The organism is Caballeronia pedi, assembly GCF_001544915.2.
In the GTDB taxonomy this organism is placed as follows: Bacteria; Pseudomonadota; Gammaproteobacteria; order Burkholderiales; family Burkholderiaceae; genus Caballeronia; species Caballeronia pedi.
Map to the genome: position 1 here is coordinate 283728 of NZ_FCOE02000004.1, position 56619 is coordinate 340346.

At 60.8% G+C, this 56619-nt stretch carries 55 protein-coding genes and 1 tRNA gene (2 of these 56 running past the window's edge); 39 read left to right on the forward strand and 17 right to left on the reverse strand.

Annotated elements, in window-relative coordinates; genetic code table 11:
* From AWB80_RS08455 to AWB80_RS08475, 5 genes are all read left to right on the forward strand, one after another.
* Nucleotides 1–960, forward strand: the 3' portion of a protein-coding gene (locus AWB80_RS08455) for an HD domain-containing phosphohydrolase (protein ID WP_061174182.1). 522 nt of this gene lie to the left of the window's left edge; 960 of the gene's 1482 nt are visible here — the last part of the coding sequence; its start codon lies beyond the left edge, outside the window; its stop codon occupies nt 958–960.
* A 304-nt stretch (nt 961–1264) separates the two neighbouring features.
* Nucleotides 1265–1651, forward strand: a complete 387-nt coding sequence (locus tag AWB80_RS08460) for a hypothetical protein (protein ID WP_061174183.1) — start codon at nt 1265–1267, stop codon at nt 1649–1651.
* A 3-nt stretch (nt 1652–1654) separates the two neighbouring features.
* On the forward strand, nt 1655–1861 hold the full coding sequence (locus tag AWB80_RS08465; RefSeq protein WP_061174184.1) for a hypothetical protein: 207 nt from the start codon (nt 1655–1657) through the stop codon (nt 1859–1861).
* A 468-nt stretch (nt 1862–2329) separates the two neighbouring features.
* Nucleotides 2330–2488 (forward strand): hypothetical protein, encoded by a 159-nt coding sequence (locus AWB80_RS43890; RefSeq protein WP_160147424.1) that lies wholly within the window; start codon nt 2330–2332, stop codon nt 2486–2488.
* 348 nt (nt 2489–2836) lie between these two features.
* Nucleotides 2837–3103 carry a hypothetical protein gene (locus tag AWB80_RS08475; RefSeq protein ID WP_061174186.1) on the forward strand — a complete coding sequence of 89 codons (267 nt, stop codon included), beginning with the start codon at nt 2837–2839 and terminating at the stop codon, nt 3101–3103.
* Between the two features lie 234 nt (nt 3104–3337).
* Here the strand turns inward: AWB80_RS08475 and AWB80_RS44855 are convergent, their stop codons facing one another.
* Nucleotides 3338–3793 (reverse strand): hypothetical protein, encoded by a 456-nt coding sequence (locus AWB80_RS44855; protein WP_244206453.1) that lies wholly within the window; start codon nt 3791–3793, stop codon nt 3338–3340.
* 58 nt (nt 3794–3851) lie between these two features.
* Here AWB80_RS44855 and AWB80_RS43145 point away from each other — a divergent pair, with 58 nt between their 5' ends.
* The 11 genes from AWB80_RS43145 (at nt 3852) to AWB80_RS08530 (ending at nt 15715) form a co-directional block, all read left to right on the forward strand.
* Nucleotides 3852–4550, forward strand: coding sequence for an integrase domain-containing protein (locus tag AWB80_RS43145; protein ID WP_244206452.1), 699 nt, complete (start codon nt 3852–3854; stop codon nt 4548–4550).
* A gap of 137 nt (nt 4551–4687) precedes the next feature.
* Nucleotides 4688–4975 (forward strand): hypothetical protein, encoded by a 288-nt coding sequence (locus tag AWB80_RS08485; protein WP_061174188.1) that lies wholly within the window; start codon nt 4688–4690, stop codon nt 4973–4975.
* The gene (locus tag AWB80_RS08490) at nt 4975–5742 is read left to right on the forward strand and encodes a TIGR04255 family protein (RefSeq protein ID WP_061174189.1); all 768 of its coding nucleotides are present in this window, start codon (nt 4975–4977) and stop codon (nt 5740–5742) included. Before AWB80_RS08485 ends, AWB80_RS08490 begins: the two co-directional genes overlap by 1 nt.
* Nucleotides 5743–5830: 88 nt before the next feature.
* Nucleotides 5831–6193 carry a hypothetical protein gene (locus tag AWB80_RS08495; protein ID WP_143327995.1) on the forward strand — a complete coding sequence of 121 codons (363 nt, stop codon included), beginning with the start codon at nt 5831–5833 and terminating at the stop codon, nt 6191–6193.
* On the forward strand, nt 6141–6644 hold the full coding sequence (locus tag AWB80_RS43155) for a hypothetical protein (RefSeq protein ID WP_143327996.1): 504 nt from the start codon (nt 6141–6143) through the stop codon (nt 6642–6644). Before AWB80_RS08495 ends, AWB80_RS43155 begins: the two co-directional genes overlap by 53 nt.
* Entirely contained in the window at nt 6644–7147 is a 504-nt protein-coding gene (locus AWB80_RS08505) for a YqaJ viral recombinase family protein (protein WP_061174192.1), read from the forward strand. The genes AWB80_RS43155 and AWB80_RS08505 overlap by 1 nt, the downstream gene beginning before the upstream one ends.
* Before the next feature lie 423 nt (nt 7148–7570).
* Nucleotides 7571–9016 carry an ATP-binding protein gene (locus AWB80_RS08510; protein WP_061174193.1) on the forward strand — a complete coding sequence of 482 codons (1446 nt, stop codon included), beginning with the start codon at nt 7571–7573 and terminating at the stop codon, nt 9014–9016.
* The gene (locus AWB80_RS08515) at nt 9013–11823 is read left to right on the forward strand and encodes a Z1 domain-containing protein (protein WP_061174194.1); all 2811 of its coding nucleotides are present in this window, start codon (nt 9013–9015) and stop codon (nt 11821–11823) included. The genes AWB80_RS08510 and AWB80_RS08515 overlap by 4 nt, the downstream gene beginning before the upstream one ends.
* On the forward strand, nt 11807–12778 hold the full coding sequence (locus AWB80_RS08520) for a PD-(D/E)XK motif protein (RefSeq protein ID WP_160147425.1): 972 nt from the start codon (nt 11807–11809) through the stop codon (nt 12776–12778). The genes AWB80_RS08515 and AWB80_RS08520 overlap by 17 nt, the downstream gene beginning before the upstream one ends.
* Nucleotides 12775–14883, forward strand: coding sequence for an AIPR family protein (locus AWB80_RS08525; RefSeq protein WP_061174196.1), 2109 nt, complete (start codon nt 12775–12777; stop codon nt 14881–14883). The genes AWB80_RS08520 and AWB80_RS08525 overlap by 4 nt, the downstream gene beginning before the upstream one ends.
* A gap of 358 nt (nt 14884–15241) precedes the next feature.
* Nucleotides 15242–15715 carry a very short patch repair endonuclease gene (locus AWB80_RS08530; RefSeq protein WP_061174197.1) on the forward strand — a complete coding sequence of 158 codons (474 nt, stop codon included), beginning with the start codon at nt 15242–15244 and terminating at the stop codon, nt 15713–15715.
* Here AWB80_RS08530 and AWB80_RS08535 read toward each other — a convergent pair.
* Entirely contained in the window at nt 15706–17274 is a 1569-nt protein-coding gene (locus AWB80_RS08535; protein WP_061174198.1) for a DNA cytosine methyltransferase, read from the reverse strand. The two genes, AWB80_RS08530 and AWB80_RS08535, sit on opposite strands and share 10 nt — an antisense overlap.
* 1064 nt (nt 17275–18338) lie before the next feature.
* On the opposite strand from AWB80_RS08535, the gene AWB80_RS08540 reads away from it, so the two are divergent.
* Nucleotides 18339–18746, forward strand: coding sequence for a VOC family protein (locus tag AWB80_RS08540; RefSeq protein WP_061174199.1), 408 nt, complete (start codon nt 18339–18341; stop codon nt 18744–18746).
* 4 nt (nt 18747–18750) lie between these two features.
* On the opposite strand, the gene AWB80_RS08545 is transcribed toward AWB80_RS08540, so the two are convergent.
* Nucleotides 18751–19302: a YaeQ family protein gene (locus AWB80_RS08545; protein WP_061174200.1), complete on the reverse strand. Its 552-nt coding sequence runs from the start codon at nt 19300–19302 to the stop codon at nt 18751–18753.
* A 248-nt stretch (nt 19303–19550) separates the two neighbouring features.
* Nucleotides 19551–19895 (reverse strand): surface attachment protein Sap1, encoded by a 345-nt coding sequence (sap1, locus tag AWB80_RS08550; protein WP_061174201.1) that lies wholly within the window; start codon nt 19893–19895, stop codon nt 19551–19553.
* Nucleotides 19896–20295: 400 nt separating this feature from the next.
* Here sap1 and AWB80_RS08555 point away from each other — a divergent pair, with 400 nt between their 5' ends.
* Complete coding sequence (locus AWB80_RS08555) at nt 20296–20922, forward strand: LysE family translocator (RefSeq protein WP_061174202.1); 627 nt, start codon at nt 20296–20298, stop codon at nt 20920–20922.
* Complete coding sequence (locus AWB80_RS08560; RefSeq protein WP_061174203.1) at nt 20919–21389, forward strand: SgcJ/EcaC family oxidoreductase; 471 nt, start codon at nt 20919–20921, stop codon at nt 21387–21389. Before AWB80_RS08555 ends, AWB80_RS08560 begins: the two co-directional genes overlap by 4 nt.
* 12 nt (nt 21390–21401) lie before the next feature.
* Here AWB80_RS08560 and mnmE read toward each other — a convergent pair whose 3' ends face one another.
* On the reverse strand, nt 21402–22790 hold the full coding sequence (mnmE, locus tag AWB80_RS08565; protein WP_061174204.1) for a tRNA uridine-5-carboxymethylaminomethyl(34) synthesis GTPase MnmE: 1389 nt from the start codon (nt 22788–22790) through the stop codon (nt 21402–21404).
* Between the two features lie 310 nt (nt 22791–23100).
* Between mnmE and AWB80_RS08570 the strand changes: the two genes are divergently transcribed.
* Complete coding sequence (locus tag AWB80_RS08570; protein WP_061174205.1) at nt 23101–23517, forward strand: hypothetical protein; 417 nt, start codon at nt 23101–23103, stop codon at nt 23515–23517.
* A 181-nt stretch (nt 23518–23698) separates the two neighbouring features.
* On the forward strand, nt 23699–24112 hold the full coding sequence (locus tag AWB80_RS08575; RefSeq protein WP_061174206.1) for a hypothetical protein: 414 nt from the start codon (nt 23699–23701) through the stop codon (nt 24110–24112).
* Nucleotides 24113–24175: 63 nt separating this feature from the next.
* Here AWB80_RS08575 and yidC read toward each other — a convergent pair whose 3' ends face one another.
* From yidC to rpmH, 4 genes are all read right to left on the reverse strand, one after another.
* Nucleotides 24176–25843 carry a membrane protein insertase YidC gene (gene yidC / locus AWB80_RS08580; RefSeq protein WP_061174207.1) on the reverse strand — a complete coding sequence of 556 codons (1668 nt, stop codon included), beginning with the start codon at nt 25841–25843 and terminating at the stop codon, nt 24176–24178.
* Between the two features lie 8 nt (nt 25844–25851).
* On the reverse strand, nt 25852–26169 hold the full coding sequence (gene yidD, locus AWB80_RS08585; RefSeq protein WP_061174327.1) for a membrane protein insertion efficiency factor YidD: 318 nt from the start codon (nt 26167–26169) through the stop codon (nt 25852–25854).
* A gap of 58 nt (nt 26170–26227) precedes the next feature.
* Nucleotides 26228–26704, reverse strand: a complete 477-nt coding sequence (gene rnpA / locus AWB80_RS08590; protein WP_061174328.1) for a ribonuclease P protein component — start codon at nt 26702–26704, stop codon at nt 26228–26230.
* Nucleotides 26705–26775: 71 nt separating this feature from the next.
* Nucleotides 26776–26910, reverse strand: a complete 135-nt coding sequence (gene rpmH / locus AWB80_RS08595) for a 50S ribosomal protein L34 (RefSeq protein ID WP_004198824.1) — start codon at nt 26908–26910, stop codon at nt 26776–26778.
* A gap of 404 nt (nt 26911–27314) precedes the next feature.
* On the opposite strand from rpmH, the gene dnaA reads away from it, so the two are divergent.
* The 3 genes from dnaA (at nt 27315) to gyrB (ending at nt 32807) form a co-directional block, all read left to right on the forward strand.
* On the forward strand, nt 27315–28841 hold the full coding sequence (dnaA, locus tag AWB80_RS08600) for a chromosomal replication initiator protein DnaA (RefSeq protein WP_061174208.1): 1527 nt from the start codon (nt 27315–27317) through the stop codon (nt 28839–28841).
* 265 nt (nt 28842–29106) lie between these two features.
* Entirely contained in the window at nt 29107–30210 is a 1104-nt protein-coding gene (gene dnaN, locus AWB80_RS08605; protein WP_061174209.1) for a DNA polymerase III subunit beta, read from the forward strand.
* 113 nt (nt 30211–30323) lie between these two features.
* Nucleotides 30324–32807 carry a DNA topoisomerase (ATP-hydrolyzing) subunit B gene (gyrB, locus tag AWB80_RS08610; RefSeq protein WP_061174329.1) on the forward strand — a complete coding sequence of 828 codons (2484 nt, stop codon included), beginning with the start codon at nt 30324–30326 and terminating at the stop codon, nt 32805–32807.
* A gap of 80 nt (nt 32808–32887) precedes the next feature.
* Here the strand turns inward: gyrB and AWB80_RS08615 are convergent, their stop codons facing one another.
* Nucleotides 32888–33748 (reverse strand): AraC family transcriptional regulator, encoded by an 861-nt coding sequence (locus tag AWB80_RS08615; RefSeq protein ID WP_061174210.1) that lies wholly within the window; start codon nt 33746–33748, stop codon nt 32888–32890.
* 153 nt (nt 33749–33901) lie between these two features.
* On the opposite strand from AWB80_RS08615, the gene AWB80_RS08620 reads away from it, so the two are divergent.
* Both AWB80_RS08620 and dbpA read left to right on the forward strand, forming a co-directional pair.
* The gene (locus tag AWB80_RS08620) at nt 33902–34096 is read left to right on the forward strand and encodes a hypothetical protein (protein WP_061174211.1); all 195 of its coding nucleotides are present in this window, start codon (nt 33902–33904) and stop codon (nt 34094–34096) included.
* Between the two features lie 4 nt (nt 34097–34100).
* On the forward strand, nt 34101–35483 hold the full coding sequence (gene dbpA / locus AWB80_RS08625; RefSeq protein WP_061174212.1) for an ATP-dependent RNA helicase DbpA: 1383 nt from the start codon (nt 34101–34103) through the stop codon (nt 35481–35483).
* 3 nt (nt 35484–35486) lie between these two features.
* On the opposite strand, the gene AWB80_RS08630 is transcribed toward dbpA, so the two are convergent.
* Nucleotides 35487–36869, reverse strand: a complete 1383-nt coding sequence (locus AWB80_RS08630) for an MFS transporter (protein WP_061174330.1) — start codon at nt 36867–36869, stop codon at nt 35487–35489.
* A gap of 189 nt (nt 36870–37058) precedes the next feature.
* Between AWB80_RS08630 and AWB80_RS08635 the strand changes: the two genes are divergently transcribed.
* On the forward strand, nt 37059–37445 hold the full coding sequence (locus tag AWB80_RS08635; protein ID WP_061174331.1) for a DUF488 domain-containing protein: 387 nt from the start codon (nt 37059–37061) through the stop codon (nt 37443–37445).
* Between the two features lie 67 nt (nt 37446–37512).
* On the opposite strand, the gene AWB80_RS08640 is transcribed toward AWB80_RS08635, so the two are convergent.
* Together AWB80_RS08640 and AWB80_RS08645 are read right to left on the reverse strand one after the other, a co-directional pair.
* Nucleotides 37513–37764 carry a hypothetical protein gene (locus tag AWB80_RS08640; protein ID WP_061174213.1) on the reverse strand — a complete coding sequence of 84 codons (252 nt, stop codon included), beginning with the start codon at nt 37762–37764 and terminating at the stop codon, nt 37513–37515.
* Between the two features lie 408 nt (nt 37765–38172).
* Nucleotides 38173–38248, reverse strand: a tRNA-Lys gene (locus AWB80_RS08645).
* A 154-nt stretch (nt 38249–38402) separates the two neighbouring features.
* On the opposite strand from AWB80_RS08645, the gene AWB80_RS08650 reads away from it, so the two are divergent.
* From AWB80_RS08650 to AWB80_RS08660, 3 genes are read left to right on the forward strand one after another with little or no spacing between them, the layout of a single operon-like run.
* Nucleotides 38403–38810: a PaaI family thioesterase gene (locus AWB80_RS08650; protein WP_061174214.1), complete on the forward strand. Its 408-nt coding sequence runs from the start codon at nt 38403–38405 to the stop codon at nt 38808–38810.
* Nucleotides 38811–39680 (forward strand): patatin-like phospholipase family protein, encoded by an 870-nt coding sequence (locus AWB80_RS08655; protein ID WP_061174215.1) that lies wholly within the window; start codon nt 38811–38813, stop codon nt 39678–39680.
* 10 nt (nt 39681–39690) lie between these two features.
* Nucleotides 39691–40167, forward strand: coding sequence for an OsmC family protein (locus tag AWB80_RS08660; RefSeq protein ID WP_061174216.1), 477 nt, complete (start codon nt 39691–39693; stop codon nt 40165–40167).
* 9 nt (nt 40168–40176) lie between these two features.
* Here AWB80_RS08660 and AWB80_RS08665 read toward each other — a convergent pair whose 3' ends face one another.
* The gene (locus tag AWB80_RS08665) at nt 40177–41193 is read right to left on the reverse strand and encodes a D-2-hydroxyacid dehydrogenase family protein (protein WP_061174217.1); all 1017 of its coding nucleotides are present in this window, start codon (nt 41191–41193) and stop codon (nt 40177–40179) included.
* Nucleotides 41194–41679: 486 nt separating this feature from the next.
* Between AWB80_RS08665 and AWB80_RS08670 the strand changes: the two genes are divergently transcribed.
* Together AWB80_RS08670 and AWB80_RS08675 are read left to right on the forward strand one after the other, a co-directional pair.
* Nucleotides 41680–43551, forward strand: coding sequence for a phosphoenolpyruvate carboxykinase (GTP) (locus AWB80_RS08670; protein WP_061174332.1), 1872 nt, complete (start codon nt 41680–41682; stop codon nt 43549–43551).
* A 337-nt stretch (nt 43552–43888) separates the two neighbouring features.
* A complete protein-coding gene (locus AWB80_RS08675) occupies nt 43889–44977 on the forward strand; it encodes a LysR family transcriptional regulator (protein ID WP_061174218.1) in 1089 nt (362 codons plus the stop codon).
* 87 nt (nt 44978–45064) lie between these two features.
* On the opposite strand, the gene AWB80_RS08680 is transcribed toward AWB80_RS08675, so the two are convergent.
* The 3 genes from AWB80_RS08680 to dprA form a co-directional block, all read right to left on the reverse strand.
* Nucleotides 45065–47710: a DNA topoisomerase III gene (locus tag AWB80_RS08680; protein ID WP_061174219.1), complete on the reverse strand. Its 2646-nt coding sequence runs from the start codon at nt 47708–47710 to the stop codon at nt 45065–45067.
* A gap of 170 nt (nt 47711–47880) precedes the next feature.
* Nucleotides 47881–48258, reverse strand: coding sequence for a thioredoxin family protein (locus AWB80_RS08685; protein ID WP_061174220.1), 378 nt, complete (start codon nt 48256–48258; stop codon nt 47881–47883).
* Nucleotides 48259–48333: 75 nt separating this feature from the next.
* Complete coding sequence (gene dprA / locus AWB80_RS08690; RefSeq protein WP_061174221.1) at nt 48334–49539, reverse strand: DNA-processing protein DprA; 1206 nt, start codon at nt 49537–49539, stop codon at nt 48334–48336.
* Between the two features lie 200 nt (nt 49540–49739).
* On the opposite strand from dprA, the gene def reads away from it, so the two are divergent.
* From def to AWB80_RS08725, 7 genes are all read left to right on the forward strand, one after another.
* Nucleotides 49740–50243 carry a peptide deformylase gene (gene def, locus AWB80_RS08695; RefSeq protein ID WP_061174222.1) on the forward strand — a complete coding sequence of 168 codons (504 nt, stop codon included), beginning with the start codon at nt 49740–49742 and terminating at the stop codon, nt 50241–50243.
* Between the two features lie 3 nt (nt 50244–50246).
* Nucleotides 50247–51221 (forward strand): methionyl-tRNA formyltransferase, encoded by a 975-nt coding sequence (fmt, locus tag AWB80_RS08700; protein WP_061174223.1) that lies wholly within the window; start codon nt 50247–50249, stop codon nt 51219–51221.
* A 70-nt stretch (nt 51222–51291) separates the two neighbouring features.
* Complete coding sequence (locus AWB80_RS08705; RefSeq protein ID WP_061174224.1) at nt 51292–51939, forward strand: LysE family translocator; 648 nt, start codon at nt 51292–51294, stop codon at nt 51937–51939.
* A gap of 132 nt (nt 51940–52071) precedes the next feature.
* Complete coding sequence (htpX, locus tag AWB80_RS08710; protein WP_061174225.1) at nt 52072–52926, forward strand: zinc metalloprotease HtpX; 855 nt, start codon at nt 52072–52074, stop codon at nt 52924–52926.
* 154 nt (nt 52927–53080) lie between these two features.
* On the forward strand, nt 53081–54469 hold the full coding sequence (gene rsmB, locus AWB80_RS08715; protein WP_061174226.1) for a 16S rRNA (cytosine(967)-C(5))-methyltransferase RsmB: 1389 nt from the start codon (nt 53081–53083) through the stop codon (nt 54467–54469).
* Entirely contained in the window at nt 54466–55062 is a 597-nt protein-coding gene (locus AWB80_RS08720) for a DUF4390 domain-containing protein (RefSeq protein ID WP_061174227.1), read from the forward strand. The genes rsmB and AWB80_RS08720 overlap by 4 nt, the downstream gene beginning before the upstream one ends.
* Before the next feature lie 22 nt (nt 55063–55084).
* On the forward strand, nt 55085–56619 hold the 5' portion of the coding sequence (locus AWB80_RS08725; RefSeq protein ID WP_061174228.1) for a sensor histidine kinase. It continues 895 nt past the right edge of the window; only the first 1535 of its 2430 coding nucleotides appear in the window; it begins with the start codon at nt 55085–55087; its stop codon lies beyond the right edge, outside the window.

Below are 56619 nucleotides of genomic sequence, written 5' to 3' on the forward strand. Positions count from 1 at the left end.
GAGATCTACAGCCGCGTGTACGGCGTGGATGAAGCGCTCGCAAAGATCGCACAACGCGCGGACGCACGCTATCCCGCCACGCTCGCGGAGCACGCGAAGCGCCACGCGGTGCAATGGCTCAAGGCGCTCGATTCCGCTTCGCCTGCGGAGATTGACGCGGCGCTGCTGACCGAGCACATGCAGCAGACCACTTCGCCGGAATTGATCGCGGACGTCATTGATTTGAAACTTGCGTGGATGACCGGCTTTTCGCGAACGGTTGCATCGACGGCATCGGCGGCGTGCGCAAGACTCACGTCGCAGGTCGAAGCGCACACGCGCGTCTATCACGCGGGACTGATTCACGGTATCGGTCGCGCGTCTGTGCCTAACGCCGTGTGGAATCAGGCGGAACGCCTAAGTGCGAGCGCGTGGGAGAAGGTGCGTCTCGTGCCGTACTGGACGTCGCGCGCGGGACGGTTGGCGGGCGCCATCGGCGAAGCCGCCGAGGTCGCATCGTATGCATTTGAACGACTCGACGGCTCAGGCTATTTTCGCGGCGTGCGTGATCCGGCAATCGGTCTCGAATCACGAGTGCTGGCGGCTTCCGTTGCGTGGGTCGCGCTCCGCTCGCCGCGCCCTTGGAGAGCCGCGCTTGCGCCGGACGATGCCGCGCATCGCTTGCTCGATGAAGTCGCGAACGGCCGTCTAGATGGCGATGCGGTCGATGCGCTGCTCGCCGACGCCGATACGCCAGTACGACGCGAGGTAAATCACGCCTCCGCCCGTGTGCCTCTCTCGGTGCGAGAGATCGAAGTGTTGCGGGCGATTTCGCGCGGCGCGAGCAACAAGGAAGCTGCACGCGAGCTTACCTTGAGCCCGAGCACGGTGCGCACACACATCGAGAGTATTTTTCGTAAGCTTGAATGTTCAACGCGCGCAGCAGCGACGCTGAAGGCGTCGGCGATGGGGTGGCTCTAAACCAGCGAAATCGCATAGTTTCCACGCGACTACATCGAGGCGAAACCGTCGATGGCGGGAGGGGGGGTGTAATGTCTGGGGCGATTTGGCTTGGGACCGACCGTTCCGTCGAATTTTTGCATCCACAAAATTCTAGTTGGACCCGTTACTCGTAAATCTTTGATTAAAATAAGAAGTGTTCTTTGCTTTCGATGAATTTGCTTAAAAATTAAGCAGAAAAAATTGAAAAAACTTGCTCGCGCGAGCGGCAGGTCAATGGGTTCATACAGCGCGACATCGCTCGCATTTGGAGAGAGAGGTAGTCATGGCGCGTCCACGAACGCCAGCCAAAATCTTGGAGATGCGCGGCTCGTACAAACGGAATCCGAGCCGGCGGCGTGAAGAGCCAGACGCTTCCGGTCCGCTCGGCGATCCGCCCGCGTATTTTTCTGGCGCCGAGCTTGCCGCATGGAACGACATCGCGAGCGGCGCGCCGCGGGACGTGCTCACTGGCTCCGACCGCATTACGGTCGAGCTCGCCGCACGGCTGCTAGCCAATTCGCGTGTCAACTGGGCGGACTTCACGGCCGCTAAGCTGGCCCGCCTGGAGGCCATGCTCGGAAAGTTCGGAATGTCGCCCGCCGATCGATCGAAGGTGGTGGGTGGCGGGAAAAGGAACGGTGACAACCCGTTCGCTCAATTGCTCGAATAGACCATGGATCAAGAACAAGAGATTGCACGGCTGCGCGCACTCGTCAATTATGCAATCGTCTCGATGGAGGGCGCGAGCGTGATGCTCACGGCCGCCGAGGCCATTCGACAGGCACCTCTGCGCGAGATGTCTGATGCTGTAGTCGAGGTTTTGGAGACAAGTGGGAAAAAGCTCCATGAAGCCCTCGGCGATCCGCCAACGCTAAATTGATGCATTCAACTACCCTTTCTTAGCGCGCTGACCTCAGCTGCGTTGGCCCCTGATGGCCGCGATCAGCGGGCTGTGCCCCGGGGGGGGAATTCGGAAATCTGCGAAGATCCGAATCAGAACGGACCGTTCCGTCAAATTTTCACACCCGCGAAATCGAAAATTCAAAAGTTGAACCTCGACCCCTGTTCCGTAAGGAGACGCGGTGGCGAACTTGTCGGATTTGCTTAAAAAATAGGCGCATTGAAAAATGTTTCTTTGGAACGAACCCTCCCAGGTAACGCGTATTGCACTGGGTGATTTAAAGCCAGCTGAAGACGAGCGGATTGGCGATTGATCCGCGTGAAACGGGCCGTCCAAGTCGACCCGTCACGTTCTCATGGTTTTCACCGATTAAGCGGTTTCGACTGCATGCCGACATCGCGTCTGTCGCTGATGCCAGCGAAACGATCGCTCGATAGGGGAGACCTCATGAAGGAAGTCATCGCCGCGCTGATCTGCGCGTCGGTCATCGTTCCTGTCATCGCAGAGGCTCGCGGTGGCCACTATGCCGGCGGTCACGGCTCATCGCACAAGGGCGGCCACTACAAGAACGCGCGCACGGGCGACCACTCCGAAACGCGGCACTGAACTCGCGCCGTCGGCGGCACGCGCCGAAGCGTTTCTCTGATCGCAACTCAAAAAATCAGAGATCGGTGTTGTCGGCTAGAGAGCATGTGCCGAAGATTCGCGGGAGTGCAGTGCATCGCGCTCGCCCTCTCGAATTTTGGCCCGTCCTCGCGACGGGCTTTCTTTGGCTTGCAGCCCGGCGTCGTAACATCGAGATAAATGCGTCTGCATGATCACGCGGACCGGGTGTTTGCGATGCCCGAATAGCCTAGCGCGTCGGTTCGCAGCCACCAGACGCTTGGCAATCGGCGAAAAATTGCGGTGGTACGATGCGCGAATCCGTGAATCGCCGCTTCGGTGGAGGGACCAATGACCGATCAGGAAGTATTCGCAGCGCTTCGGGTCATGGCACGGACGCATCGGCCACCGGTGACGCTTGAGAACGCGCTCCACAAGCACGTGCAGGCGCTGGCCGCCCTGCAAGGAACGATCGACGACGATCTTTACGGAAAGCTCGTCGACGTCGGTGTCATGCTCTGTGGCGTCTACGATCGCAGTTCCACCGAACAGGCACACCCGCTCCACGCGCTGCTTCAGTCAACAGATAAACCTGCAGCGACTCCGGAAGGGCTTTGAGTTCGGACCACCTCACCAATCGGCTGATCACCTTTTGCCAAGACGACCGCGGCGGCATCGTCTCTCATCGATCGGTTAAGAGCTTCTGATATTTCTTGTGAAGCGAAGCAAACTCTCCCCAAGATAAGCCCGAGACTCCCAGCCCAATCCCGCTCTTAACAATTTTTCCCCAAAAGAAGACGATCCGCCCCTTCGAGTCGTTATTGATCCCCTTCTCTTCCTGGTCTCACGATTTCACGATTTCACCTTGATGTTGAAATCCTTGATCCCGGGATGGCAGCGCAACTCCGTCATTCGGATGTTGTCCGGCTTGGGTCCCATGTTCCCCGAGCTGACAGTCGTCCCGTAGTACAAGTGCGGCGCGTCACATTCGTCCTCCACCGTCGCGATGTCCACCAACAGATCGCTTAGCTTGCGAGCGATTTCGGACCGGGAAGCACGAGGTACTTGTACCGGTTGACGATGTCTCACAAATCGCTTGCGGCCGACCTGAGCCCCGCTGCTCGCAAAGTGGGCATCTGACGCTTCTCGCCAAGGAATCGGCCTTGGCGCGGTTCTCGCGCTTTCTTTGGCGCGCTGGGTTTCAAATTCACGCAACGGTGCAGATCCAAGAAAAGCACATTGAGGCATTGAGGCATGGGTGACGAACATGAGGGAACGCTCGCTCACGCCGAGGACGATCGCCAACAATATGGCGCATATCCGCACGGCGCTCGAGGGAATGGGTCGTCGACCGTTCGCTGATCGTATGAGCAACGCAGCCGTCGGCATCGCTGGAGCAAGTCGGAGCGGCACCAAGCGGCGGCTCTCACCTGAGGAAGCGCAGCAATATATCGCCCGCGCCGAGGCGATTGACGCAGGTGTGGCTATGGTCCTCAGGCTTCAGATGGAGTTCGGTCGTCGCGCGCAGGAAGCGGTTCGCTGTGTACCGTCGCTGCCGGATTGGAGTCGGGTGCTGACCAATGCGGCAGGCAACGGCATGGTCACCATCGTCCACGGCACGAAGGGAGGGAAGACACGACGTTCTCCGGCTCTCGATGGGAACGATGCTGTCGAATTGGTGCATTCCGCGCTGGATCTGGCGTGCCGCTCGAACGGTCGTTTGGTGCGTAAGCCGGATCTCAAAAAAAGCGATGGAGCGATACCACTATGTGGTGCGGAAGGTCGGCTTGGCCGGCGAGATTGCACCTCACAGCCTCGCTACGCATACGCCTGCGAGCACCTTCGAAGGCTCAAGGGCTCGGCATCAGTCGACGCGAAGCCGCTGCGGGCTTGTCTAAGTGGCTCTGTCACGGCGACGGGCGAGGAACATAGATCGAGACGGTGTACGGCAAGCAGGCTCTGGATGAGGGGCATCATGCATAAGCACCTAAACACGCTCCCCCTCGTTGGCCATTCGCGCTGGAGCCGGATCGCTCGGTTCGTTGGAGTGTCCCGGGAGACCTAGCGCAAGATGTGCAAGCCGGGACGCGCTCCAAAGCCAATCCGGCTGTCAACTCGGTGCACGGTGTGCCTAAACGTGGAAGTCGAGCGGTATCTGCAATCGCCGCTTGAGTATAGGGCGGCGGGTAGCTGAATCGCTTGATGGTCGTGCCCGACGCAATCTATACTCAATCTATTCAGAATCTAATCGGGTTGAGAATGGCACGCGCCAGCGCTGTCGAGACTAAAAAGCTACAGTTGACGGTTGATTTGGCGACAGATCACGTTATTGGTGAAATCGTGTCGCTTGGTCTTCACGGAACCAACAAGGCCGAGGTAGCGTGTTCGATTATCCGGATGTGGCTTTGGGACAATCAAGGGAAGCTCCGCGATAATGGCATCAATTTGCGGCGGAAAGGCTCATCCCAGATTGAGAACGGGGGCGGTTGATGGCTCGGTATCGTCAGCTAGCGAGGGCTCCAGTTCGTGAGGCGCTTATCGATTTTCGCTTTGAGCCCGCTGTTTCACTCGATGTGATTGACCGGTTTGTCGAAAAAATCCGAGACGCATACGGCGAAAAGTTGGATCTATGGGAAGCCGTGTTTGGCCTTGATAGCGATGAAGGCCGCATGTCGACGCATCAAACCGGACCGCGTGCAGTCGGACGTCGATTGACGTCAGCCGGCGAGCGGACTTTCGTCGTCCAGGCGCGAATAGCGGGCTTCACGCTCAGCCGCCTGTACCCGTATGGAAGATGGGAAGATTTGAAGGGGGAAGCGCAGAGGCTTTGGGGCTTGTTCGTTAAGGAGACGGGCGCCGTTACCGTGAGCCGCATCGCGGTCCGATACATCAATGAAATCGTGCTGCCGCTACCGTTTGACGATTTCGCGGAGTTTTTGACCTGCCCCCCACAGGTTCCACCGGCGCTTCCTCAGTCGATAACCGGGTTTTTGTCGCGGGTCACAATCCCTGAGGCTGAGTACGACTGCACTTCGGTTGTTACTCAACTGCTGGAAGGCGCTCCGAATTTTGGTCCGAACGGAGCATCAGTGACGGTGGTGTTGGACATTGATGTATGGCGAGAATGCCGAGTTGCGCCAGAGCAATCGCAGCACCTTTGGGACTGCCTTGACGTGCTTCGAGATCGGAAAAACAGCATGTTCTTCGAACACATTACCGAAAAGACGGCCGAAATATATGAGCACGATCGCACTTGACCCCAGATATCATAGTGGCAGCGCTAACCTCTCATCCCCAGCGGTTGGCGAGATTGCGAAACGGGTAGGCAAAATTACAGCGAGCGCCGTGGACACGATCAAAGCGCGAGCGACGCGCCGTTCGCATGTCTTCGAAGATCTCCAGTCGTTGGCAAATGACAATGGTATGGAGGTTCAGCAGGAAACGGCGATGGTGCTAGCTCAGCGATTTCTGCTTGCTCTTCCATTGAATCTCCCGACTCCCGAACTTTCGCTAGATGATGACGGAGATGTTTCCCTTGATTGGCTGGGCACCAGAGGCGAAATGTTGACGGTTGCGCTTGCGGGCAACGGTCGGCTCGCATATGCAGCGCGTTTCTCCTCTTCAGACAGGGATCACGGAGTTAAACGATTCGTCGATGAAATTCCTCAAAGCGTTATCCAGATTCTGCAACGGTTTTCGCGCGCCTGACAGCAAGCAACGCGAACCAACTCAGACACCAGCGGCACACGCCTTTGTCACTGAATCTGGAGACGTTGCTCGATTCATCTTCGACAAGCGCGACCTTTTTGCGAATGGTTCACCAAAGCCGAAGCTGTTTCAGCCAATGTGGGATGAAGAGACGGCAAGGTTCGAAACATCCGTCTGCGGACTCAACAATGTATCGGACAGCCGGCTTTGGGAGTTGGGTTCGATGATTCGGGCGAAAGAAGGCAAAGCGGCGATTGGAGCGGCAATGCTCGCCATGCCTCAGATAGCCTCTGCCGGCCTTGCCTGTGAGCCTTGGCCAATGCCCGACTATCCTGAGCATGGCGTCATATTGGGTTGGAGCGTCGACGAAAAAGACGCCCGGCTGAGTGCTCAACAAGACTTGGTCTCAGCAATAGCATCGGCTCGCGTCAAGAGAAAATCGCAAACTTGATGACGGGTCAGATCGTTTTTTTGGTGCACGTTGAGGTACACAAAATTTCGTTCATGGCCTATCAGGTGCGCAGTACTTGGGTTCCACTCCGAACTTTCCCTTCTGCATCGAAACAGTTCAGGACGCTCTTCGACACCAAAGACCGGGCATTCACGTTTCGCCGCTATTCGGGCGGTTTCGGCGGCGCGGTTACTGGCTGGTGCATCTCGTCTGCCGCGAAGGTACGGCCCTGCATCCTAGTTGAAACGAGAGGCGTGAGCCATGATATCTGGCTCACGCTAGGCCGAGCCGGCATCGACGGATCGGACGCAGCCGCAGGCGTAGCCCTTAATTCGTACACTAGCGCGTCCGAGTTATGGCTCGAAAAGACAGATCGCGATACGGATGTGGTAAACCCGGATCCGAATGACACGCGCGAGCCGGTGTATTCGGGAACGCCGCCTGAATCGATCGTCGCGCCAGCGTACACGTCGCAAGCAGGCAACGGGTTGCGCAAGGTTTGAAGGTATGCAAATTAAGGCAAGTATGCTTCAAAATTGGAGGCCTTCGACCACATCGATCCCGCAGGCAGCAAACTTCGCCGCAAAAAAAACACCAGGACCACGCGACTACATGCGGAAGCGGCTCGTCACCCTACGGGTTGCGACATCCGCTGCGGGCGGGTTAAAGAAAGAAATATGGCTGCCGATATCTAGCGTGATGAGGACTTCAGAAGCGGGCTCCGAAGATTCGGAGCTGTTCAAAACGCGCCAAGCCGTCGTCGCCAGCCATTTACCGAGTTTGGCGAGTGTTCGAGTGATCGAGGCAATCGCACCAAGCAACACTAGCTTCAGCGGGACGTGAATCTTCTGCAAAGAGAGACTAGATCCCCAGCACAATCATGCAGGATAACGGGCCGAATCAGTTTTTAAAGGATTCGAAGGTTGATGAATACGTTAGAAGTAGTGCCGGATCCCATCTCTTTGATGGAATCGATGCGGGCCGTGGGCTACTCCGTTGATGCCGCAATTGCTGATCTGATAGACAACAGCATTTCCGCGGGCGCAGAACGGATCGATATCGAATACGACGCATCCGACGATCCATTCGTCGCCATTTTGGACGACGGCGTGGGGATGGAGCCAGGCGAGTTGACCAATGCCATGCGTCATGGCAGTCGAAATCCGGCGCACGAACGCCATCCGAGCGATTTGGGTAGATTCGGCCTAGGGCTTAAGACGGCTTCACTTTCGCAATGCCGAAGCCTTACCGTCATTAGCAAGGTGCGCAAAGTCATAAGCGCCAGACGCTGGGACTTGGACGTCGTTCAGCATTACGGCCGATGGCTCGTGGTCGTTCCTGAAGACACCGAGCTTAAGAAACTGCCAATGTTTCGCCGTTTGATGGAGCTGGACTCAGGAACGCTTGTCGTCTGGCAGTCACTGGACAAATTAACTGCCGGTGCGCTCGATCCGCAGCAGGAAATGACGATTAAGCTGTCATCGCTGCGTGAACACCTAGCCTTGGTCTTTCACCGCTTCACTCAAAAGGAAGCCGGATTCGAGCCCGTCCGGATTTCAGTGAATGGCTTGCGTCTCCCGCCTCGCGACCCGTTCCTCAAGAGCAACATGTTCCGTCAGCCACTCGAGGGACAGATAATCAGACATGCGCGGGGAGACGTTCAGGTCACGCCCTACATTCTTCCGCCCGTCAGAAATCTGACCGCGGACGAGATAGATCTCTCCGGTGGCAACGAAGGTCTTCGCGGCACGCAGGGGTTTTATATTTACCGAAATCGGCGGCTGGTGATCTGGGGAACCTGGTTCAAGCTTGTGCCCAAGGAAGAGTTCTTCAAGCTGACCCGCGTGCAGGTCGATATCCCGAATTCCTTCGATGATCTTTGGGCGCTTGATATAAAAAAATCGGTCGCCTACCCGCCTGACGTCATCAGAACGCGTCTCAGGGAGCTCATCCCTCATTTTGCGAACACGAGTAAGAGAACACTGACCTATCCCGGCCGCAAGCGCAACGCAAAGGACTTTGTCCCGCTCTGGATGAGAGTTGAACCGTACCACGGCGCTTTCCGCTACGAACTCAATGTAACCCATCCGGCCATAGAGGCGCTTTCGTCGAGGCTCGATAAAGACGATCAGAAGTCCTTGTTCGCCTTGCTGGGACTTTTCGGCGACGCGTTGCCGATGGAAGCCATTTACGCGGATATGTGCGCCGATCACCGCAAGAACGACGGTGCGCAGCTGATTGCGACGCTGATCGAACACGCGACCAATCTGCTCGAAATCACCGGGCTGGACGTCGAGCAGGTCTTGATGATCGACCCGATCGTCCGTTATCCGCAACACCACGAGAAACTTCGAGAGGAGCTCGACAAATGAACAGCGATCCGTACTTGATCGCCGTAGGCATCATTGGCCAGAGGGAACTCACCGACGCGCTGCTCAATGACGTGATGAGCATGCTCCCGAAGATCGTTCCCGACATCGAAGCCGAGGTGCTGGTGAAGATCCGTAAGCAGCTGGAAGCGACGATCGGCGTCAGCATGGTGGCGGGCCAAGGAATAGTCGACCAGAAGCAAGAACCATGGCTCGAGGACGCCAAGTCGTCCATCCAGTGGACCTACTGGAATGCCTATACAAGCGAGTTGAAGTCGACCGGTTTCAGTCAGAAGGTCGTTCGCGTTCTCGACGAGGATACCGACAACATCCTCGACGCTTGTGGTAATCCGAACGCATCATCCACCTGGCGAATGAAAGGTCTTGTGATGGGCGACGTCCAGTCCGGCAAGACCGCAAGCTATTGCGGTCTGATCAACAAGGCCGCCGACGTCGGCTACAAGTTTATTGTGCTTCTTACCGGGATGATCGAGGACCTTCGTTCCCAGTCTCAGGAACGCATGGACTCCGGATTCGTCGGCCGCGACAGCCGAAAAATCCTCTCGGACGACCGAGAGAAGAAGGCGATCGGCTCTGGACGATTTCGCACCGTCTTCCCCAATGTGCTCACTTCGGTCGATTCCGACTTCCTGACCGCAAACGAAAAGTTCATGCGGGGTATCCCGCTCGAGAACATCAACGCGCCGGTCTTGCTTGTCATGAAGAAGAACAAGTCACCGCTTGAGAACCTGATTGGATTTCTCGATTCCCAGATAAAGGGCCGCGGACCGCTTAACCTGCCAGTGCTCCTGGTCGACGACGAAGCAGACAACGCATCCGTGAACTCGAAGAAGGATGAGGACCCCACCACCATCAACAAGCTCATACGGGAAGTTCTCAAGCGCTTTACCAAGTCCACGTACGTAGCGTACACAGCAACGCCGTTCGCCAATGTATTCATCAACCCGGATGGTGGTGATCTCTTCCCGTCAGATTTCGTCTATTCTTTGAACACGCCGAGCAACTACATCGGCGCGGGCAGCATCTTCTCTGACGAGGGAAATCACCAGTATCAGAAGCAGGATATTCTGGATGCCGATCCTGCCTTCCCGTACGCGCACAAAAAGGAGTGGCAGGTACCGGAATTGCCGTCAAGCCTCGAGGAGGCGCTGCAAACGTTCCTCGTCTCCTGTGCGATTCGCGACCTGCGAGGCGAGCCACTTAGGCATCGATCGATGTTGATCAACGTGACGCGGTTCACGGACGTTCAGGATCGGATCGCGATCCTCGTCAAGGACTACATCTATGTCCTCACCGAGGAAATCAAGCAATATCTTGCAGCAGACGCGGCGTGGCACAAACACGCACGCCTGAAGCAGTTGCATGACACTTGGGAAGCGCAGTACGCCGATTGCGGTTACGCATGGGACGAGATCAGGAAGTCGCTTTACGACTCGGTTGCGTCGGTCAAGGTTCTCACCGTCAATCAGAAGAGCGAAGCCGGTGATCGGCTAAACTTCGGCGCTTACAAGAATGCGGAAAAGGGCCGACGCGTCATCGCCATCGGTGGCCTGACCCTGTCTCGCGGTCTGACGCTGGAGGGATTGTGCGTCAGCTTTTTCTACCGCAATTCGAAAGCCTACGACACGCTTCTTCAAATGGGCCGATGGTTCGGATACCGGCCGGGTTATGACGATCTCTGCAGAGTCTGGATGGACCCGGATGTGCAGGACTGGTTTGGCCACGTTGCCGACGTCATTTCCGAACTGAAGCTCGACATCCGGCGCATGCACGCCAACCGATACAAGCCGATTGACTTCGGCATGCGAGTGAGGTCGCATCCAGATTCGCTCATTGTGACGGCACTGAACAAGATGCGGAACACGAAGAATGTCGAAGTCGACCTCTCGTACAGCACAGCCGGCGCGGAGACCGCATTTCTTCCAAGAGACGAGCAAATCAACCGGAAGAACCTAGAGCATGCGATCGAGTTCGTAGGAGGCCTCGGTCACGCCGAGCGGATCGGCACTAGGTGCGTCTGGAAAAAGAAAACGGCCGGCGAAGTGGCGAACTTTCTCAATGGTCTCGACATATCGCTGATGAACATGCCATTCACGAGCGATATCACAGGGCGCGACCGACCGATAATCTCGTTTATCCGAAATAACCAGATCGCCAAACTGGAGAAGTGGGACATCTGCCTGTCTCAAGGCTCGGGCGAAGAAATACCGGAATTCTCTGTGCTGGACTGCGATGCCAATCGCATAGTCGTTCGGGCACGCAAGCGCCAGTTCGAAAAGGTTCCTGCGGGCTCGGACTATCTGAAGCTGAACAAGCAGCGCGTGGGCGACATCACCGATGAGATGGTCGACATTGCTAAGTCGAAGATTGATGCCGCGAAGCAGGAATGGGCGGAAGAAGTCGAGCGTGATTCGGGGAAGGGCAAAACGGTTCCCGGTTTCGTGTACCGTAAATACCGGGAACGACCACTATTAACCATACACATCATTGAGCCGAGCGATCCTGAGGAGCCGAACGGAGCCGCCAATGCGGCGCAGGTGTCTGGATCGGACGAAGCCGTCGATTCGGGCAAGCCCGGTGACTCAAAAAAGAACACCGCGGCGAAGAAGGATCGCATCATGAAGAGCAACGACATCAAGCCGAAGCTGCTCGTCGCTGTCGGTCTCTCATTCCCGAAGTACGAAGACCGCGACGGGGCGTCGCGTGTTCCCTATCGATTGAACAAGATCGCCTTGCGCAACATGGGACTGATTGACGCCGAGGATGGGGACGATGATGGCGACGATTGAAGATCTGTGGCGGACCGCGATCGCCGAAGTCAGTCGCAAGCCCATCGAGCCGAACGGATTTCGCCTCACGCGCATCCATCCCGAATCTCGCTTTGACATCTACGCTGGCGTCGATGAATCGGCGTTCGTCTTGCTGGCAATAGGGATTCACGCGACCCCCCCCAGCATCGCCACTGATTCGGCGTCGCTCGACTATTTCCGGCAGCAGCGTCTGGACAGTTCCTGGCTCATGGTGTTGCGGCTCCGCAAGAGGGGGCTGGAACCGGTATTCGGCAGGCTGTGTCAGGACCTTCTGGACGCCGCCGAGAGTGTTCCCGACGAGAACACACTCGTCTCACTGTTCAAAGAGCGTCTCAACCTGTGGAAGAAGCTGTTTCAGGATGGCGGAGACGGGTTTCTTCAGCAGTATAAGATCAAGGGATTGATTGCAGAACTGCTTGTGCTCGAGACACTGGTCCACGACGGAATGAGAGGCGCGAACGAAACGGTCACAGGCTGGACAGGACCGTTGGCGACCGACCAGGACTTCGTGTATTCGGATTGCGCGCTCGAAGTCAAGGCGATCGGGCCCGGCGCGGAGAATGTATCGATCTCGTCGCTCGAACAGCTGGATTGTCGAGTGCCGATGCATCTGATCCTCGTTACTCTTCGGCAAGCAGCCTCGTCAGAACCGGCTGCCATAGGACTTAACAAACTGGTCGCGCGAATCGAAGGCGCGATCGCAGGAAACGCGGATGCCTTGAAAACTTTCAAGGAGCGCTTGCTCGAAGCGAGCTATTTCGAGCACGAGTATTACGATTCGATTCTGTTTGAGCCGTTATCGATGCTGCGCTATCGGATCGCCGATGCGTTTCCGAAGCTTACCCGCGGGATGGTCCCGCTTGGCGTATCAAGCGCGACCTATGCCATTAGCCTTTGCTCAATCTCTGATTTCGAGGACGGTTCGCCCGCATGAGAGACATCAAGGAATTCCTCGAGGAACTCAAACAGATCGTTGTCCGCCGAGCGAAGGCAACAAGTTCGGTCGATACGATCGCTTTCGTTTCCGAAGTCGCAGAGCGGCTAGAAGAAGATCCGGTATTCGGGGAATTCGTTTCGGTTGAATATCTTGGAACGGGCAGCCGAAACCGGCAGCTAAAGGTGCACGGCTTTACCGAACTCGATGAAGCCGATGGCAGCATTGGTCTGGTCGTAGGCAAGTGGCTCGACGACGATGAGCCTGCCACGCTCACGACCGCCGAGGTAAATAGATTGTCGAGCTGGCTCGAAAATTTCGTGCGCGAAGCTATCGAGCTTCGGCTGAACGAGCGAATCGCTGAAGCCAACACGGCCTATGAGCTGGCAAGCCAGCTCATAGGCTATCAGAGCAAGATAAGTCGGATTCGCCTGCACATATTCTCCAATCAGACGCTTAGCACATCGTTCAAGGACGAAAAGTTAGGGGAAGTCGCGGGCATTCCCCTCGAAAGGCATATCTGGGATCTGCGCCGCCTCAAGGCGATGTATGAATCTTCCCGTGAACGAGAAGCCGTGGAAGTCGATTTAACCACCTTTGGCTCAGAAGGGATTCCCTGCATTGAAGCTGCGCGCACGGAAGAGCTGAGGTCGTTTCTTTGTGTCTTAGATGGGACGTTGCTCGCAAACCTGTTCGAGCGCTACGGCAGCCGTCTTCTCGAAGGCAACGTTCGCTCGTTTCTCGGGATGAAGGGCGGCGTGAACAAGGGCATTCGGGGGACCATTCAAGATTCACCGTCTCTGTTTTTTGCATACAACAACGGAATCGCTGCAACCGCGACCGACGTGACGATCCAGCAGGTCAACGGCAGACCGGTCCTTACCCGTCTCGTCGACTTTCAGATCGTCAATGGCGGCCAGACTACTGCGAGCATTTTGAGCGCAAGGAAGAAGGATCAATTGTCGCTGAGCGGCGTGACCGTACAAATGAAGCTGACCGAGGTCAATCGCGAAGGCGCTCATGATTTGATTCCGAGGATTGCGCAGTTTGCCAATACCCAGAACAAGGTTGCAGTAGCGGACTTCTTCGCAAACCATCCGTTCCACCGGAAGATGGAGGAAATCTCTCGCAGACTTCAGATCCCGGCGAAAGTCGGCGCCCGGATTCAAAGCAAATGGTTTTATGAGCGATCGAGAGGCCAGTTTCAGAATGAACGGCTGTATTTGACGAAAGCTAAGAAGGACGCGTTCGATCTCGAGTATCCGCCCGAGCAGTTGATCAACAAGACAGAGCTCGCCAAGTACGACAGCACTTGGGGAGAGAAACCGCATTGGGTCAGCCTCGGGGCGCAGAAGAATTTCACGAGGTTCGCGGACCAGTTTTCGAGCAAGACCGCCAACGCCAGCGAGAGCGAGCATTGGAACGCCATCAGCCCGAGCTATGGAGATGCCTACTACAAGCGGATGGTAGCCATTGCCATCCTATGGAAGCAGGCGGAGCTCGTCGTGTCGTCAGGGCGTGGAGACTGGTACAAAGGGGACTATCGGCCTCAGATCGTTGCATACTCGCTGTCGCTGTTGTTCTATTCGCTTCGACAAAAGCGTAACGAGTTCGACCTCGGAAGCGTATGGACGAAACAAAGCGCCGATTCGACAATCGAGAACTGTATTCGCGAACTGGCCATCGTCGTTCAGGATATCCTGCTCGATCCTCCATCAGGCATAACCAACGTCGGGGAATGGTCGAAGAAGGAAGCCTGCTGGGAGAAGGTGAAGCAATCTGCAGCATGGGATGTTGAATCCATCGGTCGCTGGTCCATCGACAAGGACGACTTCATGCAGGAGAAAGCCACCGCGAGGGCGCAGGGCGCGCAAGACGACGGAATCGCCGTCCAGAAAGCGGTTTTCGAGTTGACGATAACTGGATATTGGAAAGCGCTACTCGGGTGGCCGAAATGCGTACAACTGCTCGATCTCCCCGACCGCCAGTTACTGACCAAAGCTAGCACTGTGCAAGGCTTCACACGGATCAATATTGAAAGGAACTGGCGGAAGCTCCTTGAGATCAAACGATTGTGCACTGACGAGGGGTTTAGGAGCGTATGAACGATCGCCCCCGGATAAGGCGCGATTTCATGCTGATACAGGTAGCCAACGCGTCCATTGCAAATGATGCTGTCGCCGCGCTTGCGACTGCGGTCGAGCACGCCTTGACCGGAGTACCGTGTCGATGTTCTGTGCGTTGAAGCATGCCGCTGTCTGCGCGCCTAGTAAAAGGACGTCAACGGTAAAGAAGAGGAGAAAGAAAGCCATTGGCTGCCTGCATATGCGGGAACGTTGAGTGCTAAATTGACGAAATTCGACGTCTCTGTTCCTCGCGTTAAGGGGCCTGACAAACCGGCATGCATGCGACTTACCTGAAACTCGTAGTCTTTCGCGATAGTCGCCCGGGGGAGCCACGCGCATGATTGATATCGTCGACCCTGAAAAGCGGAGCCTGATGATGTCGGGTATCCGCAGCAAGCACACGAAGCCCGAGCGGCTTGTGCGCAGCATGCTGCATGCAGCGGGTTTTAGATATCGATTGCACCGACAAGACATACCCGGTGTGCCTGACTTGATCCTGCCCAAGCACGGAGCGGCGATATTCGTCCACGGCTGTTTTTGGCACATGCACGCGAATTGCCGCTTTGCTACGACACCTTCATCGAATCGCGATTTCTGGCAGAAGAAACTGGCGCGCAACCGTGAGCGCGACCAGCGCCAGCTCGAAGCACTGAAAGCACTCGGCTGGCGCGTGTTGATCGTGTGGGAATGCGCAACGCGAATTGGCGACCTCCGCTCTAACCTCCAGGCCGACATGGTCGACTGGCTCCTGAGAGACTCGCTCTTCGCGCAAATCCCGGCGCAGGCGCCCTCGAGGTCAAATCAGGCGTAAGCAGAAAACAAATCCACCCGTGTGTCGATTCGATTGGCTTCCATTTTGGGCCGCGCGAGGAAGCGGTACACCGATTGGCCGAGTTGATGCGCCAGAAACGGTGGAACGGCATTTCCTACTTGGTGGTATTGCTGCGTGCGATTGCCCTCGAAAAAGTAATTATCGGGAAATGTCTGCAAACGCGCGGCCTCTCTCACAGTCAGGCTCCGACACTGCGAAGGATCCGGATGGATGTAATAGTGTCCGTCTTTGGAAATGTGAGAAACGACCGTAGTCGAGGAATCGTCGAATAGCTGGACCCGGAAGCGGTCATCGAAAGGAGCATTTTCGAGCGTTGCGTTCTGATGCTCGGGCATGAATCCGGTAGGAAATACGCGCAACCGGGGTGATTGTCCTGTCACTTCCGCAAAACTGGATGCGAACAGGTAACGGTGCAAGTCGGTGGCCATGTGGCCTCGAGTTTCATGCTGGCAAACTCCGCTTATCCTGGCATCGACGATCCATGCCGCGAGTTCAGCCGGCACGCTCCGAGGCAGCTTCGAGCTGCCAGAAACGAACTGCCCACCAACGCCGATTCGATCTTGAGCGCGCACTGCCGCTTCATGCATGAGGGCCTTTATCTGCGCGCGCTTTGGATGCTGCAAGCCCTTGAGGCGCGACGCAGCTGCCTTTAATTCCCTGCACCACGCGTCCTGAGCGTCAGCTGCCTTAGATAGCTTGCTGCGGAGAGCAGGCATGTTGCCGATCATGTCTCGAACGGTAACTCTGGACTCGAGCGATGAGAGCAAATGATGAGGTGCGCCCGCGTAGTCCGCGCGAACGCCCAGCAAAATGACGCGATGTCGCGTCTGCGGCACGCCATAATTTTCCGCCTGAATCACGTACTCATCGGGCGCCAAGCCGCCCGGACGCGAATCGGTTACGAAGGAGCGGATGTCGTATAACGTTCCCGGTTTCGGTTCGGACAAGTCATCGATGATCCTTTCGAAGATTCGTTGCCCATTGTGAGTCGATGACAACATGCCCTTCACGTTTTCCATGACGAAAATCGCCGGCTGAAAATCGCGGATGATACGCAGATACTCTTTGTACAGAAAGTGCTTGGGATCGTCCTCGAAGGTAGGATCAACGTTGCGTCGGCGCGACCGCCCTGCCATCGAATATGCCTGGCACGGAGGGCCACCGATCAGAACCCAGTCATCACGACCTTTGACCGCCTCGCGGATCAGCGCATCTACCCGTTGCTCCGGCTCGATCCCGAGTTCAAGACAATGCGCTTCATCGGCCGCCGAGGACACGCACGCTTTGACTTTCGGATCCGCATGGAAAGACGCGAGGGAAATGTCGCCACGGATGTAGTCGTAATAAGAGTCAGGGACTCGAATTTCTGCCAAGGAGCGAAACAGCGCTCGGAGCGACAACGTCCTGTGTGCGACCGGGTCCTTTTCGATCGAGACTCGGATGTCGAATACCCGTTCGCCTTTCTCATCGCGGACAGCGGAAAATCCTTCGCTCAGCCCACCGGGGCCCGCAAATAAATCTACGACGGGGACACGCATGTGATTCCTAGCTTTGGTTGACGGCACGTCGAGACTTTACCAGGTCCTTGAACAATAGTCGCCTTCTCGATGAACCATGGAGCGACCGGAGCCGATGGCCTTGACATCACCAGTCTATTTCAGAATGCCGGACGTTTCATCTACGGAAGTTCTTCTTCGAGGCAGGAAATTGTTCCGCCCCTACACCACCTCCCCTTCGTCCCAGCAACTCCCGTAACATCCAGCCAGACACATCGCGAAAATCAACATTCGGCTCCTGTCGAAGAGCGATGCGGCGGAGGTGGCATCCATAACCGTCGCGCTTCATGGCGCGAACACCGCTCGCCAAGATCTTGCTTAGAATGTAGCCAACCTTCACGGTAGAAAGGGCTCTTCGGGCTTGGTATCGGGCTCGCGCTGCCGTTGCTGGCGCAGATTTCCGACGCCCGACGGGGGCACTGAAGTGGCAAGTCCGGCGCCGGCCCGCTCCGTCGCCGAACTGCAACTGTTCGTCCTAGATGATGGCGACCCGCGTCGCGCTTCGCTTGCATCCTGTCATGCCTCAAATGCCCGTAACGCTTCTCGATGATCTCGGTCGACGTCCCGGCCACCGGGCCACCTCAAAGGTGTCGATGCCACTTGCGATCATCTAGCTTATCGCCGCATGGCGAAGCAAGCAGGACGACCGCGGAGTCAGCGGGCTTGGTTGCCTTGATGGCCTCTTTGAAAAGGCTTCGTCCAAGAGTCCCTGTTCCTTTGTTGGCCCTACCTCCCTCGGCTACTGCAGCATCAAGCTGATGGGCCGATCGCGCCCTGGTCTAGGTTCTCCAGCCTACGCCGTGCTTTCGAGAGTGGCAGAGCAGTCGGCTCCGCCGCTGCGCTGCATCGGTGGGGGTAATATTGGGGGTAACTATAAAAGTCCGAAACTCAGAAACCATATCCAGTGGAGGATTGACGGGTCAGTTTTGTAGTCCTCCTCCCACGAATTCAAAAGGCCCTGGCTTAAACGCCAGGCCCTTTCTCATTCCGCCCACCCCGTCCGCCCGCGCTAAACTGCCTTCTCCCATCGACCGCGCGAGGCGCACATGCACTTCAAGATCCTTGAAATCGATCACGTCGTGATCCGTTGCGACGATCTCGACAACATGGTGCATTTCTACCGCACCTTACTGGGCTGTCCAATCGAGAAGGAACAGCGCGACATCGGCCTCGTGCAGATGCGCGCCGGCCGCTCGCTGATCGATCTGCTGGCCGTCGGCGCGAAGATCGACCGCCCGGACAGCGGCCAGCCGGGCGCGGGCCGCAACATGGATCATCTCTGCGTGCGCGTCGAGCCGTTCGATGCCGATGCGTTACGCGCGCATCTGGAACAACACGGTGCGCGCCTGGGCGAAGAAGCGCGGCGTTACGGCGCGCAAGGCTTCGGCCCATCCCTCTATCTGTTCGATCCCGAAGGCAACATGGTTGAACTCAAAGGGCCGCCCGAAGCATAAAAGCTCAAGCCGCGCCCGCCTTGAGCACGTTCCAGCGAATCGCCACAGCGTCGACGGTTTCGCTGCCCAGCGACGCCTCGCCGTCCTGCATCATCAACTGCAAGCGCATCGTGCGTTCGGCCAGCTTGCCAAGCGCCTCGCCGACGCCATCGGCAAGCGACCAGACCGTCACGTTCTGCAGGCGCTCGACCTTGCCCTTCACGCCATTCCACCAGATGTCCGCCGTCCTGCCGGCATAGGCGATGACGATCACGCGATCCGAACGGCCGCTCGCCTTCGCGATACGCCGCTCATCGGGCTGGCCGACTTCGATCCAGGTTTCGATCTGCCCGGTGAGATCCTTTTGCCAGAGGTCGGGCTCATCCGTATCGGAAAGGCCCTTGCAGAACTCGAGGCGCTCGTCGGCGAACAATCCGAACGCAGCGACGCGCACCATCATCCGCTCGTCGGTCTCCGACGGATGGCGCGCGATGGTCAGGGAATGATCGCCGTAGTAGTGGCGATCCATGTCGGCAATCTGGAGGTCTGCCTTGTAGATCGTGGATTTGAGAGCCATTCAGCACGGAAGCCGGTGGGTAACCGGCGCAAGGGGTTGTCGACGTGGCGCGATGAGTCCCGCGCGAGACCGACATTGTGCGGCGAATCGGGGGGAATTTGGAAAAAAGCGACACACGCGCGATGGCTCAGCGAGCGTCGCGGCTTTGGACTAATGCTGACGATTAATCCGCGGATCAAACGAAACGCCGACGCGATTCAAAAGATCGCGCCGGTTTTTCTCCGAGTCAATTCAAGCGTAAACGCCGCTTATTGATCGATGAAACGATCCGTGGTCCACATGCCTTGTGTATCGCTATTGGCGGCATTGACGAACTCGACGTCATGGCCCACCACGCGAATCACGCGAAAATGCGAATCGACGGGAGTGGAAATGCATTCAAAACCCTCGAAAAACTGCTGCATCTTCTGATGCTCGCCGGCTCTAGCGTGCTGGTCGGCCGAATCGAACTTGTCCTTGGACAAGCAGCCATACGAATTGGGCCGGAAGGTGAACGTCTGCTGAGGCTGAACGACGCCGTCCTGGGCTTGCGCGACGGAAGCGGCTGCAATCAAACCCATCACCGCGAAAAGAGCACTGGCGCGTTTCGTCATGTATATAGCCCCCAAACGAATAATTTCGAAATTAGCTATGTATTTAAAAGCGGATGACCGCAAGACTCATGCTAGTTGAGTGAGGCAAACTTGCAAGCACATGTCGTGTGCGATCGCAACACGTCAGAATGTCGCAGGATTTTGAGTGCGATTGCGTCGAAGGCGAATCAAATGAAAATCGTCGCAAATATGCTTTTGGAGAAATGAAAGGCTGCCTTTTGTCGTATCAGGCTGCGACAATTTGCCTCCCAGTGAATTTTGGTGCGCTGCACGAGACGCGGATGCGGGTCAGCGAACAGATCGAGAAAAGGAATGTCGCACCGTCAAGCTGGCTGAACGGCCTATTGCCACGCTCCCGAGTTCATGGATAAATCGACGCATCACACTCAGGAGACCCAGCATGACCCTCGCTCAATGGCTGCCGTTCGCGATCGCGTCGGCGATTCTTGTCGCGATTCCCGGCCCGACCGTACTGCTCGTCGTGTCCTACGCGCTCGGCCACGGCCGCAAGTACGCGTTTGCCACCACGGTCGGCGTCGCGCTCGGTGATCTCACGGCGATGACCGCATCGATGCTCGGCCTCGGCGTGCTGCTCGCCGCCTCCGCGGAACTGTTCATGGCGGTGAAGTGGATCGGCGCGGCCTATCTCGTGTATCTCGGCATCAAGCTGTGGCGCGCGCCGGTCGTCGATACGGACGCCGTGCAACCGACCGGCGAATTGCGCACGGGCCGCATCGTGGCGCACGCCTACGCCGTGACTACGCTGAACCCGAAGAGCATCATCTTTTTCGTCGCATTCGTGCCGCAATTCATCGATCCGCACGCGGCGAGCGTGTCGCAGATCGCGATTTTCGAGGCGACCTTCGTCGGACTGGCGGCCGCCAACGCGTTCGCTTACGCGCTGCTCGCGTCCGGCGCGCGCAAGGCGATCCGCAAGCCTTCCGTGCAGCGCGCGGTGAACCGTACGGGCGGCGCGCTCCTGATGGGCGCGGGCGTCTTCGCGGCAGCCTGGAAGAAAGCAACATGAGTCAGCAAGACGATTGGAGCGCCAGCGCAAGGCGCGTGTATTTCGGGTTGCTCGACGACTGGAACCGGCAGGACGCAGCCGCAATGGCCGCGCGCTTTACGGAGCGCGGCAGTCTGATTGGGTTTGACGGCAGCGCGATCGACGGGCGTACGTGCATCGAGGCGCATCTTCAGCCGATCTTCACGCAACACCCGACGCCGCGTTTCGTGGCGAAGGTGCGCGAGGTGAGGCGCATGGCGAACGGGCAGGCGCTGCTGTTGCGCGCCGTCGCGGGCATGTGGCCGCGCGGCGCGACGGGTCTCGAACCCGGTTTGAACGCGGCGCAGACGATGGTGCTGTCGCTGTGCGACGGCGCGTATCGGATCGAACTGTTTCAGAACACGCCTGCCGCTTTTCACGGGCGGCCGGAGGAAAGCGAGAAGCTCAGCGCGGAGTTGCGTGAACTCGGGAAGCCCGAGGGCGGGTAGTGCCGGCTGCGTTTACTTGCCGATGCAAAAGCGGCTGAAGATCACGCCCAACAGATCATCGGACGTGAATTCGCCCGTAATCGCGTTGAGATCGTCCTGCGCGAGCCGCAGTTCTTCCGCGAAAAGATCGAGCACTTGCGAGCGTTGATCTGCATGTTCGGCGGCCAGCGCAAGGTGATCGCGCGCTTCGCGCAGCGCGATCAGATGACGTTCGCGCGCGAGGTAGACGCTCTCCGCGCCCGCCTGCCAGCCTGCGATTCTCAACAGTTCGGCGCGCAGCAGCGCAATGCCATCGCCGGTTTTCGCCGACAGATTGACCTCGCGCGCGTGACCTTCGCCGTCGCGCGTGCCGGCCGGCGCGCCTGCGAGATCCGTCTTGTTCCTGACCCGCACGACAGGCACGCCCGCGGGAAAGCGCGCCGCGATGGCCTGGTCTTCCGACGTCACCTCCTCACGCGCATCGAGCAGATGAAGCACGACATCGGCGCGCTCGATTTCGCCCCACGTGCGCTCGATGCCGATACGTTCCACCTCGTCCTGCGTCTCGCGCAGTCCGGCCGTATCGATGATATGCAGCGGAATGCCTTCGACCTGAATCGTCTGCGCGACCTTGTCGCGCGTCGTGCCGGCGATCGGCGTGACGATCGCGAGCTCCGCGCCCGCGAGCGCGTTCAACAGCGACGATTTGCCCACGTTCGGCTGACCTGCGAGCACGACTGACAGGCCTTCGCGCAGCAGCGCGCCCTGACGCGCATCGGCGAGAACCGTGTCCAGCCGTTCTCGGATGCGCGCGAGTTTGCCGCGCGCGTCGGCCGCTTCGAGAAAATCGATCTCCTCTTCGGGAAAATCCAGAGTCGCCTCGACGAGCATTCGCAGGGTGATCACGTCCTCCACGAGCGCGTGGATCTCGCGCGAAAACGCGCCCTCCAGCGAGCGGCCCGCCGAACGCGCGGCAGCCTCGGTGCTGGCTTCGATCAGATCGGCGACGGCTTCCGCCTGCGCGAGATCGAGCTTGTCGTTGAGAAACGCGCGCCGCGTGAATTCACCCGGCTCGGCGAGCCGCAGGCCGAAATCGCGGCCCGCTTCGATTGCGCGTTGCAGAACCAGTTGCAGCACGATCGGACCGCCGTGACCCTGCAACTCCAGCACGTGCTCGCCGGTGTACGAGTGCGGCGCGGGGAAGTAGAGCGCGATGCCGCGATCGAGCGCTTCGCCGTCGCCATCGACGAACGGCACATAGCTGGCGTGACGCGGCGCCAGTGCCTGGCCGCACAACGCGTGCATCGCCTTTTGCGCGGCGGCTTCGCCCGCCCGGCCGAACGACAGGCGCACGACGCCGATACCGCCACGCCCCGGCGCGGTGGCGATTGCGACGATCGGATCGGTGTCGTTGCTCAGCATGACGGTAGGGGACTGGATGGTTCGGAAGTGCGCGCATTGTATCGCGATGCCTGCAACTCACCGATTCGCGATGGACGAACGCGGAGCGCGGTTATTATCTTTTTTGAGATACGTGACTTCCCACCCGTGGTCGTGAAATTTTGAGCGCTTACCTCGTTGAGCCGCCAAGAAACATGGAGATACACGAAAATAACATTGCTAAAAAGCAATCATGACCGACTCTTATTTAAGATAAATCAACGCATATGTACGCCAAAAATAGCGCAATTGGTTGACTCCTAAGCAGCGATTGCCTCGCACAATCCAGCCCATGCCTACACCACAAGAAAAAGCCGATTTCTCCGAGCGGCTCAAATTCTCGATGACCCGTGCACCCGAAAAGATGCGCGGCGCGACCGCCCTCGCATTGCACTTCAACTTGCGCTACCAGGGCGAGCCGGTTTCGCCACAGACGGCGCACAAGTGGCTCACCGCGCGCTCGATTCCGACCGTCGACAAGCTGAAGACCCTCGCGGACTGGCTCAAGGTCGACCAGCACTGGCTGCACTACGGCCCGCCGCCGAGCGGCAATCCGCAGGCGACGCCGAAGCCGCTCGCGCGCGACGAGCACTATCCGGCAACCGAGGAAACGCTGGAGCTGGCAACGAAGATCGAGGCGCTGTCGCCGCATCATCGGTATTTGCTCGAGGAATTGGTCGAGCAGTTTTATGGGGCGATGAAGCGGTGAATCGCCTTTGTTGGGGAATTTTCGTAACTTTGAGATAAATCTTCGGCGCCTCGAAACGCTGAACGAACCGCTACTGCGTGAGGCTGGAGCCAGGTTCGGACACCTTCATCGGCCAAAAGGCATTTGGTACGCCAAAAGACCTTTGGCCACTCAAGAACGACTTTCGCGCATTCTCGGGTTCATGAAACGCATCCATTCTCTCGCCACCTTCAAGAAGCGCTTCCGAGAAGCGCTCATTGCGAAACAATCAGACTTGAACAAGCTGGGGCCATTTCGCAGCAATTCGTTCAAATTGGGTAGCGGCAAGGCTCTCGCCACCGCGCTCTACACCAAATTCGGCGTGCAACTGGCGGATGCGACCACGCAACGCTGGATCAATGGTCAGGGATTCCCGTCCGAGGAGAACTGGCCATTTGTGACTGCGCTCGTCGAAAGATCCCGTGATTGGCTGACAGGCGCTTCGGACGCGCATGGACATGGCGCTACGAGCCTCGAGGCCAACGAGCCCGTTCGGCCTTACGGCAACGTTCCTCCACGAGAACGGGCTCTCGCATTGCTTCGTGAAGCGACGCGCATCATCGAAGACGATATCTAACTCACAAAGCAAAACGCCCGGCCAAAAGCCGGGCGTTTCCACATCCAAGGAAAGAAGAAGCGCTTACGCAGCCTTCTTCTTCTTACCCATCATGCGCGTGATGTAATACTGCTGCGCGATCGACAGTACGTTGTTCACCACGTAATACAGCACGAGACCGGCCGGGAAGAAGAAGAACATGACCGAGAACGCGATCGGCATGAACATCATCATCTTCGCCTGAACGGGGTCGGGCGGCGTCGGGTTCAGCTTGGTCTGCACGAACATCGAGACGGCCATCAGCACCGGCAGGATGAAGTATGGGTCCTGTTGCGACAGATCGTGAATCCAGCCGATCCACGGCGCGCCGCGCATTTCCACCGACGACAGCAGCACCCAGTACAGCGAGATGAACACCGGAATCTGCACGACCACCGGCAGACAGCCGCCGAACGGATTGACCTTTTCGGTCTTGTACAGCGACATCAGCTCGGCGTTCATCTTCTGCGGATCGCTCTTGAAGCGTTCGCGGATCTGCTGCATGCGTGGCGTGATTTCCTTCATGCGCGCCATCGACTTGTAGCTCGCCGCCGACAGCGGGAAGAACACGGCCTTGATGAGCAGCGTCAGCAGCACGATCGCCCAGCCCCAGTTGTGCACGTAGCTGTGGATCTTCTCGAGCAGCCAGAAGAGCGGCTTGGCGATGATCGTCACCATGCCGTAATCCTTCACGAGCTCCAGACCCGGCGCGATGCCTTCGAGCATGCGCTCTTCTTCCGGACCGGCGAAGAGGCGCGCATCGACGTTCGCGGTCTGTCCCGGCGCAATGGTCTGCGCCGGCAGCGTCATGCCGACGCGATAAAGATCCGGATCGATCTTCTGCACGTAGATATCGCGCTTCACGCCCTGCTGCGGAATCCACGCCGACGCGAAGTAATGCTGCACCATCGCGATCCAGCCGTTATCCGACGACGGCTCGAACGTGGCCTTGTTCTTGTCGATGTCGGAGAAGTCGATCTTCTGGAAGTGCTTCTGATCCGTGTAGACCGCCGGCCCGATGAACGTATGCGAGAAGCGCGGCGTTTCGACCGGCGTGTTGTCGCGTACGAGTTCCATGTAGAGCTTCGGCGAGACCGGCGCGGTGCCGACGTTCTCGATCTTCGTATCGACGTTGATCACGTAGCTGCCGCGCGTGAACGTGTACGTCTTGATGACCTTCACGCCACCCTTCACCGGCGATTCGAACGCGATCTTCAGCGTCTTTTCGTCGCCCGTCAGCGACGTCTGGCCGGGCACCGGCGTGAAGATGTCGTTGTGGTTCGGGAAGTCGCCGCCGAGCAGGCCCGTGCGCGCGAGATACGTGTGGTTCGCCGTGTGGTCGAACAGCGTGATGTAGAGGTCAGGCTGCTTGCCGTCGCCTTCCTTGATCAGCGAGAGCTTCGAGAGCGTGCCGCCGCGCGTGTCGATCTCGCCGGAGTACACGTCGGTCGTGAACTTGACGAGTTGCGCCTGGGCCGTGGCGGGCGGCGTCGCCGTGCCGGGCGCGGCCGTGCCGGCAGGCGCGTTCGGCAGTTCGGAAGGCTGTGCGCCGGATGCGGCTGTGCCCGGTGCCGGGTTGCTGGCGGTCTTGGCCGGTTGCGTCGCGCTCGGGAAGAACATCGACGGGCGCCCATGGTCGCGTTGCCAGTTGTCGAACAGCAGGACAACTGACACGAAGAAGATGACCCATAGGACGGTGCGTTTGATATCCATGCGTTGTCTCAGTGTCGATCGGAAAGCGCTTCAGCGCCGTTTAGTGTTGAAAGCTTGTCTTGCGCAGAATCAGCGCGCGACTCGGACGCGTCGTCGGAGCCGGCGTGACCGCGGGCAGGAGGCACGAGATCGACGCCGCCCGCCGAAAGGGGATGGCAGCGGCACAGCCGCTTCACGGCGAGATACGTGCCATGCGCGGCGCCATGATACTGGATTGCCTCGCGTGCGTAGTCGGAACAGGAAGGATAAAAGCGGCAGCGGTTGCCGAGCAGCGGGCTCACAGCAACCTTGTAGAAGCGCAACAACGCGATGAGTGCCGTTTGCATAAGCTTCGCGCCGCGCGCCGGGTTCACCATGACAGGCAAATCTGGCGCAAACCGCGCTTCATGACCCTGACGGGCCGGATGTGTCGTCGACGGCGGGCGCCTCGGGCGCCGCCACCACGGTTTCGGCCGCGCGGCGCGCAACTTCGCGCACGGCACGGTCGAGCAATGTTTCCAGTTCGCTGCCGACGAGCGCCCGAAGCGGCGGGGAACTCGCGCTCGGCATCGCCTTGCGGTCGAGCTTCGCGTGCAACCGAACCAGAATATCGAATCCGTTCAACTGCGCGCGACGCAGCCTGAACGCGTCGCGCGCAAGCCGCTTGATCAGATTGCGCGTGACGGCGCGCGGCGCCTGCTTCTTGCCGATCACCAGTCCGAGCCGCGCTTCCTTTCCGGACGGCTTGCCGTACAGGACGAAGTGCGGCGAGCGACGCCAGGGGCGCAAACGAAAAACGGATGAGAACTCATCCGTTTTCAGCAGCCTTGCGGCCTTGGGGAACGCGGCCTGCGCCGGCAACTGAACGATGTCCTGTCTCAAGACTTCTGTGCGGCGCGTGAGCGGCTCGCCGTCGAGTGCAGCATCCAACCGCGAGCGAACACTCGGCAGACTTAGATTGCCAGGCGCTTGCGGCCCTTCGCGCGGCGAGCGTTGATGACCTTGCGGCCACCAGCGGTCTTCATGCGAACGCGGAAGCCATGGGTGCGCTTGCGGCGCGTCACGGAAGGTTGGTAAGTACGTTTCATGTTGCTCTCACTTGAGTTGATTGACCGCGCGGGCTTGGCTCCAGTGTGGTCACTGCAAGCGCGATGGCCGGAGGTTCAGGAATTCTGTTTTCGCGGAACCCGCTATTTAAACCGTTTTCCTATTGACCGTCAATAGCTTAGCACTCGCGAAGGCGCATTCCAGCGCAATTTCGACCCGTCGGACGCGTTGATTTGACCCTGTGGATAACTCGCGCGCCACCCTCGTTTGGCGTTAGAATCTCGCCTTACTCCCAAATATCCGCCCGCTGCTTCGGCCCGCCGTCCGCCCGCAAACCCTTGCGGCGTAAGCCTCCGGAGCATACCTGCTCGGCTGTGCCGGGACTTGTCCGAACGTTCGGCAAGCACGGCCCGCAGGCGCGGAGCAACCATAACGACCGCATTCGATGAACGATTTCTGGGAACACTGTTCCGCACTGCTCGCGCGTGAACTCACGCCGCAGCAGTACGTCACGTGGATCAAGCCGCTGACCCCGGTCGACTTCGATGCCGACGCGAACACTCTGCGCATCGCCGCTCCCAACCGCTTCAAGCTCGACTGGGTGAAAAGCCAGTTCTCGGGCCGCATCGCCGACGTCGCGCGCGATTTTTTCAGCGCGCCCATCGACGTGCAATTCGTCCTCGATCCGAAAGCGACCGCGCGCAATGCGATCGGCGGTGGCATGAACGCCGCGCCCCGTCCTACCGCGCCCACCGTGGTCGCGCACGCGAACGCCACCGCGCACATCAATGCGCTCGCAGCCGAAGCGGCGCAGCAGGCGCAAGCCACGCAGGAAGATCAGGCCGATCTCGATCTCCCGAGCCTCGACGCCAACGAAGCCGCCGCTGGCCGGCGCACGTGGCGTCCGGGCGGCGCTCCGTCGGCGGGCGGTGAAACCGATTCCGCCTACGAGCGTTCGAAGCTCAATCCGGTGCTGACGTTCGACAATTTCGTCACCGGTAAAGCAAACCAGCTTGCTCGCGCGGCTGCGATTCAGGTCGCGGACAATCCCGGCATCTCGTACAACCCGCTCTTCCTTTATGGCGGCGTGGGCCTGGGCAAGACGCACCTGATTCACGCCATCGGCAATCAGTTGTTGATGGACAAGGCCGGCGCGCGCATTCGCTACATTCACGCGGAACAATACGTGTCGGACGTGGTGAAGGCATACCAGCGCAAGGCGTTCGACGACTTCAAGCGCTACTACCATTCGCTCGACCTGCTGCTCATCGACGATATTCAGTTCTTCTCGGGCAAATCGCGTACGCAGGAAGAGTTCTTCTACGCGTTCGAGGCGCTCGTCGCCAACAAGGCGCAGGTCATCATCACGAGCGATACATATCCGAAGGAAATCTCCGGTATCGACGATCGCCTGATCTCGCGCTTCGACTCCGGCCTCACGGTCGCGATCGAGCCGCCCGAGCTGGAAATGCGCGTCGCGATTCTCATGCGCAAGGCGCAGTCCGAAGGCGTGAGTTTGTCGGAAGACGTCGCGTTCTTCGTCGCGAAGCATCTGCGCTCGAACGTGCGCGAACTCGAAGGCGCGTTGCGCAAGATCCTCGCGTATTCGAAGTTCCATGGCCGCGACATCACGATCGAGCTGACCAAGGAAGCGCTCAAAGACCTGTTGACGGTGCAGAACCGCCAGATCTCGGTGGAGAACATCCAGAAGACGGTCGCCGATTTCTACAACATCAAGGTCGCCGACATGTACTCGAAAAAGCGGCCGGCCAACATTGCGCGCCCGCGCCAGATCGCGATGTATCTGGCGAAGGAGCTGACGCAGAAGAGCCTGCCCGAGATCGGCGAACTGTTCGGCGGACGCGATCACACGACCGTGCTGCACGCGGTGCGCAAGATCGCGGCGGAGCGCGGCACCGACGCGCAACTGAACCACGAACTGCACGTGCTCGAGCAGACGCTGAAGGGCTAAGGCATCGGCGGGCGCGGCGAGAAGAACGCACGCGTCATTTATTGCGTTCGAAAGCCTGTTTTTTGACGAAAACGCCCCCAATTTTAGGGGGCGGTTCCGTTTTGAGGCACAATATAGGTTTAGCCGTCCGTGGCCTGGGCGGCTTTCGAGCGCAGTTTTCGCGAGTGACCGGCGGGGGGCCGGCAACGCGTGTTACGAGGTTGTCCGTTGGGCAAATCTGGTGGCGAAACCGGCGGACAGGCCGTCACATCAACGAAGGAACTCTATGCAACTGGTCAAGACCGAACGAGATAATCTTCTAAGGCCGCTGCAAACCGTGAGCGGTATCGTAGAACGCCGCCATACGTTGCCGATCCTCGCCAATTTGCTCATTACCAAGAACGGCGCGGATGTGTCGTTCCTCTCGACCGACCTCGAACTCCAGATCACGACCCGCGCCGATTTCGGCGTCGGCAGCGACCAGGTCGCCACCACGGTCGCCGCGCGCAAGCTGCTCGACATTCTGCGCGCGATGCCTTCGGGCGAAGTCGTGCTCGACCTCTCCGACAAGCGCCTGACCGTGCGTTCCGGCAAGAGCCGTTTCGCGCTGCAGACGCTCGCCGCTGACGAATTTCCCACCGTCAACCAGGCTACTGACTTCGGCGCGAGCCTTTCGGTTCCGCAGAAGACGTTCCGCCAGTTGCTCGGCATGGTCTATTTCGCGATGGCCCAGCAGGACATCCGCTACTACCTGAACGGCATGTTGCTGGTGGTGGACGGCGACCAGTTGATGGCGGTCGCGACCGACGGCCACCGTCTCGCGTTCTCGTCGATGAAGATCGAAGGTTCGTTCGCGCGCCAGGAAGTGATCATCCCGCGCAAGACGATTCTCGAACTCCAGCGTTTGCTCGAAGACATCGACGATTCGCTGAAGATCGACATCGCCGCGACGCAGGTGAAGTTCAGCTTCGGCCAGGTCGAACTCGTGTCGAAGCTCGTCGAGGGCAAGTTCCCCGACTTCCAGCGCGTGATTCCGAAGTCGCACAAGAACACGTTCGAAATCGGCCGTGAAGAATTGCAGCGTTCGTTGCAGCGCGCGGCCATTCTGACCTCCGACAAATTCAAGGGCGTGCGCTGCCTGGTCGAGCCGGGCCAGCTCAAGATCATGTCGACCAACGCCGACCAGGAAGAGGCGCAGGAAGAGCTGGAGATCGCCTATCAGGGCGATTCCGTCGATATCGGATTCAACGTCACTTATCTGCTCGACGTGCTCGCGAATCTGAAGGTCGACACGCTCAAGGTGAGCCTTGGCGACGCCAATTCCAGCGCGCTCATCACGATTCCCGAGAACGAGGAATTCAAATACGTGGTGATGCCGATGCGTATCTGACGCGCGCAATACCGAGAACACTCCAAGGGGCGGCGCGCCCCTTTGGTGTTTTTAAGGTGTTTTGAAAAGTTCGAGCAGTAACCCAGGCAGTGACGCAGAACCGGAAAATTTCCATGACTGAAAACACAAATTCGCAGCCCGACAACAAGCCTGACAACAGCTATGGCGCATCGTCCATCCAGATCCTCGAAGGTCTGGAGGCTGTGCGCAAGCGGCCGGGCATGTATATCGGCGATACGTCGGATGGCACCGGTTTGCATCACCTCGTTTTCGAAGTGCTGGACAACTCCATCGACGAAGCGCTCGCAGGCTATTGCGACGACATTCACGTCACCATTCACGCGGACAACTCGATTTCCGTCACGGATAACGGCCGCGGCGTGCCGACTGGCCTGAAGCGCGACGACAAGCACGATCCGAAGCGCAGCGCCGCCGAAATCGTCATGACCGAGCTGCACGCGGGCGGCAAGTTCGACCAGAACAGCTACAAGGTGTCGGGCGGTCTGCACGGCGTGGGCGTGTCGTGCGTGAACGCGCTGTCCGCATGGCTGCGCCTCACGGTTCGCCGCGACGGCAAGAAGCACTTCATGGAGTTCGCGCGCGGCGTCGTGCAGAACCGCGAAATCGTCGAAGAGAACGGAATCCAGTATTCGCCGATGCCCGTCGTCGGCGACACGGAAAATCGCGGCACCGAAGTGCACTTTCTCGCTGATGTCTCGATCTTCGGTAATGTCGAATTCCACTACGACATTCTCGCGAAGCGTATGCGCGAGCTTTCGTTCCTGAACAACGGCGTGCGTATCCGCTTGACGGACCAGCGCACCGGCAAGGAAGACGATTTCGCGTTCGGGGGCGGCGTGAAGGGCTTCGTCGAGTACATCAACAAGGCGAAGCAGGTGCTGCACCCGAACGTGTTCCACGCGGTCGGCGAGCGCGAGAACGTGACCGTCGAAGTGGCGATGCAGTGGAACGACAGCTTCAACGAAAGCGTGCTCTGCTTCACGAACAACATTCCGCAGCGCGACGGCGGCACTCATCTGACCGGCCTGCGCGCCGCGATGACGCGTGTGATGAACAAGTACATCATCGACAACGAAATCGCGAAGAAGGCGAAGGTCGAGACGACCGGCGACGACATGCGCGAGGGTCTGTCGTGCGTGCTGTCCGTGAAGGTGCCGGAGCCGAAGTTCAGCTCGCAGACGAAGGACAAGCTGGTGTCGTCGGAAGTGCGCGCGCCGGTCGAGGAAATCGTCGCGAAGGCGCTCGAAGACTATCTGCAGGAGACGCCGAACGACGCGAAGATCATCACGGGCAAGATCGTCGATGCGGCGCGTGCTCGCGATGCCGCGCGCAAGGCGCGTGAGATGACGCGTCGCAAGGGCGTGCTCGATGGCGTCGGTCTGCCGGGCAAGCTCGCGGATTGCCAGGAGAAGGACCCGGCGAAGTCGGAGATTTATATCGTCGAGGGTGACTCGGCGGGCGGATCGGCCAAGCAGGGGCGCGATCGCAAGTTTCAGGCGATTTTGCCGTTGCGCGGCAAGGTGCTCAACGTGGAGAAGGCGCGCTTCGACAAGCTGATTTCGTCGGAGCAGATCGTGACGCTGGTGACGGCGCTCGGCTGCGGCATCGGCAAGGACGATTACAACCTCGACAAGCTGCGCTATCACCGCATCATCATCATGACCGATGCGGACGTGGACGGCGCGCACATCCGCACGCTGTTGCTGACGTTCTTCTATCGGCAGATGCCGGAGATCGTCGAGCGCGGGTACATCTATATCGCGCAGCCGCCGCTCTACAAGATCAAGGCGGGCAAGGACGAGCGGTACATGAAGGACGCGCACGAGCTCAATCAGCATATGTTGAAGCTGGCGTTGCAGGGTTCCGAGCTGGTTCCGAGCGAAGGCGCCGATCCGATTTCCGGCGACGCGCTCGGCGAACTCGCGCGTGCTTATTTGCTTGCGCAGGCTGTCGTCGATCGTCTCAGCCGGATTTATGACGCGGCCGCGCTCGAATCGGTGATGGACGGCGTGATCATCGATCTGTCGTCGCAGGAAGCGGCCGAAGCGTCGGCGAAGCGTCTGGAAGAACGGTTGCGTGCCGATCCGTTGAAGCCTGAAGTGAGCGTCGAACCTGCTTACGATCAGGTGCGCGAGCTGCGGTCGCTGCATATCAAGCGGCGTCATCATGGCAACGTGAAGGTCACGGTGTTCGACGAAGACCTTCAGTTGACGGCGGATTACAAGCAGCTCGTGTCGACGGCGGATACGTTCAAGGGCTTGATCGGCGATGGCGCGTTGATCAAGCGCGGCGAACGGTCGATGGCCGTGACCGACTTCAAGAGCGCGATGAAGTGGTTGATCGCGGACGCGGAGCGTAACGTTTCGAAGCAGCGCTACAAAGGGCTTGGTGAGATGAACCCCGAGCAGCTCTGGGAAACGACGATGGATCCGAGCGTGCGGCGTTTGCTGCGTGTGCAGATCGAGGACGCGATTGCGGCGGATGGCATCTTCACGACGCTGATGGGGGATGACGTGGAGCCGCGTCGGGCGTTTATTGAGAGTAATGCGTTGAGGGCGGGGAATATCGACGTATAAGGAGACTTGCGCAACGCCAGCCTCTTCGAAGCCCGCGAAATTCGGCGCAGCACGCGCCGGTTTTCGCGGGCTTTTTTGGTTTAAGCAACCGCCTTCAGCGCCACCCAAATCTCCGTCACCAGATCCGCCGGCGCCGTCTCTCTCGGATCGGTCACATAAATCTCGAACACCGGCGCGTCGCCCGTTTCCCGTCCCGACTGCGGCAACCATTCCCCATACAGCCACTGATACGCGAAGCAAAGCTGCGCATACGGCCCGACGTGCGTGAGCACCGCAAACTCTCCGCCCGCGACTTCCACGCGCGACACCGGCGCTTCGAATTTCACCGCATCCGGCTCGAACAACTCGCAACACGCCATCGAGCGAAGCTCATCTTCGGCCACGGCGGCCGGATCGTCGAAATAAATTCCCAGAGAGCGCGCCCGGGGATCGACCAATCCCCGCACCGTGAGCCAGTGGAACAGCATCTCGAACGCCCGCCCGATGTTCATATACGACCCGCGATGCTCCATCGCGGCGACGGTAAAACCACGCTGAGTACGAATATCGACTTGATGCATCGCCGTGTCTCCTGATCGAATTTCATCCAAAGGAACAAACATCGAAGCGCCGCCTTCCGTACGAAACTGCCCCGGCGCCATCCGGTAACTCGCCTGAAACGCCCGCGAAAACGCCTGCACGCTGCCATATCCGGCGCGCTCGGCGATCGAATCGATCGGCACCGCGCCATGCACGAGCTCATTCGCCGCCCGATGCAAGCGCAATCGCCGCACGGTCGCCGCCGCCGTTTCGCCATAGAACGCGTGATAAATCCGATGCCAGTGATACGGCGACAAACACGCCACCTCGGCGAGCCGATTGAGGTCCAGTTCGTCATCCAGATGATCGTGGATATACGCGACCACGCGCGCGAGCCGCGCCTCATAGACCCTGCCGTTCATCGTGCGCTCCGGAAAGAAAACTCGATGAAAGAAAAGTAGCACGACCCGCTTTAGCATTTCTTGCGGACTTGCGCGGACCGCGTCGGCATCAGACACGCGTACACTTTCGCCTTTGAGCGCACGCACGTGCCACGAAACGAGAGAAATACGAATATGTTCACCTGTCGAAACCAGTCCTGCGGCGCGGAGTGGGCGCTATCCGACGTCGTCATCAAGAACGAGGGCCAGGGCCTTCTGTTCCGCTGCCCGATGTGCGGCGCGCGCAACTACGTCGAACGCCACGATGCCGACGATGGCACCGCCACGTACGAGCAGATCACCGACATCCCGCCGCGCGGAACCCGCTGAAACCATGACCACAGAAACCTCCTTCAGCAGCTTGCCGCTCTCACCGGCGATGCAGTCGAACCTGCAGCAGCTCGGCTATCTGTCGATGACGCCGATCCAGGCCGCGAGCCTGCCGCCGGCGCTCGCGGGCCACGATCTCATCGCGCAGGCGAAAACGGGCAGCGGCAAGACCGCGGCCTTCACGCTGCCGCTGCTTTCCCGCCTCGACGCGAGCCAGTTCGACGTGCAGGCGCTCATCCTCTGTCCGACGCGCGAACTCGCTGATCAGGTCACGCAGGAAGTCCGCCGCCTCGCGCGCGCGGAAGAGAACGTGAAAGTGCTGACGCTGTGCGGCGGCACGCCGATGCGTCCGCAGGTCGCGAGCCTCGAACACGGCGCGCATATCGTCGTGGGAACGCCGGGCCGCATCATGGATCATCTGGAGCGCGGCACGCTCACGCTCGGAGCCGTACGCACGCTGGTTCTCGACGAAGCGGACCGCATGCTCGACATGGGCTTCTTCGACGACATCGCGTCGGTGGCGCGCCAGTGCCCGAAGGATCGCCAGACCTTGCTGTTTTCGGCGACGTATCCGGAAGGCATCGTGAAACTGAGCCAGCAGTTCCTGCGCAATCCGCGCGAGATCAAGCTCACAGAACGGCACAGCAACGCGAAGATCAAGCAGATTTTCTATCAAGTGGAGGACCAAGATCGTCTGCATGCGGTCGGCCTGTTGCTCGACCACTATCGCCCGGTGAGCACGATCGCTTTCTGCAACACCAAGCAGCAGTGCCGCGATCTGCTCGACGTGCTGCGCGCGCAAGGTTTCGAAGCGCTGACGCTGCACGGCGAACTGGAGCAGCGCGAACGCGATCAGGTGCTGGTGCAGTTCGCGAACCGCAGTTGCTCGGTGCTCGTCGCGACCGATGTCGCCGCGCGCGGTCTCGACATCGCGCAACTGGAAGCGGTGATCAACGTCGATGTGACGCCCGATCCGGAAGTGCATGTGCATCGCATCGGCCGCACGGGCCGTGGCGATGAGGAAGGCTGGGCGCTGTCGCTCGCGAGCATGGACGAGATGGGGCGCGTCGGCTCGATCGAACAGGCGCAGCGCGCGGAAGTGGAATGGCATCCGCTGACCGAACTGACGTCAGCGGAACCGGGTCATCTGAAGCCGCCGATGGCGACGTTGCAAATCCTCGGCGGCCGCAAGGACAAGATCCGTCCCGGCGACGTGCTCGGCGCGCTCACCGGCGAAGCGGGCTTCGACGGCAAGCAGATCGGCAAGATCAACGTGATGGACATGGTGACGTACGTGGCCGTCGAACGGAATATCGCCGATGCCGCCGAGCGCAAGCTGGGCGCGGGCAAGCTCAAGGGCCGCAAGGTGAAGGTGCGGCGCATGTGAGCGTCAGGCTTTTTGCGACGGCTCCCGCGCGATGCCGTCCGTTGCCGCCTTCGACGGGTTGCGCGTGACCAGCCGCAAACCGCTCGCGATACTGCCCACGCCCGCGAAGGCCGCGCCGAGCGAGAGCGCGAGCGCCGGACCATGCTTTCCGGCGATGCTGAAGCACAGCGCGACGAGCGCCGCGCCCGTCGCCTGTCCGATCAGGCGCGATGTCGCGATCGTGCCGCTCGCGCCGCCACTGCGTTCGCGCGGCGCGCTCGACATGAACGCCTTCAAATTCGGCGACTGAAAGAAACCGAAGCCCGCGCCGCAGATCGCCATGCGGATGCAGATTTCCAGCGCATGCGGCTGCGCCGGCAGCATCGCGAGCGACACCATCCCCACGCACAGAATCGCCAGTCCGACGCCGCCCAGCAAACCGGGTGAATGGCGATCGGACAGGCGTCCCGCGATCGGCGCCATCAACGCGACGAGCGCGGACCACGGCGTCATCAGAAAGCCCGTCTCGACCTGGCTGCGGCCCAGCACGCTCTCGAAGAAGAACGGCAGCGACACGAACGCGAGCCCTTGCGCGGCGAACGAGCAGATCGCGGTCATGGTCGAGAGCGCGAACATCGGGCGGCGAAAGAGATCGACGGGCAGCATCGGCGCGGGATGGCCGCGTTCACGTCGCAGCAATAGCGCGCCCGCGATAAGTGCGACGCCGAAGGCCGCGAGCACGGTTTGCGCGGGCGCGCGCTGGGCCGCTTCGCCGAGCGCGAAAATCAGCGCGGCGAAGGTGACGACGTTGAGCAATGCCGCGATACGATCGAAGCCGTGTTCGGCGCGCTTCGTCTGCGGCAGCGACGGCCACGCGATCATCAACGCGAACACGCCGACCGGCAAATTGACCGCGAAGAGCCACGGCCACGTGCCGAGCGAAAGGACGATCGACGCGACCGTCGGCCCGATCGCGAACGCGATGCCGACCACGAGCGCATTCAGCCCGACGCCGCGCCCCAGCCGATGCGGCGGAAAGATCGCGCTGATGAGCGCCGCGTTGACGCTCATGATCGCGCTCGCGCCGAGGCCTTGCAGCAGACGCGCGGCGACGAGCGTCGGCAGCGACCACGAGAACGCGCACACGGCGGAGGCGATGAGGAACACGACGAGCCCGCCGAGATACACGCGCCGATGACCGAGGATGCCGCCGAGCGCGGCGAGCGGCAACAAGGTTGCGACCATCGCGAGTTGATACGCGTTGATGATCCAGACCGACGCGGCGGGCGTCGTGTGCAGATCGGCGGCGATGGCCGGCAACGCCGTGTTGGCGATAGCGGTATCGAGTGTCGCGAGCGCGACCGAGAGCAGGATCGCGGCCATGCCGCGGCGCTCGAGCGGGGTCATCGGGGCGTCGGGGTCGTGCGGCAGAGTTTGGGCGCGTTCTTCGGTGGGCACGGCAGGAATTCCGGATGTAAGCGGAAGGAGAATAATCCGAAACGATACGGGAAGATGCGGGTTTTCGCTGAGTGGGGGCGCGGGAGCTTTCAAAGCGATATCAGCGGTTATGCTGTGCGCACAAGGACGGAGATGATGATGGCGATTCGCATCGTGAGATTGGGGACGCCGCGTGCGGCGGATGAAGGGTTGCGTATCGGCACGGTGCGGCGGCCGCCGCGTGGGGTGCCGAAGGCCGAGTTCGCAAAGCGTGATTTTTATGACGTGTGGTATCCGGTGCTTTCGCCGTCGCAGGAGCTGGTGACGGCAGCGCTTCACGCGGAGGATGACAAGGCATGGCGCGCGTTCGTGAAGAATTTCAAGGCGGAGATGGCCGAATCGGATGCGAGCAGGACGCTGGATCTGCTCGCGGCGTTATCGCACCAGACGAATATGTCGGTCGGGTGCTATTGCGAGGATGAGGCGCGGTGTCATCGGTCGGTGCTGCGGGAGTTGTTGACGGCGCGTGGGGCGGAGGTGATTTGAATCGGGTGGTGGGGCGTGACTGGGCATGAGTGAGCGCGCCGTCGGTCTCGAAGTCTTCAATCAGCCGCTATTCGATGGCGTCCATCGGGCGCAACGAGGGTCGCGCCTCACTGAAGTATTCCATTGTCAACTTCGCAGCCGCGAGCGTGAGAGACAACGCAATGTCGACCGCCTCAAGGCGCTTCGCTTGATCGTCGCAGAGTAGTTGCTTCTGTTGCGTAACCGTTTCTTGCGCGCGCTTGATGCTGGCGGCAATTTGACCTAACCGATGGTCGATGCGCACCGTGCCTGTCGCGGTTAGAACGTTTCGTTTGCCCATGTCTCGCTCCTGTGTGAAAACCCGGAGCCGCCCCGGTCAGGGGCGGGCGGGAACAGTGACAAGGTTGGCAGACCGGGAAGCTACACCATAACCGGCAACCCTCGCGGGTTCCCTGCCACGTCCCGCCCATAGGCGTGACAAAGCACCGTGTGCCCATGGTCGAATGGGCTCGCGGGGTTCTCCGGCATGCGCCTGCATTGCGCAGGCGTACCGGGGTGAATAGCTTCTACAGGCTGCCAAGCCTGTCGCCAGCGCAACCACGCGCTGACGTTCACAGAATACGGCATGACCCCGCGCCGCCGATTCTATCGAAACGTCAAACTTTGTCGCGACGAGGCAATAGGACGTAGCGGATTCCAGAAAGCAAAAAGCCCGGTCGCACTGACCGGGCTTTTTGATTGAATCTGGTGGTGGGGCGTGAGTGACTCGAACACTCGACCTACGGATTAAGAGTCCGCTGCTCTACCAACTGAGCTAACGCCCCAACAGAAACGAGATTATAGCGGGAGCTTTTCCGGAAGCGCAAGCCCCTGCGCGAGAAATTTCTTAAATTTCTGACGAAGCCGTCCGACACGCGAATCAGCACGCCCCTTTCAGCCCGGTATCATGACGCATCTTCCCACGCCACGATCCCCGTAATGGACGAAACCGCCATCCGCGCCCTGCTCGACAGCATCCTGGCCCCGTGGGTCAAGGAATTGCGGCTCGCGCCCGAATCCATCGATGAAAACGCCGTCACGTTGCGCCTGCCGTATTCGGACCACTTGCGCCACGCCGGCGGCGTCATCTGCGGACAAGTCTTCATGGCCGCCGCCGATACCGCGATGGTCGTCGCCATCTCGCACGTCATGGGCGGCTTCTCGCCAATGACCACTGTGTCCCTGAACACGACCTTCATGCGCCCCGTCAAATCCGGCGACGTCCTCGTGACAGCCAAGGTCAAACGCCGCGGCCGCAATCTCGTCTTCGGGGAAATCGACCTGCACGACGAACAGGGCGAACTCGCCGCCCACGCCACCACCACCTACGCGCTCATCAACAAGTAAATGTTCGATCAGGTCGTATTCGCCGGCGGCGGCAACCGCTGCTGGTGGCAAGCCGGGTTCTGGGATGTTATTCGGCCGGAACTGAACCTCAGGCCGCGCATCATCGCGGGCATATCGGCGGGCGCGGCAACCGCCTGCATGCTCTACACGAACGAGTCGCGCTGGGTGATGGACTGCTACGCGCACGCGCTGCGCGACAACACCCGCAACGCCTACTGGGGCAACCTGCTGCGCGGACGATCGGTGTTTCCGCATTACCGCATCTATCGACAGGCGTTGCTCGACATCTTCGCGGATCGCTTCCACGAGTTCACGAACGCGCCCGAGATCCGCATCGGCGTGTCGCATCTGCCGCGCTGGCTCGGCGCGCGCAGCGCCGTCGCGGCGGGGCTCATCGCGTACAACATCGAAAAGTACGTGCGCAAGACGCTGCATCCGACGCTCGGGCAAGCGCTCGGTTTTCATCCGGAATTCTTGAAAGCGCAGGAGTGCGCGACGATCGACGATCTCGCCGATCTGATCCTGCAATCGTCGAGCACGCCGCCGTTCACGCCGATCCTGCGACGCAACGGCCGCCCGGTTCTCGATGGCGGCATGGTCGACAACGTGCCCGTCTCCGCGCTGGACGCATCGCCGGGCCTCGTGCTCGTGATGGTCACGCGTCTTTATCCGCGCGAGCGCATGTTCATCGTGCCGCACGGCGAGCAGAAGCGCCTCTATATTCAGCCGTCGCGCAAGGTGCCGATTTCTAGCTGGGACTATACGAGCCCGTCGCAAATGCAACATGCTTATGATCTGGGCCGCGCGGACGGTGAGGATTTTCTGGAACGTCTTCCGCGTGTGATGGAAACCGCTTCGCATCTCGCTTGAGGAGCAGACCGTGGCGAAGAAGCACACTTACGAACTGAGCATCGACTGGACGGGCAATCTCGGTTCCGGCACTTCGGCCTATGACGCGTATTCGCGCGATCATCTGGTTCGCGTCGGAAACAAGACCGCGATCGAAGCATCGAGCGATCCGGCGTTTCGCGGCGACCCCGCGCGCCACAATCCGGAAGAGTTGTTCGTGGCGTCGCTGTCGTCGTGCCACATGCTCTGGTATCTGCACCTGTGCGCGACGAACCGGATCGTCGTGACGGGTTATGTCGATGAAGCCATCGGCACGATGCAGGAAGAGGCGAAGGGAGACGGGCGCTTCGTCGACGTGCTGTTGCGCCCGCGCGTGACGATCGGCGCGGGCGGCAACGCCGATCTCGCGGCGCGCCTGCATGAAGAGGCGCACCGCTTCTGCTTCATCGCGAACTCGGTGAATTTTCCGGTGCGCTGCGAGCCGTCGATCGATATCTCGACGGTCTGAATCGAAAGCTCAGCGGCGGCGCGCGTGCTGAAGCGCTTCCTTGTTGAAGACGCTGGACGTATCGCCGTCATTGAACGCGAGGATATTGCGGAACGCCGCGCCGAAGTACAGCTCGTAGCTCTCGCGCTCTACATAACCGATGTGCGGCGTGCAGATCACGTTCTCCAGCCGCAGCAGGCCATAGCCCTGCAGAATCGGCTCGCTCTCGAACACATCGACCGCGACCATGCCCGGCCGGTTGTGATGCAGCGAATTGAGCAGCGCGTTTTCTTCGAGCAGTTCGGCGCGGCTCGTGTTGACGAAGAGCGCGGTCGGCTTCATGCGCATCAGATCGTCCTGTTTGACGATGCCGGTCGTTTCGTCGGTCAGGCGCAGATGCAGGGTGAGCACATCGCTCTGTTCGAACAGCGCCTCGCGGCTCTCGGCGACCGCGAAGCCGTCCTCGCGCGCCGCGCCTTGCGAATGCTCGCGTCCGTATACCAGCACGTTCATCCCGAACGCTTTGCCGTAACCGGCCACCAGCTTGCCGATCTTGCCGTATCCCCAGATGCCGAGCGTCTGTCCGCGCAGCACCTGACCGAGACCGAAGTTCGGCGGCAGCGCCGATGTCTTCAGCCCCGATTGCTGCCACGCGCCTTGCTTCAGATTCGCGACGTACTGCGGAATGCGCCGCTGCGCCGCCATGATGAGCGCCCACGTCAGTTCCGCCGGCGCGACCGGCGAGCCCGTGCCCTCCAGCACCGCGATGCCGCGTTCCGTGCACGCATCGACATCGATATGCCCGCCGCCCGCGCGCCCCGTCTGGCTGATCATGCGCAGCTTCGGGCACTTGTCGAGCAATTGCGAACTGATGCGGGTGCGTTCGCGAATCAACACGAGCGCGTCCACTTCCGAAAGTCTGCTGGCCAACTGTCCGAGACCACGCACCGTGTTATTGAAGACCTTTACCTCATGGTCGTCGAGCAAATGGAAGCAGTCGAGCTTCCGGACGGCGTCCTGGTAGTCGTCGAGAATGGCGATTTTCATGGGCATTGGTTGGCTTTTGTTAGGCATCAAACGTGCTGCTTTATAGGCGAGGGCGAGAATAGAGCACTTAAATTCGGGTAACTACCGATAAATTGCGCTCTATTGCAGGTTATTGCGCTGCATCACGAGGTTCCCGCGATGCGGTGTTATGCTTGACTCCCCATTTTTCCGGAGCCTCGCAGGTCCGCGCCAAAAAAAGAATTCCAGCGCAACTGGCGGAAAACACAGTGATCGGCGAGGAGGCAGGCCACTTAGTATCTCTTTTTAACAGTTTGTTCCTTTGCGACGCAAGCCGCGAGCAGGTACGGTTTGCAGTCGAAGGATTCATGCCCGTGACGCCGCATTGGCTCGCGAACCGCAATTCGTGCAACGAACGCGCGTATCGGACGTGCACGAAAGCGCCCGGCGGTTCGAGTCGCAAACGCCTCTCGCATGCAGCGTCAGTTGGGCGATTGGTTTTCATTGCAGAAGAACGGAGACAGCTCGATGAACCAGCCCGCAGTAGTCGAAGATCACAATAAAAATGCCGTCGACATCAAAGCGCCGGCCTATGTCCGGCACCGACGACTCATCGAATGGGTGCAGCGCGTCGCGGCCCTGACCAAGCCGGATCGTATCGAATGGTGTGATGGTTCGCAGGAAGAATACGACCGGCTCTGCCAGCAGATGGTCGCCGCCGGCACGATGAAGAAGCTCAATCCCGAGAAGCGCCCGAATTCCTTCCTCGCGTGCTCGGATCCCTCGGATGTCGCGCGCGTCGAAGATCGCACCTTCATCTGCTCGCAGCGCCGCGAAGACGCCGGCCCGACCAACAACTGGATCGATCCGCAGGAAATGCGCGTGACGCTCGACGGTCTGTTCGACGGCGCGATGCGCGGCCGCACCATGTACGTCGTGCCGTTCTCGATGGGCCCGCTCGGCTCGCCGATCGCGCATATCGGCGTCGAGTTGTCCGATAGCCCGTACGTCGTGACGAACATGCGCATCATGACGCGCATGGGCCGCGCGGTGTACGACGTGCTGGGCGCCGACGGCGAGTTCGTGCCGTGCGTGCATTCGGTCGGCGCGCCGCTGGCCGATGGCCGCAAGGACGTGGCCTGGCCGTGCAACGACACGAAGTACATCGTTCATTTCCCCGAAGCGCGCGAAATCTGGAGTTTCGGCTCGGGTTACGGCGGCAATGCGTTGCTCGGCAAGAAATGCTTCGCGCTGCGCATCGCATCGACGATGGGCCGCGACGAAGGCTGGCTCGCCGAGCACATGCTGATTCTCGGCGTCACGTCGCCGCAGGGACGCAAGTATCACGTCGCGGCGGCGTTCCCGTCCGCGTGCGGCAAGACCAATTTCGCGATGCTGATCCCGCCGAGCGATCTCGACGGCTGGAAGGTCACGACGATCGGCGACGACATCGCGTGGATCAAGCCGGGCCGCGACGGCCGCCTGTACGCGATCAACCCGGAAGCGGGTTACTTCGGCGTAGCGCCCGGCACGAGTGAAAAGACCAACTTCAACGCGATGGCCACGTTGAAGGAAAACGTGATCTTCACCAACGTCGCGCTCACCGACGACGGCGATGTCTGGTGGGAAGGCATGACCGACGCGCCGCCCGCGCATCTGATCGACTGGCAGGGCCGCGACTGGACGCCGGACATCGCGAAGGAAACGGGCGCGAAGGCCGCGCATCCGAACGCGCGCTTCACGGCGCCGGCGTCGCAATGTCCGTCGATCGACGCCGATTGGGAGAATCCGGCCGGCGTGCCGATCGATGCGTTCATCTTCGGCGGACGCCGCTCCAACACGGTGCCGCTCGTGACCGAAGCGCGCGACTGGAAGGAAGGCGTCTACATGGCAGCGACCATGGGTTCCGAAACCACCGCCGCCGCCGCGGGCCAGCAGGGCGTCGTGCGCCGCGATCCGTTCGCGATGCTGCCGTTCTGCGGCTACAACATGGCCGATTATTTCGGCCATTGGCTGAAGATGGGCGAACGTCTCGAAGCGCTGGACGCGAAAGCGCCGAAGTTCTTCTGCGTCAACTGGTTCCGTAAGGGCGACGACGGCAAGTTCGTGTGGCCGGGCTTCGGCGAGAACATGCGAGTGCTGAACTGGATGATCGGCCGCATCGAAGGCACGGCGAATGGCGAGGAGCACGCGTTCGGCATCTCGCCGCGTTACGAGGACATCGATTGGGGCGCGCTCGGATTCACGCGCGAGCAATTCGAGCAGGTCATCTCGGTCAACGACACGGCCTGGCGCGACGAACTCGCGCTGCACGACGAATTGTTCACGAAATTGCGGCACGGTTTGCCGCAGGCGCTGCCCGATGCGAAGGCCGGCATGGAAAAGCGTCTGGCAGCCTGAGCGGATCGTCCGGCGTGATGCTGCGCCGGATTCGTCTCGCAAACTGAATCAATCCCCATATATCGGGCCCGTTTCGACGGGCCCGTTTTTCATTGCCTACACCGTCAAAATTGACGCGACCAGCATTTCCAACATTTCGTCTATCAGCACTTACCCAGCCGGGTGTTGTGTGAACCGCAACAATCGGTGATCTTTCATCGCAGTAAGACGCCTAACATTCAGATTTTTTTCGACTTTTTCGCGCTTCCCGGCAACTTCTGCACAAAAGTGCCGGTCCTAGGATAATCCTGAATTGCTTTGCAGCAGAATTCGAGCCGTCTAGCGGCAGGAGTGTCTTATGGATCATTTGCAGTCGATGAGAGTGTTCATCCGTGTCGCGGATCTCGGCAGTTTCGCCCGGGCCGCGAGCGCGATGGACATCTCCAATGCGGTGGCTACGCGCCACGTCGCGGACCTGGAAGGCCGCCTCGGCACGCGCCTGCTCAACCGCACGACGCGCAGCCTCTCGCTCACCGAGTCCGGTCAGGTGTATCTGGAGCGGGCGCGGCAAATTCTCGACGAGCTGGAAGACGTCGAACAAATGGTGGTGGCGCGCAATCACGAACCGCTCGGTTCGCTGAGGATCGTCGCGCCCGTGGTGTTCGGCCTGCACAACCTCGCGCCGGTCTTGCAGACGTACGCGCAGCGCTATCCGAAGGTCGTGCCGGACGTGACGCTGGTTGACCGTCAGGTCGATCTGGTCGAGGAAGGCTTCGATGTCGGCATCGTCATCGCGCGGCAGGTGAAGAGCGCGAGCATCGTCACGCGGCGACTGACGACCGGTTGCATGACGGTCTGCGCAACGCCCGCGTATCTGGAATCGCACGGCATACCGACGCGCCCCGAGCATCTGCTCGAACATCCGTGCCTGAGCCTGCCATCGGAATATTGGGGCGACGAGCGCGTGTTCACCGGTCCGGAAGGCGAAGCGCGCGTGCGGCCGCAGAACGTGATCATTGCGAACAATACTGAGATGCTTCGGCAATTCGCTTTGCTCGGCATGGGCATCGCGATTCTGCCGAGCTATCTGATCGGCAACGATACGACGCGCGGCCAGCTCGTGCGCCTGCTCGGCGACTATCAGTTGCCGCAGGTCGAGATCAACGTCGCGTATCCGAGCCGCCGCCACTTGCCGGCGAAAGTGCGTACGTTCATCGATCATCTCGTCGAGCATTTCAGCCAGACGCCGAATCATCAGGTGAGCGAGCAGTGGATTCGCGATGGCCGTGGCAGGCCGGGCGCATCGGCGCCGCACGCGCGCTACGAGCACGCCGATGAAACCGCGACCCCGGCGCCGCGTTCCCGTCCGATCGACGGCGAACTGGCGCCCAAACTCGCGAAGCCATCGCGCACGCGCGGGCGCTTGCCGGCGGCATCGCCTTTTTGAAAGGCTCGCGCGCGAACTAAGCGCAAATAAAAAAACACCCGCGAATCGCTTCGCGGGTGTTTTTCTTTGTAGCCTGAAAAAAGACGCTTAACTCGTCTTCTTCGCCGCAGTCTTCCTGACCGCCGCCTTCTTCGCGGGCGCCTTCTTCGCCGCGGTCTTCGCCGAGGTGGTCTTGGCGGCGACGGCGACATCGCTGTCGCCGCTGTCATCGCCGCTGTCCGCCTGTGCTTCCGCCGACGCGCCACGCTTGGCCGCCGTCTTCGCCGCCGGCTTGCCTTCCTTCTTCTCGAACTCGAAGCCGATCTTGCCGTCCGGCTGCTTCACGAGAAACGCCTTGAAGTTGCGCCCGGTGCGCGACGACTTGAAGTTCGTCAGCAGGTCCGTACGGCCTTCGTTCAGCAGCTTTTGCATCTGTTCGCGGGCGATTTCCTGCTGGAGAATCACCTTGCCCGAACGGAAGTCGCAAGTCTTCGGGTTCGAGACAAAGTTCTCGCACACGTAGCTCATGCCGTGCTCGAACACGCGCGACTGGCACTTCGGACACGCGCCGACCGGCGTTTGCTCGGAGAAATCGGGCGGCTCGCCGTCTTCGCCGCCATTGTCCTGACCGAAATCGAATTCGAGCTTGTAGTTCTTGATCTCGTCGTCGAGCGCGAGCTTGAGAATCGCCGAGAACGGACGGCCCATCTTGCTGCGGAAGCCCGACAGCGGCCCGATGGTTTTCTCGCGCAACAATTCCTCGACTTCCGGGATTTCGAACTGTCGACCGCCCGGAATCTTCGAAATCGAGAACTCGCACTTCGTGCACGCAAACCGGCGATAGTTTTCCTTCACCTGCGCGCCGCAGTTCGGGCACGGCGTTTCGAGTGTCGCGTAATCGCCGGGAATCGTGTCGGAGTCGTATTCCTTCGCGCGCTTGACGATGGTCTGCGTCATCCGCGCGATTTCCTGCATGAAGGTATCGCGATGCAGGCTGCCGCGCTCCATCTGCGAAAGCTTGTGCTCCCACTGGCCGGTCAGTTCGGGCGCGGTCAGTTCCTCGACGCCGAGGCCGCGCAGCAAGGTCATCAACTGGAACGCCTTCGCCGTCGGGATCAGTTCGCGGCCTTCGCGCACCATGTACTTCTCGCCGAGCAGACCTTCGATGATCGCCGCGCGCGTCGCCGGCGTGCCGAGACCCTTTGCGGCCATCGCGTCGCGCAGTTCTTCGTCTTCGACGAGCTTGCCCGCGCCTTCCATCGCCGAAAGCAGCGACGCTTCGTTGTAGCGCGCGGGCGGTTTGGTCACGAGACCGTGGGCCTCGACCTTTTCGACATCGACCTTTTCGTCCTTCTGCACCGGCACGAGATTGCCTTCCTCGCCCGCGGCCTCGCGACCGTAGATCTGCAGCCAGCCCGGCTCGACGAGCACCTTGCCTTCCGTCTTGAAGTGATGCCCCGAGACTTCGGTGATGCGTGTCGTCACCAGATATTCTGCCGCCGGGAAGAATACCGACAGGAAGCGCTTCACGACCAGGTCGTACAGCTTCTGCTCGGGCTCGGACAGCGACTTCGGCGCCTGCAGCGTCGGGATGATGGCGAAGTGATCGCTGATCTTCGAGTTATCGAAGATGCGCTTGTTCGGCTTCACCCAGGCCTTGTCGAGCACCTGCTTCGCGAAAGGCAGATAGTTGTTGCTTTCCTTGAGCATGGTCATCGTGTCCTTGACCGTGTTCAGGTAGTCCTCGGGCAGCGCGCGCGCATCGGTACGCGGATAGGTCAGGACCTTGTGCTTCTCGTACAACGCCTGCGCGAGGCCGAGCGTGTTCTTCGCGGAGAAACCGAAGCGGCCGTTGGCTTCGCGCTGCAGGCTCGTCAGATCGAAGAGCAGCGGCGACATTTGCGTCGACGGCTTCGATTCTTCCGTTACCGTGCCGATCTTGCCGCGGCAGGCCGCGACGACCGTTTCCGCGGCCGCGAGACTCCACAGGCGCGAATCGCGCTGTTCGGGATCGTTTTCGACGCGCTTGAACTTCGGATCGAACCAGCGGCCTTCGTACAGGCCCTTCGCGGCGATGAATTCGGCGCGCACTTCCCAATAGTCGCGCGGCACGAAACGGCGAATTTTCTCTTCACGTTCGACGACGATCGACAACGTTGGCGTCTGAACGCGACCGACCGTGGTCAGGAAGAAACCGCCGCCCTTGCTGTTGAACGCGGTCATCGCGCGCGTGCCGTTGATGCCGACGAGCCAGTCTGCTTCCGAGCGGCAGCGGGCGGCGTCGGCGAGCGGCTGCATGTCGGCGTCGCTGCGCAGATGCGCGAAGCCATCGCGGATCGCGGCAGGCGTCATCGATTGCAGCCACAGGCGTTGCACCGGCTGTTTGGCCTTCGCGTGCTGCGCGATCAGGCGGAAGATTAGTTCCCCCTCGCGCCCCGCGTCGCACGCGTTGATGAGGCGCTCGATATCCTTGCGCTTCATCAGCTTGGTCAGCACCTTCAGGCGCGACTCGCTTTTCGCGATCGGATTCAGGTCGAAATGCGGCGGAATGACGGGCAGATTGGCGAAGCTCCATTTGCCGCGCTTGACGTCGTACTCTTCCGGCGCAGCGATCTCGAGCAGGTGGCCGACCGCGGACGAGAGCACATAGTCGTCGCTCTCGTAGTACTCGTCATGCTTGGTGAAGCCGCCCAGCGCACGCGCGATGTCGTTCGCGACGGAGGGCTTCTCGGCGATGATCAGGGCTTTGGACATGACTCAAAAAGTTGGTAACTGGCAGCGGCCCGGTTTGGACTGCTTTAACGACCGCTTTATAGCACACGCTTTGCGCGGCGGGCGTCGAAGCTCGTATCGGGGCGTTTCAATTTCCGGCTCGCGAAGCGCATGGCGAGAAGCGCAAAAAGCGCGTTTCGCGTGCGTCGCGATCAGGCCGTGGCAAGCGCCGGACGCAGTTTCGGCGCGCCGACCATGCCCGGCAGCGCGGTCAGATCGGTCAGCATTCGACCGACGATAGACGCCTGCGGCAGCACCGTGCCGAAAAATCGCGTCGTGACGGCATCCTCGATCAGGATGGTAGGAAAATTTTCCACGTCGAGGTCGTCGAAGCGGTCGGCGTGATTCTCGATATCGATCCACGCGAAGCAGATCTCCGGATGCGCGTCCGCCAGCCTGTCGAAGCCTTCGCGATATTCGCGACAGGTGCCGCACCATTCCGCGCACAGACAGGCGACGAACAGCGTGCCGGGCACGGCGATGCGCTCCGCGATGCGATCGGCATCGGTATCGAGATTCAGCGCGGACATGGCGGGTGCGAAATCCTTTTTTGGTATCGACTGCGGGGACGGCTCATTTTTCCGCGAATGTAGCACGACGCGGCATCACGGGCGCTCCACCGCCGCGTAGCGGCCGCCCGCGAGCGCGGCCACACGCCCCGACAGTTCGAGTTGCAGCAGTGCGCCTTGCAGCGCCGCGCCGTCCAGATCGGTGCGCGTCGCGAGGATTTCAAGCGTCGCGGGCGCGTGGCCGAGGGCGTCGAGAACGCGGTTGGCCTCGTCGCTCGGGGCGGATTCAGGCACGCGCGCCGACGCCCACGATCCGCTGACCGGACGCGGCTTCGCGCGTTTCGCCGCAGTCACGGCCGCGCTCGCGGAGGAGAAGCCGAACTCTTCGAGCACGTCCTCGGGCGTTTCGACCAGCTTCGCGCCCTGTTTGATCAACCGATGACAGCCCTGCGACAGCGGCGCATGAACGGAACCGGGCATGGCGAAGACATCGCGCCCCATTTCGTTGGCAAGACGCGCGGTGATGAGCGAGCCGGACCGCATCGCGGCCTCCACGATCAGCACGCCGCCCGACAAACCCGCGATCAGCCGGTTGCGCTGCGGAAAGTTCGCCGAGCGCGCGGGCGTGCCCAGTGGCCATTCGGAGAGGATCGCGCCGTCGCGGGCGATTTCATGCGCGAGCGTGTGATGCGCCGCCGGATACACGAGGTCGGCGCCGGTGCCGATCACCGAAATCGTGCCGGTTGCGCCCTCCAGCGCGCCGCGATGCGCCGACGCGTCGATGCCGAGCGCGAGACCGGACACCACTGCGAGCCCGGCATCCGACAGCACGCGGGCGAAGCGCCGCGCATCCTCGAGTCCTTGCGGCGTCGCGTGCCGGCTGCCGACGATGGCGACCGCGCGCGCCTGAAGCAGCTCGAGCCGGCCTTTCGCGTAGAGCAGCGGCGGCGGGTCCGGCATGGTGAGAAGCGCCTGCGGATAGCCGGCGTCCGCGAGCGTCAGCAGGTGATTGCCCGGCTCGGACGTCCACGCCAGCGCCGCTTCAATATAGTGCTCGAATGCAACGCCTTCGATCTCGGGCGGCGGCGCGAGGACGGCCTCGGCGGCGCTGGCATCGGCGGTTTCGGCCAGCGACGCGAAACTCTCCGACAACACTTCGCGCGGTCCGCCGAAAGCACCGAGCAGCGTGCGCAGCGCGAGCGGCCGCAGCCCCTTCGCGTGCGCGAGCCGCAGCCAGGCGCGCAGTTCTTCGGCATCGAGTATGGAGGCGGCTTCCTCGGTCGGCAGGGCGGCGGTCGTCATGTTAAGATTTTTGATCCGGAACAGATTAAGAATCGTCGCTCAGGCTTCAGTCTCAGGCCCGCAGCGACGCCATTGGCCGCTTGCCGGCGGCGTTGAATCCACTGGATTCGCCCGCATATCTTCGGCATGCCGGCACTCACCCGCAACCTGGCCGAATGGCCGATTTACACGCGTCGCGGCGCGCGTAGACAATCCGAATCATGGCTCTGCTCAAGATACTCAACTACCCGGACAAGCGGCTGAACAAGGTGGCGAAGCCCGTCGCCGTGGTCGATGACCGCATCCGCAAGCTCGTCGCCGACATGGCCGAGACGATGTACGCCGCGCCCGGCGTCGGCCTCGCCGCGACCCAGGTGGACGTGCACGAGCGCGTGATCGTGATCGACGTTTCGGACACGCACAACGAACTGATGGTCTTTATCAATCCGGAACTCGTCTGGACCAGCGACCAGAAGAAGGAATGGGAAGAGGGCTGCCTGTCGGTGCCGGGTATTTACGACTTCGTCGAGCGCCCCGACAAGGTGCGCGTGAAGGCGCTGAACGAAAAGGGCGAGACCTTCGAGCTCGACTGCGACGATCTGCTCGCGGTGTGCATCCAGCACGAGATGGATCATCTGGCGGGTCACGTGTTCGTCGAATATCTGTCGTCGCTCAAGCAGACGCGCATTCGCGGCAAGATGAAGAAGCTGGAAAAGGCGCTGTAACCGATGACTCAACCGTTGCGCGTGGTTTTCGCCGGGACGCCGGAATTCGCTGCCGCCGCGCTCGCGGCCATTCATGCGGCCGGATTTTCGGTGCCGCTCGTGCTGACGCAGCCCGACCGTCCCGCCGGACGCGGCATGAAACTGACGGCGAGTCCGGTCAAGCGCTTCGCCGTGGAAAAGGGGCTCAAGGTCGCGCAGCCTGCTTCGCTGCGCCGCGCGGGCAAGTATCCGCAGGAAGCGGCGGAAGCCATCGACCTGTTGCGCGCGACGCCTCACGACGTGATGGTCGTCGCGGCTTATGGGCTGATCCTGCCGCAGGAAGTGCTCGATATCCCGCCGCGCGGCGCGATCAATATTCACGCGTCGCTGTTGCCGCGCTGGCGTGGCGCCGCGCCGATCCATCGCGCGATCGAAGCGGGCGACGCCGAAACCGGCATCACGCTGATGCAGATGGACGCCGGCCTCGACACCGGCGCAATGATCCGCGAAGCGCGCACGCCGATTCTTCCCGACGACACCACCGCCACGCTGCACGACCGGCTCGCGCAAATGGGCGCCGAGCTGATCGTCGCGGGATTGAGCGATCTCGAACGCGACGGCGCGCTGCCGTCCACGCCGCAACCGGAAGACGGCACGACGTACGCCGAAAAGATCGCGAAAAACGAGGCCGCGCTCGACTGGCGGCGTCCGGCAGTAGAGCTAGCGCGCCAGATTCGCGCGTTCGATCCGTTTCCCGGCGCGTTCGGCACGCTCGACAACGCCGCGATCAAGATCTGGTCCGCGCTGCCAGTCGATGCTTCGTCGGGCGCGGAACCCGGCACGATCACCGAAGTTTCGTCGGACGGAATCATCGTGGCCTGTGGCGGCGGCGCGCTGAAGCTCACGCAATTGCAGAAACCCGGTGGCAAGCGCCTGCCCGTGCGCGAATTTCTCGCGGGCGCGCCGCTCGCGAAGGGCCAGCGTTTCGCACTTCAGTAAAGGACGGCGGAACAGGCGCGGCGCTAAAATAAATAGCTGTCAACACGCGCCCGTCTGTCTGGAGTTTCCGATGCTCGGCATTACCGGTTTCACCTTCTTCCTCATCGCAGTTTTCCTGCTCAACGTCACGCCCGGCCCCGACACCGCGTACATCGTCGGGCGAAGTGTCGCGCAGGGACGCGGCGCGGGCATCGTGTCGGCGCTCGGCATTTCCGCGGGTTGCATCGTTCATACGCTGGCGTGCGCGTTCGGCCTGACGGCGATTCTCGCAGCATCGGCAACGGCGTTCACCGTCGTGAAGATTGCCGGCGCGATTTATCTGATTTATCTCGGCGTGCGGCTCATTTTCGCGAAACACGACGACGCGGAAGCCGCGCATCCGGCGCAGGCGAACGAAAAAGCCGCGCCCAAATCGCTGCGCCAGCTTTTCGCGCAAGGCTTCGTCACGAACGTGCTGAACCCGAAGGTCGTGCTGTTCTTCGTGTCGTTCTTTCCGCAGTTCGTCGCCGCCGACAGCCAGCACAAGACGCTCGCGTTCCTGACGCTCGGCATTGTTTTCATCGCGATGAGCACGGTCTGGAACAGTTTCGTCGCGTGGATCGCGGGGAGCGTCACCGAGCGCTTCGCGGGCAGATCGGGCGTGAAAAAGTGGCTGGATCGCGGCGTCGGCAGCGCGTTCGTGGGCCTCGGCATCAAGCTCGCGACTTCGCATCGATAAATCGCGCAACTGCGGATTGAATTATTGCCGGGTGCCCCTATCTAACATTTTGCTTACAATTGTCGTCCCGGTCATGTCGGCCGGGGCAACCGCGCACTTCGCGCAGCGTATCAAGGGAGAGGAGCTCCGGACATGTTCAACTGGGTCAAAACCGCGATGCTGATGGCTGCGATCACGGCCCTCTTTGTCGTGATCGGCGGAATGATCGGCGGGTCGAAGGGCATGATGCTCGCGCTGATTGTCGCGCTCGGCATGAATTTCTTTTCGTACTGGTTCTCGGACAAGATGGTCCTGCGCATGTACAACGCGCAGGAAGTCGACGAAACCACCGCGCCGCAGTTCTATCGCATGGTGCGCGAACTTGCCACGCGTGCTCAGTTGCCGATGCCGCGCGTCTATCTGATCAACGAAGACGCGCCGAACGCGTTCGCGACGGGCCGCAATCCCGAGCACGCGGCGGTCGCGGCGACCACGGGCATTCTGCGCGTGCTGTCCGAGCGCGAAATGCGCGGCGTGATGGCGCACGAACTGGCGCACGTGAAGCATCGCGACATCCTGATCTCGACGATCTCCGCGACGATGGCCGGCGCGATTTCCGCGCTCGCCAACTTCGCGATGTTTTTCGGCGGGCGCGACGGCGAAGGCCGTCCGTCGAATCCGATCGCGAGCATTCTGGTGGCGATTCTCGCGCCGATCGCGGGCGCGCTGATCCAGATGGCGATTTCCCGCGCGCGCGAATTCGAAGCCGATCGCGGCGGCGCGGAGATTTCGGGCGATCCGCAAGCGCTCGCAAGCGCGCTGGAGAAGATCCACGCCTACGCCTCCGGCGTGCCCTTCCCGACGGCGGAAGCGCATCCGGCGACCGCGCAGATGATGATCATGAATCCGCTCTCGGGCGGCGGCATCGCGAATCTGTTCTCGACGCACCCGGCGACGGAAGAGCGCGTCGCGCGTCTGATGGAGATGGCGCGCACGGGCCGCATCTGACGCGCCCGATGTCGTAACGAAGGCCGTTCCGGTTGGCGCCGGAGCGGCCTTTTTCGTGAACGGAGGCCGCCCGCCCGGGCGCGCGATCCCCTCAAGTTACAATCCCCGTTCACGCAAGCCGCGCGCTTGGCCGTCTCACCGTTTCCGTTTCTTCATGACCGACAAGCCTTCCCGCCGGCACACCGCCGCCCATCACCGCCTGAGCGTGCTGAAACTCGCGCCCGACTCGCTCGCGTTCGCGCTCGATTGCGCGGCGCAAGCCGTGGGCGCCGTGCGCGCGGGTTCGGCGCTGCCGGCCGCGCTGCAGACGGTCAGCGCGTCGGCGAAACACGCGGTGGCGCGCGGCGCGGTGCAGGACATCGCGTATCGCGCGATGCGCCGCCTCGCGCTCGCCGATGCGCTGCTGCACAAGCTCGTGAAGAAAGCGCCGCCGCCGCATGTGGCGAACGTGCTCGTCTGCGCGTTCACGCTGTTGACGGACGACGAAGCGCACGCGGCCTACGCGCCCTTTACCGTCGTCGATCAGGCCGTGAGCGCGATCGCCGCGCGCCGCGAATTCTCGTTCGCGAAGGGCCTGGTCAACGCCGTGCTGCGCAACTTCCTGCGCGAGCGCGACGCACTCATCGACGAAGCGCGCACGAATCCCGTGGCGCGCTGGAACTATCCGCAATGGTGGATCGACGCCGTGAAGCGCGGCCAGCCCGAAGCATGGGAACGCATCCTCGAAGCGGGCAACGCGCAAGGGCCGCTCACGCTGCGCGTGAATGCGCGGCACGCCAGCGTCGATGAATATCTCGCGCGCCTCGCGGACGTACATATCGATGCCGAAGCCGTGGGCCTGCACGCCGTGCGTCTGAAAACGCCGATGCCCGTCGAGCGCATTCCGGGCTTCGACGAAGGCGTCGTGTCGGTGCAGGACGCGGGCGCTCAACGCGCGGCGCAATTGCTCGACGTGAAGGACGGCATGCGCGTGCTCGACGCGTGCGCCGCGCCGGGCGGCAAAACGGGACATATTCTCGAACTCGCGAACGTCGAGCTGATCGCGCTCGAAAGCGATGCCGAGCGCGCGGGCCGCATCGAACAGAATCTGCAGCGCCTGAAACTCGACGCGCGGATCACGGTGGGCGATGCGGGCGATCCCGCGCAATGGTTCGACGGCGCGCCGTTCGATCGCATTCTCGCGGACGTGCCGTGCTCGGCGTCGGGCATCGTGCGGCGTCATCCGGATATCCGCTGGCTGCGGCGCGCGTCGGACATCGAAGCGCTGGTCGCCGAGCAGCGGCGCATCTTGAGCGCGCTGTGGCCGCTCGTCGCGAAGGGCGGCGAGTTGCTCTACGTGACGTGTTCCATCTTTCCCGAGGAGGGCGAAGATCAGGCCCGCTGGTTTGGAGCCGCGCATGAAGATGCGGTACGATTGGACGCGCCGGGGCAATTGTTACCGACAGCGGCGCGCGCGAGCGCGGGCGCGGTGCAAGACTCACCGGCCGGTACAAATATCGCGGACCACGACGGATTCTTCTACGCGCGCTTTCAGAAACGGTGACGATCAAACGCTTTTTTCCGCTTCGGCTCGCGGCTGTCATCTGGACTGCGCTGGCGCTCTGGCTGACGTTCATCGTGGCCGAACCCGCGTTTGCCGAGACGATCGCCGTGCAGCGTGCGTCGCTGCAGGCCGACAACGCCGGCTGGAGCCTCGACGCGCACTTCGACTTCGACCTCAACAACAGCCTCGAAGAAGCCGTGAACCGCAGCGTGCCGCTCTATTTCACAGTCGACTTCGCGCTGTCGCGGCCGCGCTGGTACTGGTTCGACGAAGAACCGGTCAACGTGTCGCAGAGCATCCGCCTTTCCTATCAGCCGCTCACGAACGAATATCGCGTATCGACGGGTGGCCTGCAGTTGCGTTTCGCGTCGCTGAATGAAGCGCTCGCGGTCATCAAGCATGTGACCTCGTGGCATGTCATCGATCGAAACCAGGTACATGGCGGCGAAACCTATACCGCATCGGTGCGCATGCAACTCGACATTGCATTGATGCCCAAGCCGTTCCAGATCGACGCGGTGAACAATCGCGACTGGAACCTCTCCTCGGACTGGAAGCGTTTTACTTTTACGGCGGCAGAACGTGCGAAATAGATTTCGACGCGGCCGCACGGACATGAAGAGTTTCGTCGTCCGGTTGCTGGTCTCCACGGTTGCGCTCACGGCGGTTCTGCTGCTCGTGATGCTCGCGCTCGCGAGCGCGAACACCGAGTTCTTCGACCGCTACTACGGCTGGCTCTATGCGGCGAACGTCGCGGTGGCGATCGTCTTCATGCTGATCGTCATCAGCCTGTTCATCATCATCGTGTCGCGCGTGAGGCAAGGGCGCTTCGGCACGCGATTGCTGGCGAAGCTCGCGTTCATCTTCGCGCTCGTCGGCGTGGTGCCGGGCGCGATCATTTACGTGGTTTCGTATCAGTTCGTGTCGCGCAGTATCGAATCGTGGTTCGACGTGAACGTCGAGACCGCGCTCACCTCGGGGCTGACGCTCGGGCGCGGCATGCTCGAAAACTCGCTGGCCGATTTCAAGAACCGCGGCCGGCAGATGAGCGACCAGCTCGCCAGCGCGGACCCGTCGAGCCTCACGCTTTCGCTGCTGCGTCTGCGCGATCAATACGGAGTGCAGGACGCGGTCGTGTTCGAGCGGCCACGCGATCAGTACAACCGCGAGGATCTGACGTCGGGTAACGGCTCGCTGCGGGTGTCGGGCCTGCGCACGGTCGCGCAGGCGTCGGGGAATTACTACGCGCTACTGCCGGCCAACGAGCCGACCGGAACGATGCTTAAGGCGGCGCAGGATCATCCATACGGCGCGATCGAAGGCGAGATCGACGGCGATCCGAAATCGAACGGGCCGAAGGGCGCGTTGCGGCTGCGCGTGATCACCAAGATTCCCGACCCGACGACCACGACCGAATTCCAGCATGTCGATCGCTTCCTGCAGATCGAGCAGCCCGTGAGTCAGGAACTCGCGCGCAATGCCGACGCCGTGCAGCGCGCCTACCGCGAGTATCAGGAGAAGCGGCTCGGGCGCACGGGTTTGCGCAAGATGTATATCGGCACGCTGACGCTCGCGCTGTTCCTCGCGACTTTCATCGCGATGATGCTCGCGCTCGCGCTGGGCAACCAGCTTGCGCGGCCCTTGTTCCTGCTCGCGCAGGGCACCAAGGAGGTGGCCGAAGGCGACTACACGCCCAAACGCGAGATCAATTCGCGCGACGAGCTGGGTTTTCTCACGCAGTCCTTCAACGCGATGACGCGACAGCTTTCCGAGGCGCGCGCGGCGGTCGAGAACAATCGTATCGCGCTGGAGCATTCGAAGGCGTATCTGGAAAGCATTCTCGCGAATCTGACGGCGGGCGTGTTCGTGTTCGACCGGCAATTCCGCCTGACTACCGCGAATCGCGGCGCGGACCGCATCTTCCGCCAGCCGTTCGGTGCGAAGCTCAATCAGCCGCTCGACCATATCGATGTCCTCGCCGAGTTCGGCGCGATGGTGAAAAAAGCGTTCGCGGAACGCGATGCGGCGGCCGTCGGCAGCGGTCATCCGATCGGCGATCGCGGTCACTGGCAACAGCAGGTCGCAGTGACGGTGCCCGGCGAGAACGAGCCGCTCACGCTGCTCGTGCGCGGCACGCAGTTGCTGAGCGT

Excerpts from the sequence above, each read along its gene's own strand:
- AWB80_RS08570 (WP_061174205.1), top strand. The coding sequence starts at position 23,101 with ATGCCTACACCACAAGAAAAAGCCGATTTCTCCGAGCGGCTCAAATTC.
- AWB80_RS43145 (WP_244206452.1), top strand. The coding sequence starts at position 3,852 with ATGAGCAACGCAGCCGTCGGCATCGCTGGAGCAAGTCGGAGCGGCACC.
- AWB80_RS08555 (WP_061174202.1), top strand. The coding sequence starts at position 20,296 with ATGACCCTCGCTCAATGGCTGCCGTTCGCGATCGCGTCGGCGATTCTT.
- AWB80_RS08560 (WP_061174203.1), top strand. The coding sequence starts at position 20,919 with ATGAGTCAGCAAGACGATTGGAGCGCCAGCGCAAGGCGCGTGTATTTC.
- dnaA (WP_061174208.1), top strand. The coding sequence starts at position 27,315 with ATGAACGATTTCTGGGAACACTGTTCCGCACTGCTCGCGCGTGAACTC.
- AWB80_RS08640 (WP_061174213.1), bottom strand. The coding sequence starts at position 37,764 with ATGGGCAAACGAAACGTTCTAACCGCGACAGGCACGGTGCGCATCGAC.
- AWB80_RS08630 (WP_061174330.1), bottom strand. The coding sequence starts at position 36,869 with ATGACCCCGCTCGAGCGCCGCGGCATGGCCGCGATCCTGCTCTCGGTC.
- AWB80_RS08685 (WP_061174220.1), bottom strand. The coding sequence starts at position 48,258 with ATGTCCGCGCTGAATCTCGATACCGATGCCGATCGCATCGCGGAGCGC.
- gyrB (WP_061174329.1), top strand. The coding sequence starts at position 30,324 with ATGACTGAAAACACAAATTCGCAGCCCGACAACAAGCCTGACAACAGC.
- AWB80_RS08515 (WP_061174194.1), top strand. The coding sequence starts at position 9,013 with ATGAACAGCGATCCGTACTTGATCGCCGTAGGCATCATTGGCCAGAGG.
- AWB80_RS43155 (WP_143327996.1), top strand. The coding sequence starts at position 6,141 with ATGAAATTCCTCAAAGCGTTATCCAGATTCTGCAACGGTTTTCGCGCG.
- AWB80_RS08465 (WP_061174184.1), top strand. The coding sequence starts at position 1,655 with ATGGATCAAGAACAAGAGATTGCACGGCTGCGCGCACTCGTCAATTAT.
- AWB80_RS08520 (WP_160147425.1), top strand. The coding sequence starts at position 11,807 with ATGATGGCGACGATTGAAGATCTGTGGCGGACCGCGATCGCCGAAGTC.
- AWB80_RS08615 (WP_061174210.1), bottom strand. The coding sequence starts at position 33,748 with ATGAACGGCAGGGTCTATGAGGCGCGGCTCGCGCGCGTGGTCGCGTAT.
- AWB80_RS08530 (WP_061174197.1), top strand. The coding sequence starts at position 15,242 with ATGATTGATATCGTCGACCCTGAAAAGCGGAGCCTGATGATGTCGGGT.
- AWB80_RS08485 (WP_061174188.1), top strand. The coding sequence starts at position 4,688 with ATGGTCGTGCCCGACGCAATCTATACTCAATCTATTCAGAATCTAATC.
- AWB80_RS08675 (WP_061174218.1), top strand. The coding sequence starts at position 43,889 with ATGGATCATTTGCAGTCGATGAGAGTGTTCATCCGTGTCGCGGATCTC.
- AWB80_RS08705 (WP_061174224.1), top strand. The coding sequence starts at position 51,292 with ATGCTCGGCATTACCGGTTTCACCTTCTTCCTCATCGCAGTTTTCCTG.
- yidD (WP_061174327.1), bottom strand. The coding sequence starts at position 26,169 with ATGCAAACGGCACTCATCGCGTTGTTGCGCTTCTACAAGGTTGCTGTG.
- AWB80_RS08525 (WP_061174196.1), top strand. The coding sequence starts at position 12,775 with ATGAGAGACATCAAGGAATTCCTCGAGGAACTCAAACAGATCGTTGTC.
- AWB80_RS08650 (WP_061174214.1), top strand. The coding sequence starts at position 38,403 with ATGGACGAAACCGCCATCCGCGCCCTGCTCGACAGCATCCTGGCCCCG.
- AWB80_RS08620 (WP_061174211.1), top strand. The coding sequence starts at position 33,902 with ATGTTCACCTGTCGAAACCAGTCCTGCGGCGCGGAGTGGGCGCTATCC.
- dnaN (WP_061174209.1), top strand. The coding sequence starts at position 29,107 with ATGCAACTGGTCAAGACCGAACGAGATAATCTTCTAAGGCCGCTGCAA.
- AWB80_RS08535 (WP_061174198.1), bottom strand. The coding sequence starts at position 17,274 with ATGCGTGTCCCCGTCGTAGATTTATTTGCGGGCCCCGGTGGGCTGAGC.
- def (WP_061174222.1), top strand. The coding sequence starts at position 49,740 with ATGGCTCTGCTCAAGATACTCAACTACCCGGACAAGCGGCTGAACAAG.
- dprA (WP_061174221.1), bottom strand. The coding sequence starts at position 49,539 with ATGACGACCGCCGCCCTGCCGACCGAGGAAGCCGCCTCCATACTCGAT.
- sap1 (WP_061174201.1), bottom strand. The coding sequence starts at position 19,895 with ATGACGAAACGCGCCAGTGCTCTTTTCGCGGTGATGGGTTTGATTGCA.
- AWB80_RS08545 (WP_061174200.1), bottom strand. The coding sequence starts at position 19,302 with ATGGCTCTCAAATCCACGATCTACAAGGCAGACCTCCAGATTGCCGAC.
- yidC (WP_061174207.1), bottom strand. The coding sequence starts at position 25,843 with ATGGATATCAAACGCACCGTCCTATGGGTCATCTTCTTCGTGTCAGTT.
- AWB80_RS08680 (WP_061174219.1), bottom strand. The coding sequence starts at position 47,710 with ATGTCCAAAGCCCTGATCATCGCCGAGAAGCCCTCCGTCGCGAACGAC.
- mnmE (WP_061174204.1), bottom strand. The coding sequence starts at position 22,790 with ATGCTGAGCAACGACACCGATCCGATCGTCGCAATCGCCACCGCGCCG.
- AWB80_RS08505 (WP_061174192.1), top strand. The coding sequence starts at position 6,644 with ATGACGGGTCAGATCGTTTTTTTGGTGCACGTTGAGGTACACAAAATT.
- AWB80_RS08665 (WP_061174217.1), bottom strand. The coding sequence starts at position 41,193 with ATGAAAATCGCCATTCTCGACGACTACCAGGACGCCGTCCGGAAGCTC.
- htpX (WP_061174225.1), top strand. The coding sequence starts at position 52,072 with ATGTTCAACTGGGTCAAAACCGCGATGCTGATGGCTGCGATCACGGCC.
- AWB80_RS08655 (WP_061174215.1), top strand. The coding sequence starts at position 38,811 with ATGTTCGATCAGGTCGTATTCGCCGGCGGCGGCAACCGCTGCTGGTGG.
- AWB80_RS08575 (WP_061174206.1), top strand. The coding sequence starts at position 23,699 with ATGAAACGCATCCATTCTCTCGCCACCTTCAAGAAGCGCTTCCGAGAA.
- AWB80_RS08490 (WP_061174189.1), top strand. The coding sequence starts at position 4,975 with ATGGCTCGGTATCGTCAGCTAGCGAGGGCTCCAGTTCGTGAGGCGCTT.
- rpmH (WP_004198824.1), bottom strand. The coding sequence starts at position 26,910 with ATGAAACGTACTTACCAACCTTCCGTGACGCGCCGCAAGCGCACCCAT.
- dbpA (WP_061174212.1), top strand. The coding sequence starts at position 34,101 with ATGACCACAGAAACCTCCTTCAGCAGCTTGCCGCTCTCACCGGCGATG.
- AWB80_RS08540 (WP_061174199.1), top strand. The coding sequence starts at position 18,339 with ATGCACTTCAAGATCCTTGAAATCGATCACGTCGTGATCCGTTGCGAC.
- AWB80_RS08460 (WP_061174183.1), top strand. The coding sequence starts at position 1,265 with ATGGCGCGTCCACGAACGCCAGCCAAAATCTTGGAGATGCGCGGCTCG.
- rsmB (WP_061174226.1), top strand. The coding sequence starts at position 53,081 with ATGACCGACAAGCCTTCCCGCCGGCACACCGCCGCCCATCACCGCCTG.
- AWB80_RS43890 (WP_160147424.1), top strand. The coding sequence starts at position 2,330 with ATGAAGGAAGTCATCGCCGCGCTGATCTGCGCGTCGGTCATCGTTCCT.
- AWB80_RS08510 (WP_061174193.1), top strand. The coding sequence starts at position 7,571 with ATGAATACGTTAGAAGTAGTGCCGGATCCCATCTCTTTGATGGAATCG.
- AWB80_RS08670 (WP_061174332.1), top strand. The coding sequence starts at position 41,680 with ATGAACCAGCCCGCAGTAGTCGAAGATCACAATAAAAATGCCGTCGAC.
- fmt (WP_061174223.1), top strand. The coding sequence starts at position 50,247 with ATGACTCAACCGTTGCGCGTGGTTTTCGCCGGGACGCCGGAATTCGCT.
- AWB80_RS08475 (WP_061174186.1), top strand. The coding sequence starts at position 2,837 with ATGACCGATCAGGAAGTATTCGCAGCGCTTCGGGTCATGGCACGGACG.
- AWB80_RS08635 (WP_061174331.1), top strand. The coding sequence starts at position 37,059 with ATGGCGATTCGCATCGTGAGATTGGGGACGCCGCGTGCGGCGGATGAA.